Consider the following 55,164-nt stretch of genomic DNA (forward strand, 5'->3'; position numbering starts at 1 on the left):
AACCCCGACGTACGCGCGGCCCGCCCTAAAAACCCTGCCCGCCGGCTGCTTCCCCCCATAAAAATTGGGGGGGGGGGGGGCGCCCCGCCCCCCCCCCCCCCCCGGCTCACAGATGTCCGACTCCATGGTCTCATCGCCAATAGCCCCGCGCCGTGCCCGATCGCAAGCGTGGTGGAACACCGTGAATGCCTGGCTGCTGCTGCTGCCGGCGGCCGTCCTGCTACTCGCATTCACGCACTTTCCGATTCTGGCGACGATCCGGCATTCGCTGTTCGTCACGCGCCGCAATGGCACGGAGGCCTTCGTCGGGCTTGACAGCTATCGGTCCATGGCGGCCGATCCGATCTTCTGGAAGGCGCTGGTCAATAATTTCTGGTTCGCGCTCGGCACGATCCCGACCTCGATTGCCCTGGCCCTGGTGATGGCGATCTGGGTCAATCGCAACATACGCGGCCGCGGCTTTCTGCGACTGGCCTATTTCACGCCGACCGTGCTGCCGATGATCGCCGTCGCCAATATCTGGCTATTCTTCTACACGCCGGATTACGGGTTGCTGGATCAGTTGCGCGGCCTTTTCGGTTTCGGCGGCTGGAATTGGCTGGGCGATCCCTCGACGGTGATGGGCTGTCTGGTCGTGATGGTGATCTGGAAGGAGGCCGGCTTCTTCATGATTTTCTACCTGGCGGCGCTGCAGCAGCTCTCGCCGGACCTCGAAGAGGCCGCGTCCATCGAAGGCGCGAGCCGGTGGTATACGTTCCGCCGGATCACGTTCCCATTGCTGATGCCGACCACGTTGTTCGTGACGATCAACGCAGTCATCAACTCCTTCAAGTTGGTGGACCATCTGGTCATCATGACCAAGGGCGGTCCGAACAACGCCAGCACGCTGCTGCTCTACTACATTTATGAAGTTGCCTTCACCTTCCAAGAATCCTCTTACGCGGCAACGCTGACGGTTGTGCTTCTGATGCTGCTGAGCTCGGTTGCGCTGATCAAGTTCGGTTATCTCGATCGCAGGATCCACTATCAATGAGAGGCCGGACACGCCCCATTGAGGCCGTCGCAGCATGGCTCCTGGCTTTGATCTGGCTTGCCCCATTGGCCTATGCCTTTTGGAGCGCGCTGCATCCGGCCGCTTACGCCACGTCGTTCAGCCTGTCCGCGCCCTGGACGCTGGAGAATTTTGCCCGGGCCTGGAACCAGGCGCCGTTCGCTCGGTACTATCTCAACACGGTGGTGCTGGTGACGCTGATCCTGGTTGGTCAGCTCATCCTGTCGACGCTGGCCGCCTATGCCTTTGCGCGCTTCAGGTTCAGGGGCAGCGGCATCGCTTTCGCCCTCGTTCTGCTCCAACTGATGATCATGCCCGACGTCCTGATCGTCGAGAACTACCGCGCGATCGCAAGGTTGGGATTGCTCGATACGATCCCTGCGATCGCGCTGCCCTATCTCGCGAGCGCCTTCGGCATCTTCCTGCTGCGGCAGACCTTCAAGGGTGTGCCCCAGGAGTTGGTCGAAGCCGCGCGGGTCGAGGGAGCGGGTCCGCTCGGAATCCTGTGGCGGGTCTATGTCCCGCTGGCTCGCCCGACCTATGTCGCCTTTGGCCTCGTCTCCGTCAGCTATCACTGGAACAACTTCCTGTGGCCGTTGATCGTCACGAATTCGGTGGAAGCGCGGCCGCTCACCGTGGGGCTTGCCGTGTTCGGCGCGCCTGAGACCGGCGTGGATTGGTCAGTGATCACGGCGGCAACCGTGATGACGATGGCGCCGCTGCTGATCGCGTTTCTGCTGTTCCAGCGTCAGTTCGTCCAGTCATTCATGCGTGCAGGCATCCGTTAATGAGACTTCTCACCTGGAACATACAGTGCGGAAAGGGCTGCGACGGCGTGACCGATCTGGCAAGGATCGTTGCCGTCGCCCGACAGACGCTCGATGCCGACGTGTTCTGCTTCCAGGAGGTGAGCGCGAATTTCTCGAGATTTGGTGATGGAGCGGATCAGAGCGCACAGCTGGCAGCCCTGTTGCCCGGCTACTCCGTAATATTCCGACCTGCTATCGAAACTGTCGACCGTGATGGCAACCTCCATCACTTCGGCAATATGACGCTGTCCCGGTGCCCGTGCTGCAGATTGCCAATCACCTGCTGCCATGGCCGAGTGTAGGCACGGTGCGCAGCATGCGCCGTCACGCCCTGGAGGTGACGGTTCAGGCCTCGTTTGGCGCGGTCCGCGTCGTCAACACGCATCTCGAGTTCCATTCGGCCGGCCAGCGCGAGGCGCAGATCGCTCGCCTGCTGGATTTGCAGGAGGACGCGTCAATGAGTCCGAGGCAGGCCGGCTTCCGGCACGATGAGCCGTATGGAAGTCAGACCGTCGCGGCGTCGAGCCTGCTGTGTGGTGATTTCAATTTTGATGTTGCCGACCCTCAGCACGCATTGATTGCCCGATCTGGCCGGCCTCGTCTGGCGTATCGGGATGCATGGACCGCCGATCGTCCCGGCCGCGCGCGTGCGCCGACTTGCGGAATCTACGACCGCGCGCAGTGGGCCGACGGGCCCGACTGCCGCGACTTCATTTTCGTGACGGAAGATTTGACCGGCTACGTTCGCAGCATCGAGGTCAACGAAGCGACGGATGCATCCGATCACCAACCCATTGCAATCGAACTTTCGGAATAGAGGAATAGAGGAGCTACTAAAAAGCTGTCGTTGCAAGGGGGGCTTCCTCGGTCTACGTCGCGATACGTCTGAACTCGGTCAAACAAAAAAGAATGGCACGCCACGATGAACGCGACGGCGGCTGACCTCAAAGCCGCGCCTGAATTTATGCACTCTGGCAGGTGGGCCAACACGTGATTGATTCAGAAGGCGTCCAATGCCCTTTTACGTTTGGCCGAGATTAGAAAGCGCGAAGGCGGCAAGCAAGCCGACAATAACAAGCACGCCGGCCAGCTTCTGTTCGCCTTCGACAGCTTCCGGCACCTGCCGAGGCGTGCGCGCAGGCATCGAGGAGGACGCGGGCGTCCGGAGACTGGTACGCGAGGCTAGGCGGGCGCCTTCAGAGAATTGAGACGCTTGCGGAGAAATGCCAGCACCACGATCTCGTCGGGAGTGAGCTTGGCGTACTGGCGCTTGAACTTCTGCGCGATCTTGGCATCAATCATCTTCACGAGGTCACCAGACATGTAGGCGTTCAGGACTTCCGGGTGCACGTAGCACTTGCGGCAGATCGCCGGTGTGTTGCCGAGCTGCTTCGAGACGCTTTCGATCGCGGCGACGACGTTGCGCTTGGCCTCGGCCTGGCTGTCGTACTTCTTGAATTCGGCAAGCGCCAACGCCGCCAGAACCGTCCCCGCCCAAGTTCGAAAATCCTTGGCGCTGAAGTCCTCGCCCGTGATGTCCTTGATGTAGGCGTTGACGTCGCCGGAATCGACGGTGCGGGGCTGTCCGTCCTCGTCCAGGTACTTGAAGAGCTCATGTCCCGGGATCTCCGCGCAGCGCTTCACGATCGCGACTATCCGCTTGTCCTCGACGCGAAGCTTCCACTGTTTGCCCGATTTGCCCGTAAAGTCGAACCGAAGGACGCCGCGCCCGACCGCGACGTGCTTGCGGCGCATAGTGGTGAGCCCGTAGGACTTGTTTTTCTCGGCATACTCGGCGTTGCCGACCCGGATCAACGTCTTCTCCAGAAGACTGACGATCGTGGCCAGCACCTTCTCGCGGGGCAGTCCGTCCCGCTTCATGTCGGCGGCGACCCGCTCCCGCAGCGCTGGCAGCGCGGTCGCGAACTGGATGATGTGCTCGTACTTGTTCTGGTCGCGCAACTCGCGCCATTTTGCGTGGTAGCGGTACTGCTTGCGGCCCCGCGCATCGAGCCCGGTTGCCTGGATGTGGCCGTTCGAAGACGGGCAGATCCACACGGATTCGTAGGCCGGCGGGATGCCGATTGCTTTGATGCGTCGGATGACGGCGGCATCGGTGATGCGCTTGCCGTCCTTGTCGTAGTAGCTGAAAGTGGTTCCAGTCCGCTTGCGCGTGTACCCCGGCGCGGAGTCGCTGACATACCGGAGGCCTTCTTCCGCGATGGTGGCCGTGACCCCGGCGGTGCGGTCCAGAACCTCTTCTTCGTTGCTGGTTTGTCGGAGCATGGGCCGGTCCCCTCGGAAGCACCCTGGGATCGAGGCTCCACTCATTCTAAAGGGATGAAGACACCGGTTGGTTCCGCTCGGAGGTCGGTGGACGCGAGGTGTGGATCAGTGGCCTCCAGAACAGCGGGACCTCAGATGGAGAGCCGGTCCGGTTCTTTCGACAAGGCGCTGCGCAGTCGATGACGGCATGGTCTAGCTTCAGACAATCGCCACAAATTTCACCGACACGCTTCCCGCAGTCAATCTTCAGGAAGGCCGCCATGTCCCAGTATTCACTCGATGAATTGCGGCGGCGCTATGTCGTCGAGAAAAGACCCCTCGAGGCCAGCGTCGAGCAGGTCTTACGGGCCGACGCCCGCGCGGGAGCCCGTGCCATCCTGGCTTCCATCGATAAACGGCGCTCCGAAAACAGGTCCGAAGGGCAGCGCCTGCGAAAGATGCTCCGCTTCGAGACCTCTCTCTGGGCAAGCGGCCATCATATTGTGGCAGGCGTGGACGAGGCGGGAATGAGCCCTCTCGCCGGGCCAGTCTCCGCCGGCGCCGTGATCCTGAAACCCGGCACGCGGATAATCGGAATTGACGACTCGAAAAAACTCGATGCCGCTGCTCGCGAAGAACTCGCGAAGGAGATCAAGGAAAAGGCAGAGAGTTGGTGTGTGGGATTCGTCGAGGTCGAGGAGATCGACGCGATCAACATCTATTGGGCAGGCATCCAAGCGATGCAGCGTGCGGTCCGGGGGCTAGGGTTGGCGCCGCAGCACTTGCTGATTGACGCGAAGCGGTTGAAGGAAATCGAGATCCCTCAGCAGTCCATCATTAAAGGCGACGCCAAGTCCGCCAGCATCGCCGCCGCCTCCATCCTCGCGAAAGTCGAGCGCGACAGCATAATGCGGACGCTCGATGTGCGTCACCCCGGCTACGGATTCGCGGATCACAAGGGCTACCCGGTGCCGGCTCATTATCAGGCGCTCGCCAGGCTTGGTGCATGCGCAGCTCACCGGAGGTCGTTCGGACCTGTACGCAAGGCCCTCGGACTGCCGCCCCTGCCGCCGTGGCCTTCGGCGTCCGAGCGCGCCGCGAGCTGAACTCCTGGGGTCCACGTTTCGTCTCGGCGTACTATTTTCGCGGCCATTTCTTTTCGCGAACGACGTCCTTGGCGTTTTTGTCGGACCTCAGGCCGAGATAGACCGGCTGGCGCAGCTCGCCCTTGCTGGTCCACTCCGCGAATTTCACTTCCGCGACCAAGGAAGGACGCACCCAGGTCGTAACCCGCTCATTTTTCACCTTGCCAGGGAAGGGCGACTTGGCTGTCTTCAGCCTCACGAGCTTGCGGTGAAGCTCTTCGAGAACTTGGTGGCTGAAGCCGGTGCCGACGTGGCCAATGTACCGCCATGCATCGGCGTCGCGTACCGCCAGCACGAGGGCGCCGAAGAAGGGCCGGGTTCGCCTCGGCGCGGTGAAGCCGGCGATCACTACCTCCTGCTGCTGCGCGGTCTTCACCTTCAGCCAATCGGCGGTCCGGCGTCCAGACGCGTACGGGCTATCGGCGCGCTTGGCCATGATGCCTTCGAGATGTCTCAGCTCGGCTTCTGCAAAGAACTTTGTGCCGCCGCCTTTGCGGTGGTTGCTGAACGCGATCAGCTTGTGGCGCGGCAGGAGGGTCTTGAGCCGCTTCTTGCGCTCGAGAAGCGGCAGCGCCCATTCTCGCCTACAGTTCGGCCGACATCGTCAGCCCGCAGGTCCGTCAGGGCGACATTGATGCGTGCACCTATAATCGTCAGCAGGCCAAAGATCAGCGCGGGGCGAGAACAATAAAGGCAGGGGCGATGAAAGCGCAGCTGCAACATTCGTTTGCGGCTGCGCCTGTTCGAAACGTTCAGACGTCACGTTTTCGGACTTGGTTGGGGCATAGGTGCGGCTTGAGGAGTTTGAGAAGGTGTCGGATTGCTCTGCTGCTGAAGCGCCGCGGGGTCGCCGCCCGCATGAGGGACGCACGTACCGATGTTGCTGAGCAGGCGTTTGGCCTGGAGATCGCGGACCTTTGAGTATTCGCGTCGTCGCTCGATATTGGCCGCGGCCCATCGGTCCCAGGCCTCGAAAGCGTCCGTATAGTGCTTTCGCATCTGCTCCTCGGCGGCAAGGCAATCGGCGAATTTGTCGAAAACAAGGTCGGTGTTGACCGGGGTCATGCCTCCTACCAGGACAACGAGCATCCATTTCATCTTGCCGATCGCCTTTCACACCGGGCGAATTCTCCGCTAACGCGCAGAATTCCGTGCACTGTGGTTAGATGGCCCGACGGCTGCGACCGGCTACAAAACCGTAGACGAAAAGCACGATGATGGCGCCTACCACTGCCCCCACTAGTCCTGCGCCTTCTCCTGGCCGGTACCAGCCGAGAGATTGGCCAAGATAGGTCGCAACGAACGCGCCCACTATTCCCAGGATGGTGGTCAGGATGAAACCCGAGGGCTCGTTGTCGCCGGGCATGATGAACTTCGCGATGACGCCTGCGATGAAACCGATGATGATCGTCCAGATGATGCTCATGTCTCTCCCTCGATCGCTGTGGTGTTATCCCGCCGATGAAGCCGGAAGACGTCCATCAGGCGTGTATTTGTCCACGGCAGTCGGAAGCTCTCGGGACAAACGGTCGAGAATCTCCTGCTGCGACAAGCCGGTCTGCTGCTCCAGTTTTTGAAGGACGTCCGGACCGATAGCCTGCTGGAGTTCGGGCGGGGTGACTTCGCGGTTCGGCCCCTGATTGATCCAGGATTGAGCCACATCGCCTTGCCCGTTCTGCCTGAAGTGCTCGAGCAATTCGCCGATCCCGCCGTTCAGCAGCGAACCCACGCCTCCGGTGCCCGCTAGGCCGCCAAGGCTGCCGAGCATGCCGCTCAGGGAATCCTTGGCACCCGCCGGCTGGCCGGAGGTCGCATTGCGAAACATGTCCGCCAGCTTGTCCCGATTTTGATACCCCGCGATTGCGAGCATACCCAAGAGGGCGGTCATCGATGGCATTCCGCGGCTCATTTTCGGCTCCTGAGTTCAACGATCGGCAACCAACCTACGCTGGGCTGAGAAGTTCCAAGTTTTCCCGAGCCGTGGGTTTTGGAAAGGAGGATCTAGAGAAGCATCTGCAAGAAAACGGGAGCGGGCTCCGGGCGAAAGTCCGGAGCAAACCAGCTCGCGCGACGTGCGCCAAATGGCCGCTTTGCTCATGCGGCGCGACGAAGCCTTCGTGCAGGCGGTCGAGGAACTGAAAATGGAAAAGCCCACCAAGTTGGAGCCGCGATGCTGCGTCGCTCGCGTTCGTTCGGCCTCGCGCTCGCAACAGCTTCTTTGAAGGAACTCGCGATTCCTTGAAGCGTCGCACCGCGATGAGTTTCGCGGACGGAGGAGCAGATGGCAGCGAAGGAGAAGACCGCACGGGGACGCAAACAAGATCGCGCCCGCGTGGCTAACGGCCAGGACTACGAAGTGCGATACGATTCCTCCTGACTTGAACGCGCCAGCTGCCCGACTGGAGCTTCTTAAAGGTCGGCACCGCGTGTGCGCTCCACCCGGATTTCATGTGCGCTAGTGTGCACCGGGAGATCAAACGCGGTACAAACGTGTGCAATTTTGGCTAGTTTGGAGTGCACACGTGTGCACTTGTTCCTGCTCTAGTCCATTGTAAGGATAGGATAACTACTTGGAATATCGAGAATATCGCTTTTCCGTGGCGCCCATGATGGATTGGACCGACCGGCATTGCCGGGTGTTCCACCGTCACCTGACGAGGCGGGCGCTGCTCTATACGGAGATGCTGACCACTGGCGCCATCATTCATGGTGACCGGAAGCGGCTGCTTGGGTTCGATCTGGTCGAGCACCCGGTCGCGCTTCAACTCGGCGGGTCGGACCCACGCGAGCTGGCGCTGGCGGCGCGGATCGGCGAGGAGTTCGGTTATGACGAAATCAACCTCAACGTCGGCTGCCCCTCCGACCGCGTGAAGGACGGCCGTTTCGGCGCTTGCCTGATGGCAGAGCCTGATCTCGTGGCGAGGTGCGTCGAGGCGATGAAGGGTGCGGTGGCCGTGCCCGTGACCGTGAAGTGCCGCATCGGGATTGACGACCAGGATCCGGAAGTCGCGCTCGACAACCTTGCGCACGCAGTCGTTGACTCCGGCTGCGAGGCGCTGATCGTACATGCCCGGAAAGCATGGCTCAGCGGTTTGTCACCGAAGGAGAATCGCGACATCCCGCCGCTCGACTATGATCGCGTCTATCGCCTCAAGCGCGCGATGCCGGATGTGCCTGTCATCATCAACGGCGGCATCCCCGGTGTCGACGAGGCAAGGGCACATCTCAATCACGTTGACGGCGCGATGCTTGGACGAGCCGCCTATCAGGAGCCGTGGCGGCTGCTCTCGGTCGATACCGACATTTTCGGCCAGGCGGCGCCGCATGCCTCGATGCAGGATGCGCTCGAAGCGATGATGCCCTACATCGAACAGCAGCTCGCGCGCGGCACGAGGCTGCACTCTATGACGAGGCATTTCGTCGGCGCATTCCACGCCGTCCCCGGCGCGCGCGCCTTCCGCCGCCATCTTGCCGAGCAGGGGGTGAAGCCGAGCGCTGGCCTCGAGGTGCTACGCGAAGCGATTGCGCGTGTCGGTGCGCGCGCACCGGCGGAGGCGGCGGCCTAGCCGTAATCGCATGACGAGCCGGATTGCAAGAGTCTAGTCGACTGCCAGGCGCGAGCGGCGGCGACTGGTCTGGAGCTCCGGATACCCGGTGAGCATCAGCCTGTCGGCGCGCACGCCCCAGCTCTCCAGGCGATCGAGGAAGCTCATCCCGAGCAGGTTGGTCTTCATCTGCCCGCGCTGTACGACGAGGGCTGGCACCGATTTCTCGACGAGGTGACCGACGGAGAGGCGGTCGATCGTGAGGCGGGCCGCCTTGGTGTGACCGCCCGCGGTTTCGAGATCGACGTCGTATTCGAGCATCTCGAGCGGCAGCCCGATCGCCTTCGCGGTTTCCCAGGTCAGCACCACCGAGGTCGCGCCGGTGTCAATGACCATCGGTGCGGCCACGCCGTTGATCTTCGCGCGCAGCGCGAATTCGCCGCCCTGGCCGCGCGGAATCTGCACGGCGGGCGCGGGCGCTGCGGTCTGCGCGCGAAAGATATGCGAGACCTTGCTGCTTGCGCGCGCGATCTGGTCGGAATCGCCATAGGCGACAACGGCACCGGCCGTGCAGGCGAGCATGATGAGAACGAGCAGGAACCGGATCATTGCGCATCTCCAGATGCGCGCCGACCGGTCAGGTGTGTTTCGGCGATCCCGCGATGGGCGGAAGTCCAGCCTGATTCATGCGCGCCGGCAACAGCGCCATGACCGTGATGCGTTCCGCGCTCTCCATGGCGTGCCAGCGCGCGATCTCCGGCAATGTGCGTCCGCAGCCGAAGCACAGCCTGGTCTTGGGATCGATCATGCAGACGGCCACGCAAGGCGTTTCTTTGCTCATTCGGACATAGTGGCGGATGGTCGGGCATGTCTGCAAGCATCTCGTTACGAGCCCGTACCTGCGCTCATGATCGGCTTGCGGCGGGGCCGGCGCTTCTCGTCCGCTACCGCGGAACTCTCGGGTTGGAGCGGCGGAGAATCATCCGACATCGGCGCCAGCGCGCTCATCACGCGCTCGGGCGGGAAGGTGACGATCACTTCGGTGCCGATGCGCAGCTTCGATTTCAGCGTGAACGTACCGCCATGCAGGTCGACCAGATTCTTGGCGATCGGCAGGCCGAGACCGGCGCCCTGTTCGGCCGACTTGATCGAATTGGAACCTTGGCCGAACGATGCGAGCACGACCGGAATCTCGTCCTCGGGAATCCCGGAGCCGGTGTCCTTCACCGAGAGATATTGTCCGCCTGAGGCCGTCCAGCCGGCCTTGAGCCAGATCTCGCCGCCCTGCGGAGTGAACTTGATCGAGTTGGAGAGCAGATTGAGCACGACCTGGCGGATCGCGCGCTCGTCGGCCCACAGCCGCGGCATCGCCTGCTCGAACACCTCGTGGATGGTGATGCCACGGCTCGAGGCGCGCAGCTTCATCAAATGATGGCAGTCGGCGACGATGCCGACCAGCGAGACCGCTTCCTCGTTGAGCTCGTAGCGGCCAGCCTCGATCCGCGACAGATCGAGGATCTCGTTGATGAGGTTGAGCAGGTGGACGCCGGAATTGTGGATGTCGGCCGAGTACTCCTTGTAGACCGGCACGGCATGCGCGCCGAAAATCTCGCTCTTCATCACCTCGGAGAAGCCGAGGATCGCGTTCAGCGGCGTCCGCAGTTCATGGCTCATCTGCGCCAGAAAGCGCGACTTGGCCACATTGGCGGATTCGGCGCGGTGACGCGCTTCGTCCGAGATCGCCTTGGCTTGTTCGAGTTCGCCAATCAGCGCGTCCTTCTCGGCCCGCGCCTCGAGCGTGGCGAAGGCCGAAGAGTGCAGGCGGTGAGCCAGCAACACGAAATAGCCTTCGGCGGCGACGGCGAGCGCGGCCAGGATGTAATTATCCAGCGAGCCAGTCATCACGAAGCTCAGCGCCATCGCGACCGCGACCGGTGCGGTGGCGGCGAGGGCGGCGATCGGCAGATTGGCGGCCAGCATGCTTGATACTGCGATCACCAGCAGCATCAGGAACATCATCAGCGTTTCCGTGATCATGTCGAGCACGGGATGGATCAGGATCGCCATCCAGCAAAGGCCATAGAGCAGGTCGAGCACGACGAAACGCGTCTGCCATGCGCGCGTTGCCGCGGGCGAGGCGGGCTCGGCCAGGAAGCGGTGGCAGCTGCGGATCATTGCGGCATGAATGCAAAGCATGCCGGCGGTCCAGGCCGCGGCCGGGATCGGCTGCATCCACAGCCCAAACAGCACGCCTGTCGCGACCACAAGCAGCATCACGACATAGGAGGCCGACAGCCGCGTCTGGGCGTAATGGCGCAGCATTTCGGCATCGAAAGCCGGCCGGGTTCCACTGGTCGACGTTAACTTATCGCGCGCCTCGCGCACCCGCTGTGCCGCAGCCCGGCGATGGCTCGCCGACGGCACGCTCACCGGCTCGGCCGGAAGCTGCACAACCTCGGGCTTTTCAGCGGGTTTACTCATCGCACAACAACAATTCCTGCCCGCGCGGGACGGGCCTTCTGCATTGTCTATCTCTGGCAAGAAATCCTTAAGAGGTGACTTAAGGAGCTAAAGAATTACGTTAACCCGGCGTTAATTTTGGATCCGGCGTGAGCCGCTCAATGCAGCGCCGCGTGCTGCGCGATGTACACCACGGCGCCCGCCAGATAGCCGGCGAGCGCGGGAACGGCGATGCGGCGGGCGTACCAGAGGAACTCGATGCGCTCGAGCCCCATGGCGGCGACGCCTGCGGCCGAGCCGATGATCAGGATCGAGCCGCCGGTTCCGGCGCAATAGGCGATGAACTCCCAGATGAAGCTGTCGGGTGGATAATGCGCGAGGTCGTACATGCCCATCGTCGCGGCGACCAGCGGCACGTTGTCGATGACAGCACTGAGCATGCCGAGCACGATCACGATGATGTCCTGTCGGCCGATCGCGGTGTCCAGCCATTTGGCCACCATGGAGAGCAGGCCGGCATGTTCGAGGCAGGCGACCGCGAGCAAGATGCCGAGGAAGAATACGATCGAGCCCATGTCGATCCGCGTCAGCGCATTCGCAAGCGTGAGGGGACCGCGGACATGCTCATCCTTTTTGCGATGAACGATCTCGCCGACCAACCACACGATGCCAAGCCCGAGCAGGACCCCCATGAAGGGCGGCAGGTGCGTGACCGTCTTGAAGGCGGGCACCGCGATCAGTACGCCGAGTCCGAGATAGAACATCACGTTCCGCTCGAACGGATCGACGCCCTGCAATCCGTCCTCTTTCGGCGGTGGTGCGATGGTCTTGCCCTTGAGTGAAAAGCTGATGAATGCGAGCGGCACCAGCAGGTTGAGCAAGGAGGGCAGGAACACCGCGCTCATGATTTTCAGGGGCGAAATCTGTCCGCCGATCCACAGCATGGTCGTGGTGACGTCGCCGATCACGGTCCATGCGCCGCCGGCATTTGCGGCGATGACGATGAGGGAGGCGAACAGCAAGCGGTCGTCGCGCTTGGCGATCAGCCGCTGGATCAGCGAGACCATGACGATGGTGGTGGTCAGATTGTCGAGGATTGCACTGAGGAAGAAGGTAACGAAGCCAATCAGCCATATCAGACGGACCTGGCTGGTCGTGCTGATGCGGGAGGTGATGACCTCGAAACCGTCATGGGCGTCGATGACCTCGACGATGGTCATCGCGCCAACCAGGAAGAACACGATCTGCGCGGTGGCAGCGACGGACTCGTCAAGCTGACGGCCGACCAGCGTGTGGTCGCCGGTCGCGAGCGCGTAGATTGTCCAGAGCACGCCCGCGCCGAGTAGCGCAGACGCGCTCTTGTTCACCCCGATAGGATGCTCGAGCGCGATCGCCGCATAGGCGAGGATGAAGATTGCGGCGAGTGCGGTCAGCAAGGCAGGATCACTTCGTGAGGTGTCAGCGATTCAGGCGCGCGAGCAGGCTCGATGTATCCCAGCGCTTGCCGCCCATCTTCTCGACCTCGGCGTAGAACTGGTCGACGAGCGCGGTCACCGGCAGATTGGCGCCATTGCGACGGGCTTCGGCCAGCGAGATCGAGAGATCCTTGCGCATCCATTCGACCGCGAAGCCGAAATCGTATTTGTCCTCGTTCATGGTCCTGTAGCGGTTCTCCATCTGCCAGGACTGCGCGGCGCCCTTGGAGATGGTTTCGATCACGGCGGCGACGTCAAGGCCACTTTTCTTGGCGAAGTGAATACCCTCGGAGAGGCCCTGGACGAGGCCGGCGATGCAGATCTGGTTGACCATTTTGGTCAGCTGGCCGGAGCCGGCGGGCCCCAGCAATTTGCACATCCGCGCATAGGCGCCTGTGATGATCGGCTCGGCGCCGGCATAGGCGTCCTGCGCGCCGCCGCACATCACCGTCAGCACGCCGTTCTCGGCGCCGGCCTGGCCGCCGGACACGGGTGCGTCGATGAACTTGAAGCCGGCCTTGGTCGCGGCCGCATCGAGCTCACGCGCGACCTCGGCGGAAGCGGTGGTGTGGTCGACGAAGGTTGCACCCTTCTTCATGCCGGCAAACGCGCCGTCGGCACCGATCGTGACCGCGCGCAGATCGTTATCGTTGCCGACGCAGCACATCACGAAATCCTGGCCCTCGGCCGCGGCCTTCGGGGTCGCCGCGGTCTTGCCGCCGAACTTGTCCGCCCACTCCTTCGCCTTGGCCGCGGTGCGGTTATAGACGGTGACCTCATGGCCCCCTTTTTTCACGAGGTGTCCGGCCATGGGGAAGCCCATCACGCCGAGACCGAGGAAAGCGACTTTAGCCATCTGTAGTACCTTGTCCGTAGTTTGGGTTTTACGGTTCTTGCCGGGCGAGGGCCGTCCGGTTCCGCCATTGCGGCAGATCGGGCGCACCATAAACCCTTGAGGCCGGAGGGCAACGGGTTCGTTTGGCCCCCGCCTGTGTTAGGATGGTGGACCTAAGGACTTCAAAAAAAGGGAGCGAAGGCATGGGCGGCGTAAGCGTGGGCGTGCTCGATCATTTCAATATCCGGACCCGGAATCTGGCCGAAACCGTCCGCTTCTACGAGGACGTGCTGGGCCTGGAAAAAGGCGCCCGGCCGAATTTCGCCTTCCCCGGGTCCTGGATGTACAGCGAGGGAAAGCCGGTGGTGCACCTCGTCGATATTTCTCCGACTGCCGAGCCACAAAAGCCGGATTCCGGCGTTGTCCACCACGTCGCCTTCGCCAGCCGCGGGTTTGACGGCATGAAGCAGCGGCTGGCCTCAAAGGGGATGAAGTTCGACTCCCGCCAAGTGCCCGGCGGTGAGCTCTGGCAGATCTTCGTCCACGACCCCAACGGGGTCATGATCGAGCTCAACTACGAGGCGGCCCTGGAGCAGGGGGCCGCGCCCGCCGAGATGGCTGACGATATCGGCAGGCAGTAGCCTTTTGGGCGTTTCCGCTCTAATGGGGCATCTTGAATTCTAGGAGATGCGCTTTGAGCGTGACGCAGCAACAGGTTCTCGACAGCCTCGCCAGGATCAAGTCGCCCCGCGGGGTCGCGCTCACCAATGCCAATGTGCTGAGCGCGATCAGCGCGGCCGACGGCAAGGTGTTCTTCTCGATCAATGTCGAAGCCGCCGAAGCGCGAGCCTGGGAATCCGTCCGGGCCGAGGCCGAGGCCGCGGTGCGCGCCATTCCCGGCGTCACCACCGTCATGGTGGCGCTGACCGCCGAGCGGAAGGCCGGCGCCGCGCCGCCACCGCCGCCAACTCCCAGCCGCGGCACGCCGGGCGTGCAGCCCGTCCACGCCCACAAGCCGCCGCCGCAGGGCGGCGCCCAATCGCCGATGGCGCGGCAGTCCGAGATTCCGGGCGTCGCGGCCGTGATCGCGGTCGCCTCGGGCAAGGGCGGTGTCGGCAAATCCACCACCGCGCTCAACCTGGCACTCGGTCTGCGCGATCTCGGCCTCAAGGTCGGGCTGCTCGATGCCGACATCTACGGCCCATCGGTGCCGCGGCTGACGGGCCTGCATGAGAAGCCGGAGCTGAACGACGAGCGCAAGATGATTCCGCTCAAGCGCTTTGGCCTGGCCATCATGTCGATCGGCTTCCTGGTGGAGGAAGAGACCGCGATGATCTGGCGCGGGCCGATGGTGATGTCGGCAGTGACGCAGATGCTGCGCGACGTCGTATGGGGCCAGCTCGATGTGCTCGTCGTCGACATGCCGCCAGGCACCGGCGATGCCCAGCTCACGCTGGCGCAGAACGTCCCTTTGAAGGGCGCCGTGATCGTCTCGACCCCGCAGGACCTGTCGCTGATCGACGCAAGGCGGGGGCTTGCGATGTTCAAGAAGGTCAACGTGCCCGTGCTCGGCATCGTCGAGAACATGAGCTATTTCCAGTGCCCGCAATGCGGCACGAAATCCGACATTTTCGGCCATGGCGGCGCGCGCCACGAGGCCGAGAAGCTCGGGGTACCATTCCTGGGCGAGATCCCCCTGCACATGGCGATTCGCGCCACCTCGGATGCGGGCACGCCCGTAGTGGACAGCGAGCCGGATGGTCCCCATGCGGCGATCTACCGCGCCATTGCGGGACAGGTGCGGGACCAGCTCAAGGGCGTCATCGCCGCGGCCTAAGCGGATCCAAGCCGATCCCTTGAAACCAATACCTTGGGGACATGCGACTTTCGTAGAGCCCTGTCATGCCAATGTCGCGTTTCGAAAGCAGGGCTTCCGTGTTAAAGGCCCACGGCAGTCAAGCCCCTTCGGTTCGACGCGGCCCAAGAACGCGTCGCCGGAATGAGCGGCAGCAAAGAGGAAGTTAGGGGAAACGCCCCAACAAGGAGAGACTAAAGATGAAGCGTCGTGATTTCCTGAAAGTGTCGGCAGCCGGCGCGGCGGCGACCGCCGCGGTGGCCTCGCCGGCGATCGCGCAGTCCTCGCCCGAGATCAAGTGGCGCCTGACGTCGAGCTTCCCGAAGTCGCTCGACACCATCTATGGCGGTGCCGAGCAGATGGCGAAGTACGTCGCCGAGATGACCGACAACAAGTTTCAGATCCAGGTCTTCCAGGCGGGTGAAATCGTCCCGGGCCTGCAGGCGCTGGATGCGACCCAGAAGGGCACCGTCGAGATGTGCCACACGGTGTCGTATTATTACGTCGGCAAAGACCCGACCTTCGCGATTTTCGCGTCGGTGCCTTTCGGCCTGAATGCACGCCAGCAGAATTCCTGGCTGTACCAAGGCGGCGGCAACGAGCTCGCCAACGAGTTCTTCAAGAAGACGAACGTGGTGGGCTTCCCCTGCGGCAACACCGGCACCCAGATGGGCGGCTGGTTCCGCAAGGAGATCAAGACCGTTGCCGACCTGTCGGGCCTGAAGATGCGCATCGGCGGCATTGCCGGCCAGGTGCTTCAGAAGGTCGGCGTGGTGCCGCAGCAGCTCGCCGGCGGCGACATCTATCCGTCGCTCGAGAAGGGCACCATCGACGCGGCCGAATGGGTCGGTCCCTACGATGACGAGAAGCTCGGCTTCGCCAAGGTCGCCAAGTACTACTACTACCCGGGCTTCTGGGAAGGCGGTCCGACCGTTCACGCCTTCGCCAACATCGACAAGTGGAACGAGCTGCCGAAGAACTATCAGGCGATCCTCACCAACGCGACCGTCAACACCAACACCTGGATGGCCGCGCGCTACGACATGGTGAACCCCGGCGCGCTGAAGCGTCTGGTCGCCGGCGGAACGCAGCTTCGCCCGTTCACCAATGAGGTTCTGGAAGCCTGCCTCAAGGCGACCAACGAATTGTGGGGCGAGATCTCGGCCAAGAATCCCGACTTCAAGAAGTCGATCGACGCCATGCAGGCCTACCGCTCCGACGAATATCTGTGGTGGCAGGTCGCCGAATACACCTACGACAGCTTCATGATCCGCTCGCGCACCCGCGGCTGATCTTCGAGCAAGTCGCAAGACGACACGCCCGGTCTCGTTCGCGAGGCCGGGCTTTTTCTTTGGGGCGACCCTGCGGAGCGGCGTTGTCGCCGCGGTACGGGCGGGCGTCCAACAAAAAATCTGAAAAACAACCCCATGCACAGTAGACGAGGGGTGAGAGGACAAGGCGTTGCGAGTGCAGCCAACAGCTTGATGCGATGGAACTAATTGGCAGGCAGCCCAAGCATCGCGCGGGCGATGGCAATTTCGTATTTTTGGGCGTCAAAGCGGGCAGGCGCGAGTACTTCAGCGCGCCCGTTTGACTCGTCGGGCAAAACAGTGGCATAAAGGCATTATCGCATAATCCGAATTTCCGCCTCGGTGGTCTGGGGTTGACGATGAGCTTCGATCCCGATGAGGTTCAAAGCGCGTTGCGCAAGGCTTGGTCGTTGGCAACCGCCAGTCAATGGACGGCGAGCAATCCGGCGGCGGGGCAATGCAACGTCACCTCGCTGCTGATCCACGAGCTCTTCGGCGGCGACTTGCTGAAGACGCCGCTGCCGGCCGGCGACCATTTTTACAATCGCATTAGAGGCCGGCGGTATGACTTCACGGCGAGCCAGTTTGATCAGCCGATTGCTTACAAGGATTTGCCTGCAAGCCGTGCCGATGCAGAATTGGGAGCGACAAGCGATGAACTGGCCGAACTCAGAGAGGCTTTTCAGGAGCGTCGTACGAAGTAAAGCCAAGGGCCAATCGCAGACGGGTGACAGGAGTGGGCGCGGGAAATCAGCTCAACATCAATTCGCAAGACGGTCTTTGCTCATGCGCAGGATGACCACCACACCCTCTTCCGACCAGTCAAAAGTTATGGTCCCGCCAAGCTGGGCGGCCATACTTCGGTGCACCAACTGGCTTCCAAAGCCTTCGAGCTTTGTTGGAGCGACAACGGGGGGACCACCCCGCTCCGTCCACTTGACCACGACCTCGTCCTCATGGGCGTTGCACGATACGTCCAGGGTGCCACTTGAAAGGGACAGCGCACCGTATTTCGCAGAGTTGGTTGCCAGTTCATGCATCACCAAGGCGAGTGCTGTGCTGGAAGCCTCTCCCACGTTCATCTTGGGGACCGAGACACGAATACGAACGCTGGCTCCTTCCTCATCGTACGGCGCAAGCAGAACAGAGATGAGGTCTCCGAGAAGCGTCCCTTCTCTATTTCGTCCCGGTACCGGGCGCACAAGGTCCTGAGCACGTCCAAGAGCCATCAGGCGACTGGTCAGCTCCTGGGCCATATCCTCTTTTGATGCTGCCGAGCGTGAGCTCATTTGCGTCAGCGCCGTTGCGACGGTGAGAAGGTTTTTCAGCCGGTGGCTCATCTCGCCCGCCAGGAGTTCGTTGGCTTCCTCGGCTTGCTTGCGTTGGGTGACGTCCAGGAAAATACCGAACATCGTTCGATCCGCGATGTCGGCATCGTCGCCCTGGCCCCGCGCGGAAATCCAACGGATATCGCTGCCGGTCAGAATACGAAAATCTATCTCGTAAGAGCCAACGACTGCGCGAGTAGCGGCAAATGCCGATCTCACCCTCTCAAGATCGGCGGGGTGGATGTTCTTGGACAGTATCTCGAACGTAATTTTCTGCTCGCCCTTGGGCACCTCCCAAAGGTCGTACGCGGGTTCATCCATGGTGATTGCGTCGGTATCAACGTTCCAGGACCATAGAGCGACACCGGCGGCGCGAGTGGCAGCCCGGAGGTGCTTTTCGTGCCACAAGGGCATCGTCACCTGGCTAGGAACCATTGTGCTTCGTTTTCCCGCTTTATCTGACCAATCGGCACCTCGGCCAACGGGCGATCGACAGATACCATACCCGGTCGAAAAGGTCTCCGTTCGACCGAGAGGGCGGGTTGAAGTGTGGTCCCGCGCCCGAGTTGGCTCAGAAGCGATCCTCCGCAAACGAGCCGTGAGGTTCGCCGACGGCGATCAGCGGCGTTGTTCGTGAGCGATACGCGTTGCTTCGCGAAACGCCTGGGCCTTCCCGTCCATGGGTCAACACGGCCTCGGCAGCAGCTTCGTCGATGGCCGCCATCACATCAGCGGTTGCGGAATGATGAATCATGTGTCCCGCTCCGTCGATCCGGTGCAATTTGCTCTGCTTGACCTCGCCATGCAGCCTGACCGACTGCTTGATATCGATCAGACGATCGTTCTGGCCCGCGATAATGATCGTCGGCATCTTGAGTTCTGCATAAGTCTTCGAACCTGAGAATGCGGCGGAGATCAACATGGTCGCTTCGGCCGCTGTGGCCCGTATCTGTGATGGGCGCAACGCCATTTCTTTCGGAAAGCCGGCGAACTTGTTCGGGACCGGCCGGGGGCCAAACAGCTTGCGCAACATCGCGGGCCACATCATCCGACCGGCTAGCGGCGAAATCGTGGAGCTGATGACGTCCCCGACCACCGGTAGGGCGGACAGCACCGACGCCGCGCTGTCCGCGCGGGGAGTCGGGAAATAATAGCCCGAGGCCAATACGAGAGCCTGCACGAACGAAGGATGTCTTGTCGCCAGCGCAACCGCAACCGACGCTCCCCATGAATGGCCAAGGACAATCGCTTGAGAGACGCCCAACTGATCGAGGGCCTTCTTGAACAGGTCCGCCTGGGCATCCGGAGTCCAGACGACGTGCCTTGGCCGCGAGCTATGCCCAAAACCGGGACGATCGAACACCATGACCCTGTAGTTCTCGGCTGCGAGATCGATCAATCCACTCGAGACGAAATCCTCGACCATGCTGCCATTGCCGTGAAACAAGACCAGCGGCTTGCCTCTGCCGCGTTCCAAATAGTGCAGGCGAACCCCCTCGACGTCGATGAACCGACCCTGCGGAGGATTATCGCGTTGCGCTTTGTTCGCGAGCCGCCGGTTTATGATTGCGGTAGCCGCAACGATGGTACCTGCGGCAGCAAACGCGGCGGCGCCTGGATGTCGCGTGATGGCGCTCAAGCAATCGGATAGAAGGGAGCTGGAACGTGTTCGTCGTGCAAGGCGCATGTGCATTACCTTAGGTGGTCTGCACGACGCCCCATCAAATGAGAAATGTTGCAGCTGAGTTGAACGGTTCGCGGGGGTGTTCGTTCCTCGGCAGGGCCGACGGCGGCGGGGCCCAAGGAGGTAAATTTCCGGGCCATCCGCGACCTCATCCGCTCGTGCCCGGACTGGCTTACAGGAACCTGACGGAAGGGAGCGGCCGGCCCGCCGGGTGCTTTTTCGCTGGCCGAGATGCCCCGGATGATGGAAGACAGCGAAGATGCGGCGGAAGCCGTGCGGTGACACCGGAACATCCCGCGGGAAAATGCGATGCGCCTTCTGATCGTCGAGGACAATGCCGAGCTGTCGCGGCTCGTTGCCGGCGGGCTGTCGGCGGCCGGCTATGAGAGCGACATCGTCGGCAGCGCTGCCGAAGCGCGCGAGGCGGTCAGCAGCGTCAGCTATGCCGCGATGATCCTCGACCTCGGACTACCCGACGGCGATGGCCTGTCGGTGCTGCGTGAGCTTCGCCGGCAGATGGAGCCGTTGCCGGTGCTGGTGCTGACCGCCCGCGGCGGCTTGCAAGATCGTGTCAGCGGCCTGCGCAGCGGCGCCGACGACTATCTCGCAAAACCGTTCGCGATGGAGGAGCTGGTGGCGCGACTGGAGGCGATCCTGCGCCGTCCGGGCCAGTTGCTTGGCCGCTCGCTGCGCCTCGCCAACCTCGTCTATGACACCGAGAGCCGCCAGATCTTCGTCGACGACCAGCCGCGCATCATCTCCGCGCGCGAGACCTCGGTGCTCGAGATCCTGCTGCGCCGGCAGGGGCGGGTGGTACCGAAGAAGAACGTCGAGGACCACATCTTCGGCCTCGATGGCGAGGTCGCCTCCAACGCGGTCGAGGTCTACGTCTCGCGGCTGCGCAAGCAGCTCGCCGAGCATGGCGCCAAGGTCGTGATCCACACCATCCGTGGCGTCGGCTATCTCATGGCCGAGGAGAAATAGCGTGGCCCGGATCGGATCTCACGCCGGATTCCGCGCCGGGATCCATGGGAGGTCGCCGACGTTCAAATCGCTGATCTGGCGCATCGTGTTCCTGCACATCGTGGCGGTCGCGGTGGTCGCGATCTTCCTGCCGCTGGTGCTGTTCTGGCTGCTCAATTCAGAGATCGACCAGCTGCATCGCGATGCCATGCGCGCGCAGGCCGAGGTGTTGGCCGAGCGCATCGTCGCCCAGCCCGACGGGCTGCTGACGTTCAACCTGCCGGACAGTCTCAAGGGCCTTTATTCAGAAGCCTATGGCCGCTACCAGTACGACATTCGCGATGCCGGGGGGAATCTGCTGTTTTCGTCGCGGCGCAAGACCGGCACTGCGGCGGCCGCGCCACCGCCGCTCTCCGAAACGATTTCCGGGGCCGGAGTCACCCGCACCATCGACGGCAAGGTGATACGCATTCGCGTCGCGGAGGACCTCGCGCACCGCGACGTCATCATCGACGACATCGTATCGAACTTCTTCCGGCGGGTCGGATGGATCACCATTCCGATCCTGCTGGTCCTGCTCGGCATCGACATCATCATCTTTCGCCGCGCTGTTGCGCCGCTATGGAAGGCCTCCGAGGAGGCGAGCAATATCGGCCCGGCGCGCACGGACATCCGCCTGCCGACGGAGCAGATTCCGCGCGAGATCATGCCGCTCGTCACCGCCGTCAACCAGGCGCTCGACCGCCTCGAGGACGGCTTTCGGGTGCAGCGGCAGTTCACCGCCGACGCCGCGCATCAATTGCGCACGCCGCTCGCGATCCTGCGCACGCGGATCGAGACGCTCGGCGATGGCGCCGCACGGCATGCGCTGCATGCGGACATCGAGGGCATGAGCCGCATCGTCGCGCAGCTACTGGAGATCGCCGAGCTCGACACGCTGGTGCTCGATCCCGGCGAGACCGCGGATTTGCGCGCGGTCTGCGCCGAGGTGGTCGGTTCGATCGCGCCGCTCGCGATCGCGCAGCACAAGGACATCGCGCTGAGGGGCACCGAGGCGCCGGTGCTGATCCACGGCAATTCCGTGATGCTCCAGCGCGCGATCTTCAATCTCGCCGAAAACGCCATCAAGTTCACGGCAAAGGACACGTCGGTCGATGTCGATGTGAGCGAAGACGGTGCGGTGCGCGTGCGCGATTGCGGACCGGGAATTGCGGAAGCCGAGCGCGAATTGATCTTCCTTCGCTTCTGGCGCGCCGACCGCCAGCGCAGCGACGGCGCGGGCCTCGGGCTGTCGATCGTGCGCGCCGTCGCGGATGATCACGCGGCGACGGTTGCGGTGGACAATCTTCCCGGCGGCGGCGCGCAGTTCACGCTGCGGTTCAGGCTGGCGGAGAAGTCGGACGACGTTGATTTGAACGCGGCGCGGCGCTGACGCGCCACTTTCTCCCACATCCGCCTTTGCCAAGGCTTCGGCGGACGTGAGGAGAGAAGGAAGATCGGGCTATTTCAGCTTGCCGGTGGACAGATCCATGATCATGCGTGTGGTCAGATAAAGCCGCGGCACGATGCTGTTGAGCTGCACATATTCGGCATCGTTGGAATGCGCGCCGAACCCCGACAGGCCCATGCCTTCCACCACGGCTCCGCTGGTCTTGAGTGCGGCAAACGCCGCGTCGGTGCCGCCGCCGGTCGCCTTCTCGTCGACTTTGAGAGGCAGTCCGATCTCCTCATAGATCGTCTTGCCGTGGGCCGCGACTCGACGTGAGGCGTCGTTGGCCTCCAGCGGTGGACGGCGCACCTCGAATTTCAGCTCGACCTTGGACTCGGGCAGCAGGTGATTCTTGATCTTCTCCTGCAGTGTCTTCTCGAGCTCGTCGAAATCGGCGACCTTAAGTGCACGTGCGTCGGCCTGGGCCGTGGCCTCCGCGGGGATCACGTTGCGGTTGGTGCCGGCCTTGGAGACCGTCCAGTTCAGTTTCAGGCCCTGCTCTGGTTTGGACAGGTCCTTCATCTGCAGGAGCTGGTGGGAGAGCTCGTACAGCGCGTTGACGCCGCCCTCGGGCCGTGAGCCTGCATGTGACGACTTGCCCTGCACCGTGAGATAGGCCGAGCCGATGCCGCTGGTGGCCAGCCGCAGCGTGCCGTCGGTACCGCCGCCTTCAAAGGAGAACACCACATCCTGATCCGCAGCGAACCTGGTGATGGTGCTGCGCCAGCCCGGCGAGGAGATCTCCTCGTCGCCATTGGTGAGCACCGTGAGCGTGCCGTAGTCCCGGAAGCTCAGCTTCTGCAGCAACGCCACGGTATGAAGAATGAGCGCGACGCCCTGCTTGTCGTCGGCAATGCCGAGGCCGTAGGCCTTGTCGCCGTCGATGCGGAACGGTTGATCCTTCAGCATGCCCTTCAGGTACACGGTGTCCATGTGGGCGATCAGCATGATCTTCTTGCTGCCGGTGCCCTTGAATACGGCGTGTACGGCCGGGCCGATCTTCTCGGGTGTGTCGTCGAGGCGATAGACGTCGGTGGGTTCGAGGATCTCCACCGTGCCGCCGAGCTGCTTGAGCTGGCCGGCAACGCGCTGGGCGATCTGGTTCAGACCTTCGACATCCTTGCTGCCGGATTCGATGCTGACGAGATCGCGCAGCGTGTCGAGCAGCGGCTCCTGCTCTTTTTGCGCCAACGCATGGACGTCGGCCATGACATTCGCGCTCAGCTCAGCATGCGCCGGCATTGCCGCACATGCCAGCCAGAGCGACGCGATCAACGAACCAACGAGCAATGGAGCAGGGTAGGATCGCGACATGCGTGGCGGCCTTAGGTTGGGGGAATGGCGCGGTATGCCCGTGTTTCCGGCGCTTGTCACGTGCCCGGCGCGCCCGTCATGCCCGGCCGAGGCGGGCGTGATGGGAACGGCCAGGGCCGCGGGCCGTCTAAGCCTAAAGTCGTAGGACCGGATGGCGCGGGAGCTGGGCATTTTCGTCCCTCACATCGTGAGGGATGGAAATCGGACGACACATGTTCCATGCTGGCCGCCAAGCCTCGGCAAGAAGGCCCACCGTCACAATCCATCAGGGTAGGAAATCATGAAAAGACGAGATTTCATCAAGGTCACCGGGCTTGGTGCGGCGGGTGTCGCCACGCTCGCCGCTCCAGCGATCGCGCAGACGACGCCCGAGATCAAATGGCGCATGCCGACGAGCTGGCCGAAATCGCTCGACACGCTCTATGGCGGCGCCGAGATGATGGCCAAGATGGTCGCGGAAGCGACCGACAACAAATTCCAGATTCAGACATTTGCCGGCGGCGAGATCGTGCCGGGCCTTCAGGTGCTCGATGCCGTGCAGAACGGCACCTGCGAAATCGGCCACACCGCGTCTTATTATTATTTCGGCAAGGACCCGACCTTCACCTTCGGCTCGGCCGTGCCGTTCGGACCGAACATGCGCATCAACCAGGCCTGGTACATGCTGGGCGGCGGCAGGGAGATTCTCAACGAGTTCTACAAGAAGTACAACGTCGTCTCGCTGCTTGCTGGCAACACCGGCTGTCAGATGGGTGGCTGGTTCCGCAAGGAGGTCAAGACGCCCCAGGACTTCAGCGGGTTGAAATTCCGCATCGGCGGCTTCGCCGGAAAAGTGATGGCCAAACTCGGCGCGGTGCCGCAGCAGATCGCCGGTGGCGACATCTATCCGGCGCTGGAGAAGGGCACCATCGACGCAGCGGAATGGGTCGGGCCCTATGACGACGAGAAGCTCGGCTTCGTGAAAGTCGCGCCGCATTATTACTTCCCGGGCTGGTGGGAAGGCGGGCCGATGCTGCTCGCCTTCGTCAACCAGGACAAGTGGAATGCTCTGCCGAAGCACTATCAGAGCATCCTCGAGCAGGCGGGGCACTACGCCAACAACTGGATGATGGCGAAGTACGACCAGGCCAATCCACCGGCGTTGCGGCGCCTGCTCGCGGCCGGCGCCAAGCTGCATCCGTTCTCGCCCGAGGTCATGCAAGCCTGCTTCAAGGCGGCAAAGGAGCTGCACACCGAAGTCTCGGCTACCAACGCGGACTTCAAGAAGGTCTACGAATCGCTGACCGCGTTCTCGAACAACGGATATCAGTGGTTCCAGGTCGCCGAAGTCGGCTATGACAACTTCATGGCGCGCAACTCGCAGAGCTGATCGCAGAGCGCACGATCGGCCCAAACGAAAAAACCCGGAGCTTTCGCTCCGGGTTCTTTTTTGCAGGCGGGCCGGGCGCTATTGCTTCGGCTGGCCGAAGTCGAGCGGCGGCAGATCGATCTGGGGAATATCGATCTTGATGCTGTTGGGATCGACGGTGGACTGCACGCCCTTGTAGTGCATCACCATCGACGGGAACATGATCACGAGCAGCACCATGATCATCTGGATGACGACGAACGGCACCGCACCCCAATAGATCTGTCCCGTCGTGACCGGCTCCATGCGTTTGCCGGTGACGCGATCGGTATAACGTTCCTTCGGCGCGACCGAGCGCAAATAGAACAGCGCAAATCCGAACGGCGGATGCATGAACGACGTCTGCATGTTGACGCCCAGGATGACGCCGAACCAGATCAGGTCGATGCCGAGATGCTCGGCAGCCGGCCCGAGCAGCGGGATCACGATGAAGGCGAGTTCGAAGAAGTCGAGGAAGAACGCCAGCACGAAGACGAAGGCGTTGACGAAGATCAGGAAGCCGATCTGGCCGCCGGGCAGGGAGGTCAGCAGGTGCTCGACCCAGACGTGGCCGCTGACGCCGTAGAAGGTGAGCGAGAACACGCGTGCCCCGACCAGGATGAAGACGACGAACGCGGACAGCTTCGCCGTCGATTCGGTAGCCTGACGGATCAGGTCCCAGGTCAGCCGCCGCTTCGCGGCTCCGAGAATGAGGGCGCCGGCTGCACCCATCGCACCGCCTTCGGTGGGCGTCGCGACACCGATGAAGATCGTGCCCAGCACCAGGAAGATCAGGAATAGCGGCGGCACCATTACGAAGGTGGTCTGTTGCGCCATCTTCGAGAGAAAGCGGTAGCCCGTCAGCTTGTCGAGGACCCAGTTCGCGATGGCGACGAAGAACGCGAAGAGGATGCCGAAGAACATGCTGAGCACGACGAAGTCGGCGCCGTGTGTCTCCGAATTCCGCATCATGAACCAGCCGAAGACGCAGCTCGCCAGGAACAGCACGCCGAGCGACTTGAGGCCGCGGTCGCCGCTCTCCTCGCGGAAGCCGATCGCCTCCTTGGGAAGACCAGGCGCCGCCTTCGGGAAAATCATGGTCACGAGGAACGCGTAACCCGCATAGAGGCCGGCGAGCACCAGGCCCGGAATGAACGCGCCCTCGTACATGTCGCCGACCGACTTGCCGAGCTGGTCGGCCATCACGATCAGGACGAGCGACGGCGGAATGATCTGCGCCAGCGTGCCGGAGGCCGCGATGATGCCGGTCGCCACGCGGCGGTCGTAGCCGTAGCGCAGCATGATCGGCAGCGAGATCAGGCCCATCGAGATCACCGAGGCCGCCACGACGCCGGTGGTCGCCGCAAGCAGCGCGCCGACGAACACCACCGCGTAGGCGAGGCCGCCACGGATGGTGCCGAACAACTGGCCGATGGTGTCGAGCAGATCCTCGGCCATGCCGGAGCGCTCGAGCACCAGTCCCATGAAGGTGAAGAAGGGAATGGCGAGCAGCGTGTCGTTGTTCATCACGCCGTAGACGCGCTCCGGCAGGGCCTGGAGAAAGTCCGGGTGAAATTGTCCGAGCTGAACGCCGATGATGGCGAAGAACAGGCCTACGGCGCCGAGCGAAAATGCCGCCGGATAGCCGAGCAGCAGCACGATCACGAGCGTCGCGAACATGATGGGCGCCAGATTGGCGATAATAAACGCGGTCATGACTTCCCCCTAAACCGTCGCCAACGGCTACTTCTTTTCGATCGCTTCGACGAGGTGCTCGACCTCGGCCTCCAGTGCGGACACCTGCGACTCGTGTGGGTCCGGGATCATGCCGCGCATGATCGCGATTCGCTTGATCAGCTCGGAGATGCCTTGAACGAGCAGGAGGGCGAAGCCGATCATGATCAGCGCTTTTGCCGGCCATTGTGGCAGGCCGCCCGCATTGCCGGATTGCTCGTTGATCTGGAGCGAGCGCAGGAAGAACGGTATTCCGGTCACGATCATGACAACGGTCAGCGGGATCAGGAAGAAGATGTGCCCGATGATGTCGATGATGTTGCGAGCCCGTTTCGGCATCATGCTATTGAAGATGTCGATCCGGATGTGCTCGTTGTCGAGCAGCGTCCAGGACGCGCATAGCAGGAACACGATGCTGAAAAGCACCCATTGCAGCTCGAGCCACGAGTTGGAGGACGTGTCCAATGTCTTTCGGATGATCGCATTCAGCGCCGAGATGACGACGGCGAGCAGGATCAGCCAAGCCAGACGCTTGCCCGTCCAACGTGTGAACGCGTCAATTCCATTGCTCAGCTTCAGGAGCGCTTGCAAGATTGGTCCTCCCCGATTTGCCCCGGCCGTCTTGACTGCGCCGAGTGGGCGCGTTGGCTTGTCTCGCCGCGCAGGCATGAGGCTGCCGCACCAAACCAGCGAGCGTGCCGCCAGTCAATCGGAAGTTTGTTGATAGTTAAGGGGAATAAGCCGCGGCCGGCCAGCCGATGTTAGCCGCCGGTGACGCTCATGTGCCTGGAGACGCTGGGGCGGTCGTGGCGGCGGTCGATAATGAAATCGTGGCCCTTGGGCTTCAGCCCAATGGCGCGGTCGATCGCATCCGCAAGCAGCGAATCGTCGTCCGATGCACGCAGAGGTTTGCGCAAATCGGAGGCATCCTCGTGGCCGAGGCAGGTGTGCAACGTTCCCGTGCAAGTGACGCGCACGCGATTGCAGGATTCGCAGAAATTATGGGTCATCGGGGTGATGAAGCCGAGCTTGCCGCCGGTCTCGGCAACGCTGACATAGCGCGCCGGCCCCCCGGTGCTCTCGGCCAGATCGGTCAGCGTGAACTGCTGGGCAAGGCGCGCGCGCACCAGCGACAGCGGCAGATATTGGTCGATTCGTCCCGATCCGATCTCGCCCATCGGCATGACCTCGATCAGCGTCAGCCCCATGCCCTTGCCGTGGGCCCAGCGCATCAGGTCGGGAAGTTCATCCTCGTTGAGGTTCTTCAGCGCCACGGCGTTGATCTTGACCGCGAGGCCCGCGGCGCGTGCCGCTTCGACGCCTTCCAGCACCTTGTCGATCTCGCCCCAGCGGGTGATCTCGCGAAACTTTTGCGGGTCGAGCGTGTCGAGCGAGACGTTGATGCGGCGGACGCCGCAATCGGCGAGCTCGCTGGCATGTTTCGCAAGCTGGGTGCCGTTGGTGGTCAGCGTCAGCTCGCTCAGCGCGCCGCTCTTGAGATGCCGCGACAGCGAGCGCACCAGCGTCATCACGTTACGGCGGACCAGCGGTTCGCCGCCGGTGAGCCGCAGCTTCTTCACACCCTTGGCAATGAAGGCCGAGCAGAGCCGATCGAGTTCCTCCAGCGTCAGCAGGTCCGCCTTGGGCAGGAACGTCATGTCTTCCGACATGCAGTAGAAGCAGCGCAGGTCGCAGCGGTCGGTGACGGAGACGCGCAAATACGAGATGGTCCGTCCGAACGGATCGGTCATCGTGCTCGACAGGGGGCTCGCGGAAAGTCCGTTCATACCAAATGCCTTGTCACTTGCGGCAACGCGAGCAGTTTTGCTTCAGCGGTGTCCTGGAAGCAATCTAAGCATCGAATGCGTCAGAGACAAATGGGGGATGACGGAGGTCAGCGCTTGCCCGCGTTCGGATCGGGGAAAGGCGAGCCCGCAGCCGGTGCGGCAGCAGCCGGGGCGACCGCGGCCGCCGCCGGTTTCGGTTTCTTCGGGCGGTGCGGCTTGCGGACCGGTCTTGGCGGAACGGCCGGCTGGAGCTCCGCGAAAACCGGGTTGGGGTCGGTGGTGATCGAGGCGGGGGTCGTGAAGTCACCGGGATTCCTGATGACGTTCACCGGCACGCTTACTGGCTGGTATTTCGGCAGCGCGAAAGCGACCGTGAAGGGGGCGTCGGGGGCGGGAACCGACACGGAGCAGGGGGTCTTGCAGCCCTGTCCGAGCGAGGTCGTGGCGTCAGCGCCCGGGGGATTGGATTCGAGCCGGACCTGGTCGATCGGCGGGGCCGACTTGAACATGTCCCAGGAAGTCGAAGACATTGAGGAGCAGCCGGCAAGACTTGTCGCCCCGATGACGCTTACTCCAGCTAACGCAAACGAGATGACACGACGCATGGACCATCCACTTTTGCTGCGACGAACCGCCACACTCCACGCGAACTTAGGAGCGTCGTTTCCAGCGAGCAACCGGCGGGCCGCGCATAGTTAGTAGATGGTTAATGCGGGATTCTGCGGAATAATCAAACTATTTCAGCTACTTGAGAGTTTCCTGCGCAGTCATCAGGCTGCTGGCGGCGGCCGGCAGGTCGCGCATGTGATGGATCAGCCGGTCCGGCTTCAGCTCGGCGATCGGCACGTCCGTATAGCCGAAGCTGACCCCGATCACGGGAACTCCGGCGCGCCGGGCCACGCCGACATCGGGTCCGGCATCGCCGACCATGATGCTCGCTTTGACCTCGCCGCCGGCCCGCGCCACCGTTTCCCGGAAAATGGTCGGATCGGGCTTCTGGACGCCAAAAGTGTCAGCGCCGCAGATCGCGGCGAAGCGCCGGCTCAGGTCGAGCTGATCCAGCAGGCGCTTCGACAACCATTCCAGCTTGTTGGTGCAGACCGCGAGACGATGGCCTTGGACCGCAAATTGGTCGAGCGCGGCCTCCAGCCCCTCGAACGGCCTGGATTCGACGGCGATATTGTCGGCGTAATAGGCGATGAAATCGGCCGTCATCCGGTCCATGTCGGCAACCGTGACGCTGCGGCCCTCGGCCTCCAGCCCCCGCTCGATCAGCTTGCGGGCGCCGGCGCCGATCATGTTGCGGGCCGAGGCCATCGGCACGGGCGGCAGCCCTTCGCGGTCGAGCACGTAATTGAGCGCGGTGATCAGGTCGGGCGCCGTATCCACAAGCGTGCCGTCGAGATCGAAGACGATGGTGTGGGAGGGGGTCATGGTCCAGCGCTACCGGCCCGGCCCCGCCCGCGCAAGGGCCGAAGCCATAAGATCACCTTATAAGGTGGGTCCGGAGGCCGGTTCCCCCAGACCCTGTTCTCCGAGGGAAAACGAGGCTACACAGGCCGCCGCGAGCCTATGAGGCAGCACACTCGTAATTCAGGGACGGCGCAACGTGAACATGGACCAGTTGAAGCGGCAGGCAGCGGCGCGCGCCCTCGAGGACGTCCGAGACGGCATGCAGCTCGGGCTTGGGACCGGCTCGACTGCCAAACATTTCGTCGAGCTGCTCGGCGAGCGGGTCCGCGCCGGACTGAAAGTGATCGGCGTGCCGACCTCCGAGGCGACGCGCCTCGATGCGCTGCGATGCGGCGTGCCGCTGACCACGCTGGACGAGATCGACCATCTCGACATCACCGTCGACGGCGCCGACGAGATCGATCCCGAACTCAATCTGATCAAGGGCGGCGGCGGTGCGCTGTTGCGCGAGAAGATCGTCGCGGCCGCCTCGGATCGCATGATCGTGATTGCCGACGACACCAAATGGGTCCCGACACTCGGCCGCTTTCCGCTGCCGGTCGAGGTCATCCCGTTCGGGCTCGGCGCAACGCGACGCGCGATCGAGAAGGCGTTTGCGGAATGCGGCGTTTCCGGGCAGATGGCGGTCCGCAACGGCAAGGACGGCCACGTTTTCGTCACCGATGGCGGCCACTGGATCCTCGATGCCCAGCTCGAAAAGATTGAGGATCCCGCCCGCCTCGCCACGGCGTTGAGCGCGATCCCCGGCGTCGTCGAGCATGGTTTGTTCATCGGCTTGGCCAGCTCGGCTGTCTTGGCGGGTGGCGAGGGAATTCGCGTGATTGAACGGCGAAAGCCGAAAGGAGACTAGGAATGAAGAGCGTTTTGAAATTGTTGCCGGTCGCGACCCTCGCTGTGGGACTGGCCCTCTCGGTCGCCCCGGCCGGGGCCCAGCAGGCGGCTCCGCCGAAATCGTCGCCGACGGCCATCGCGGCCGCCAAGGAGATCCTCGCGATCAAGAACGCCAGTGCGATGTATGCCAACGCCGTGCCCGGCCTGGTCGATAAGACCAGGATCGCGCTGATCCAGCAGAACCTCAACTATCAGAAGGATCTCACCGAGGTCGCCGGGGTCGTCAACCAGCAGCTGGCAGGCCGCGAAAAGGAGATCGGAGAAGGCATGGCGCAGGTCTATGCCAGCGAGTTCACCGAGCAGGAGCTGAAGGATCTCGTCACCTTCTACAAGTCGCCGCTGGGCAAGAAGCTGATCGAAGCCGAGCCGCGCGCGATCGGGCTGAGCATGGCCTTCATGAACTCCTGGGCTCAGAACTTCTCCGAGACCGTGATGGGTGCCTTCCGCGCCGAGATGCGCAAGCGTGGCAAGGAGATCTGACAGTCCCTATCTGATCGGAATCCGGATCATGTTCTGAAAGAGGTCGGAGTGGACAATGGCTGAATTCGACGTCGACCTCTTTGTCATCGGTGGCGGTTCGGGCGGCGTGCGCGCCGCCCGCATCGCGGCCGGCTACGGCGCCCGCGTCATGATCGCGGAAGAGTACCGCATGGGCGGGACCTGCGTGATCCGCGGCTGTGTGCCGAAGAAGCTGTTCGTCATCGGCTCGCATTTCCGCCATGAGATCGAGGACGCCGCCGGCTTTGGCTGGACCGTTCCGTCTGCGACCTTCGACTGGCCGACGCTGATCGCCAACAAGGACAAGGAGATCGCGCGTCTGGAGGCGGCTTACACCGCCAATGTCGAGAAGTCGGGCGCGCAAATCGTCAAGAGCCGCGCGGTGATCGAGGACAAGCACACCGTCCGCCTGCTCGAGAACGACCGGAAGATCACTGCAAAATACATTTTGATCGCCACCGGCGGCGCGCCCAATCACGGCGCTCCGATTCCCGGCATCGAGCACGTGATCTCCTCCAACGAGGCGTTTCACCTGGCCAAGCTGCCGAAGCGGATCGTGATCCAGGGCGGCGGCTACATCGCGCTGGAGTTCGCCGGCATCTTCGCCGGCTTCGGCTCCGACGTCACAGTCATCTATCGCGGCGACAACATTCTTCGCGGCTTCGACGAGGATGTTCGCGCCCATGTCCGCGCCGAGATGGAGAAGCAGGGCATCACCATCCTGACCGGCTGCACGGTGACGAAGGTCGATCGGCACGGCGAGGAATTCACCACGCATCTGTCGAACGGATCGAGCCTTGCCTCCGACCAGGTGATGTTCGCGATCGGCCGCCATCCCGCGGTCGCCAATCTCGGCCTGGAGAAGGCCGGCGTCGCCATCAACCCGCGGAACGGCGGCATCGCGGTCGACCATTTCTCCAAGAGCTCGGTCGACAGCATCTACGCGATCGGCGACGTCACCCATCGCTTCAACCTGACGCCGGTCGCGATCCGCGAGGGCCATGCGTTCGCCGACAGCGTGTTCGGCAAGCGCGAGGTGCAGGTCGATCACGCCAACATCCCGACCGCCGTGTTCTCGCAGCCGGAGGTCGGCACCGTCGGCCTGACCGAGACGGAAGCCCGCGCGCAATTCAGCCATATCGACATTTACAAGACCACGTTCCGGCCCATCAAGGCGACGATGTCGGGCCGCGATACCCGCGTGCTGATGAAGCTCGTCGTCGATGGTTCAACCGACCGTGTGCTCGGCTGTCACATCGTCGGCGATGCCGCAGCCGAGATCACGCAGGCAGTCGCGATTGCGGTGAAGATGAAGGCGACCAAGGCCGATTTCGACGCGACGATCGCGCTGCATCCGACCGCGTCCGAAGAGCTCGTCACCATGCGCACCCCGACCGCCCGCCACGTCCGCCAAGCGGCGGAGTAACTCCGCTCAGCCGTACAGGTATCCGACCGGCTTGCCCTCGGTGCGCAGCGGACGGATGTCCTTCTGCGTGATGATCTGACCGGCGAGGCCGTCGATCTCGTCGCGTTGCGTCGGCGTCCAGCTGCGGAGGTCGTTCATGCCCTTGAGAAGGCCGAGCCGAAGGACCTGCGTGTTCTCACCAACACCGACGAGGCTTGTGGCGTTCTTGCCCGCCGTCACCACATCGCCGGCCGCGAGCTCAAAGGTCTCGCCAGTCTTGTTCCTGAATTCGGCCGTGCCGCGGATCACGCGGTAGATCACGACCTCGCCCTTGGCGAAACATGTGGTGTCCGCCGCTGACGACGTGCTCTTGGACAAGAGCGATTGGCCGCGCGGATCGGTTGCGATGATGTGGCCGGCGACGAGGTGACCGCTCGGAGCCTCGATCCCGATATCGCGCACGTAAACCGGCATGGCCGATTTGATCGGGCTGTCGGTGAGCGGCTTGAACAGCGCATCCAGCGCCAAGGGGTCCTGGAGCCAGAAGCCTGCATCGACCGGGCGATCATGCAGAGAGTGGCTCCATGCCACCCGCGGCGTCTCGGCTTCGTTGATCTGGTCCGGACCGACGATGGTCGGGTTTGGAAACGTCGTCGGGTCAGTGATGAAGGCTTCGAGGAATTTGCCCGAATAGCCCATCGAGATTGGATCCGGCACCACCGTCTGCGGCGTCTTCAGATTCTCTTCGGTCGACAGTCCCGACCAGGTGTAGAACAGCTGTCGGTGCACGATCGCGCTTTGCAGCATCACCGCGCCGGGGCCGACATTATAGAAGCGCCCGTCATAGTCGAACGTGAACGCGCCCGACGTGACCAGCACGAGCTGAAAGCCGCCCGGCGGCAGATGAAGATGGAAGTCGGTAGGGCCGGTGTCGGGCAGATAGATCGGCAGATTGGTCGCGACCTCGTGCAGCAGGAAGGTTTCGTTGTTGGCGTGGAAACCCTCGTTGGCGCGATTGTAGAGGGCCTGCGGCCGGTACGTTGCCTCGAACTTCGCATTCCGGTCGCGATCGATCGCCACGAACTCCTGATCGTTGAGGCGAAGGGGCGCGCCGTCCGGGCGGGTGAGGCCGGTGAATTTGAGATCGCCGGTGGCATGCACGTTCATGGCATTCTCCGATCTGGCCCGCTCACCCTGTCTCGGCGCACGCATCTTGCTGAGAGCAGGGGATCAGGCCTGATGCTGCCTTGCGAATTTTAGGCCAGTCGAGGCGGTGCGCGGCACGCAAGGCTTTGCGACTCGCCGCCACGCGATGAAAAATCGAGGTTGCACTTGAGGTTAGATGACACGCTTGACCAGCCTGCATGGCCATGTTCGCCCAGTCTGCAATCCTGGTGACGAGACGTGTCTTGTCTAATTTGGCGGCATTCTGGCGCGGATGCGCAGCTGCGCCGATCAGGAGAAGTCGGCGGCCGGGTGTCTGAAGCCGTTCATTCGAAAGCTCGACGGACGGTCCGCTCGGGCTTGCCGTACGGGCTGTCAGCCCACTTCGCCATGTCCACTGCACGCGCCTCGATGAGCTCGCACCAGAGGCAGCTGAGCTCCGCGCGCCCTTTGGCCGAGAGCATCGGAATGAGGCCATGGCCACAGCCAGCGCAACATTTGACGTGATTCATCGTTCTCTCCGCGACCTTACGCATTCAGGACCGACATTGTTGCTCGCGAAGCTTGCGCGGGCGCTATGAAGGCGCGGGAACGCCTGCGGCGGGGGTGCTCGTGCCCGAGATCGTCGCGTCTGCGATCCAGCGCGACACGGCGGCGATGTCTTCCGCATTGTCGCGGAAGGCGCGAAGCTGGAATTCGGCCGAGCTGCCGCGTTCGACGATGGTGCGACAGTGTTCGACCTCGGCCATGCAGTTCAGCGCGGCGGCGTCTTCGGCGATGTGCTCGATCACACGGGAGAGCAGCTCGGAGATCTCGACCGGCCCGTCCTTGGAGGCAAAGATGCAATCGGTGCCGTAGCGCTGGGCGCGCCATTTGTTTTCCACCGCAATTGCGCGTTCGACCGCGGTGACCTCTTTCGAGAGATGAGGTCGCAGGTAGAGATAGCGGGTCAGGCAGCGATAGAGCGAGGCAATGGCAACGGCGTCGTCGACGAAGGTGCAGGTATCGGGCGCACGCAGCTCGAGGGTCGGGTGCTTCATCGAGGGGCGCATGGCCCACCAGATGTGACTTTCATCGGGGATGACGCCCGAGCGCTGCAACGCGCCGACATATTCGTCGTAATCCTGCCGGCTCTCGAATAATTCGGGCAGGCCAGTGCGCGGCAGCTCGGAATAGGCGGCGAGCCGATAGCCCTTCAGTCCGGTCTTGTGTGAATTCCAGAACGGGGAGGAGGCCGACAGGGCGATGAACAAGGGCAGATGCGGCAGCATCGCTCGCATCACCGCCATGCGCTTTTCGGGATCGGGCAACTGGACGTGCACGTGCATGCCGCACATCAGGTTGCGCTGGCCGATGCTGCGCAGATCCTCAATCATCTCCTCGTAGCGTGGCTTAGGGCTCGGCTGCGACATGCGCCAGACCGCGGTCGGGTGCGTGCCGCAGGCCATGATCACGAAGCCGTATTGTGCCGCGACGTTTGCGACTTCGCGACGCAGGAAGCGAAGCTCTTCGCGCGCGTCGGCGACGTCGACATGCACGTTGGTGGCGACCTCGAGCTGCGACTGTAACATCTCCCGCATCGCCTGGCCGCCTGTCGACCAATTCGCTGATTCGAATAGCTCATTGGGGGTCTGGATCGCGACCTCCAGGCTGCGGCGATCGGCGAGGAAGTATTCCTCCTCGATACCGAACGAATATTCCGCAGCCTTGCCGCGTCCGCCGGCCGAGCGAATGACGAGGTGCTGCCTGTCCTCGGAGGAATCGAGCCGCAGCAGTTTCAAGACGTCTGACGCCAATGTCATCGTGCCACCCGGCCAACGTATTTACCCGCGGGCGATAATCCTTCTGGCAGGAGCGGGTTCCGCGTCGACCTCACTGGAAATTGCAAGATCGAACGGAACAATTTTCGCGCTCTCGGACGCACGTGCGACCAGCGCGTGATTCGCGGGCACTTCCGTCCAGTCTGTTTCCTTGTCGAACGGCTCGGAGACGACGATGACTTGGCCGCCAGCCTCGCGGAAATAGAGCGTGTTGGCGGCATCGTTGACCGCAACCCGGAAGGCATAGAGATCCCGGCCGTTGGCGATGGCGCTGGTGAAGCGTAGCCGCTCACGAAGCTCGCCTTCGTTGACGAGGCCGACGAGGGCTCGCAGCACGCGATGCGTTGCGCCGAGCGGATCGGCGTCGAGACCCGCGCCCATCATGGCGAGAAACACGGCTTCCGAATCGGTCGTGCCTGTCCGCGAGGGGTAGTAGGCATCGGGGATCAGCGCCTCGACCTTGCGCCGTAGGCGATTCCAGCTGCCGACGAAACCATTGTGCATGAACATCCACTGGCCGCAGGCAAAGGGATGGCAGTTCTGCCGCGTCACTGCCGTGCCGGTGGCGGCGCGCACATGGGCGAAGAACAGGTGCGAGCGCAAATGGCGGCAGAGGTAGCGGAGATTTTCGTCCGACCAAGCGGGGCGTGTTTCACGATAAAGACCAGGCTCCGGATGCTCACCGTACCAGCCGAGACCAAAGCCGTCGCCATTCGAGCCCGCCGTCGACTGGAGCGAGCGGATGCTTTGCGCGATGAGCGAATGCTCGGGCTCGGTGACATAGGGCTCGAAGGACGTGGTCTCGCCCCGGTATGCGATCCAGCGGCACATAGGAATTCCGTCAGGAGATGCTTGCTGAGATGTATCAACGAACCTGACAGGACGATGGTTCCCGACAGCGAGTGTCGGGAACCAAGTGGCTACTAAACCGGAACGGGAATCAATGGCGCAACCTCGCGATCACCAGCGTTCTCGCTCGCTGCGAGACCTTGCGCGACGCCGACACGGTCAGCCTCGGGACGGTTCTGGCTCATCTTGCGCTTGCCTTCGAACCGCACGACGGGAATGCGCACGCCGACGATTCCGCGCAGCTGAGTTGCGATGAAATCTTCGGGGGCATCGGTAACGGCCCACGGCTTTGCACGCGATCCTTCATGCCTATTCGTGAGCCGCGTCACGGCGTCGAGCAGGCGCTCGGGCTCCTGGAAGAATTCGACCGGGCCGTAGGCATGCACCGCGACGTAGTTCCAGGTCGGCACGACCTTTTCGGTTTCCTGCTTGGTCGCGTACCAGGACGGCGTCACATAGGCGTCGGGACCGCTGAAGATCGCCAGCGCATCTCCGATCGGCGGCAGTTTCCATTGCGGGTTGGCTTTCGCCACATGTCCGTACAGCACGCCATGTTCGCCTTCGCTCTCGTCGAGAAGCAGCGGCAGCGGCGTGGCGACGGGGCCTTCGCTGGTGGCCGTGACCAGGCTGGCGAGGCGGGCGCCGCGAATGGTCGCTCGGATGCTCTCGATGTCGTCCTTGAAGGCGGGAGGGATGTACATGTCTATCTCCGGTGTTGCTCTGGAGATAGCCGGAATCTGGCCTGTAAGAAACTGCCAGTTATCGTCTATTTGATCAGTCCAGTTTGGCGACGGCTTGTGCGAGAAGCCTGCAGCCGCGCTCGATCTGTGCCACCTCCAATGCCGAATAGCCCATGACGAGGCCGACCGTCTTCCGCGGTCGGCGAGGTCCGACGAACAGCGCAGAGACGGAATAGATGCCGACGCCCTTTGCATGGGCCGCCTTGATCAACGCGTCCTCTCGCTTCTGCGGCAGGTCGTCGAACCACGCCACGATGTGCAGGCCGGCGGCCGTGCCCTCGATCCGGACGCGGTCCCCGAACCTGCGGCGAAGCGCGTCGAGCAGCGCCCGCTGGCGTTCGGCGTTGCGCCGGCGCACGCGCCTGATGTGGCCGTCATAGGCGCCGCTTTCCAGCATCGACGCGAGAGCGTCCTGTTCGATCAGCGGCGTGTGCCGGTCCATGATCTGCTTGGCGGCGGCGATCAGGGATCGCAGGGCGGAGGGCACCACCAGAAAGCCGATCCGCAAGGTCGGCGAGAGCGTCTTGGAGACGGTGCCGAGATAGATCACATTGCCGCCGCCTTCCAGCGCGTGCAGCGGCGGGATCGGCTTGGTATCGTAGCGATACTCGCTGTCGTAATCGTCCTCGATCACGTAGGCGTCGTTTGCCCTGGCCCAGGCGAGCAATTGGTGCCGGCGGCCGATCGGCATGACGCCGCCGAGCGGATATTGGTGCGACGGCGTGACATAGGCGAGGCGGGCTTCGACGCCATCGAGCCGCGCTGTCTCCAGTCCGTCCACGTCGACGGGAATCGGGATCGCCTCGGCGCCCGTTGCTGCGAAAGTATGCCGCGCCATCTGGTAGCCGGGATCCTCCATCACGAAGCGGTCGCCGGCATCGAGCAGCAGGCGCGCGCAGATGTCGAGGCCCTGCTGCGAGCCGTTGACGACGACGATCTGATCGACCTCGCAGCGGACGCTACGCGACCGCCACAGATAGCCTTGAAGCGCGGTCCGCAGCCGCAGCGCTCCGCAGGGATCGTCATAGGCCAGCCGTTCGGGCTTGCGCGCCATCGCAGCGGTCACGGCCTTTTTCCATGCCAGTACCGGGAAATCCGACGGCGCGAGCTCGCCATAGCGGAAGTTCGCGACGAGCCCGCGCGGCGGCTCAGACCAGCGCGGCGGGTCTTGAAGCAACCGGTTCCCGAAGGCCGACAGCCGCACCTTCCGCGCCGACGGCCGCGACACTACGCGCGTGCGTCCTCGCTCGACGACGGCGCGAGCCACACGCGGTCGCGCGCCATGGCGTGTCTCGATGAAGCCTTCGGCGGCGAGCTGTTCGTAGGCGATCGTGACGGTCGAGCGCGCCACGCCCATCTCACCGGCCAGCGCGCGGGAGGACGGCAGCACCCCGTCGATCCCATACACCCTCGCCAGGATCTGATCTCTCAAAGCCTCGTAGATCTGGCGCGCGCCCATGCGGTCGGGATTGGTCTTCATCTGGATCATCCACATTCCGAACCGGCATTCGCCCGGGCGGACGATGTCGGAATGTGGTTCTAATCCCGTTCGCCGAGAGTTTCGACGTAAGCCTTGCCGTAGGGATGAAAATGCTCCCTGCGGCCCTGGTCCCACAGTGCCCTGAGGCCGGGCGCCGCGATGTCCCAATCCGGCCGGCACTTCATGCCGACTGCCCTGAGGTCCTGGCGGAGCTCTTCGACGGTTGGACGGCCGAAGAACCAGTAGCCGTTGTAGATCTTGTGAATGACGAGGCCGGGCTCGAGCACGATCACGTGCGGAATCATCGGATTATGGACGGGGTCGGTGTATTCGGCGATGTCGAGATCCTTCTGAACGAGGCGCCGCGAATCCGAGAGAAAGGGCCAGTGCGCTCCGACGCCGCTGCGATATTCGCTGGTCTGGGTGATGTTGTCGGTCGTGATCGTGACCATCCGGCAATAGCCCACCTCCATCTCGCGATGGAGTTGCAGCAAGCCTTCGGCCTGGCGACGATCCTTGGGACAAAATCCGCCGCGGCCGAGCACGAGCACCATTGGATCGCCCGCCTGCAGTTCGGAGAGCTTCCGGTGCTTGCCGGTGTGGTCGCTGAGTTCGTAATCCGGGAAGGTTACTCCCGGCATCATGTCAGGTCGCATTGCGCTCTCCCACTTTTACAGATCAACCACGACGTCGTTTCGGGGTCGTGAGCAGCAGATCAGGACATTGCCGTCCGCCGGCGGATCGAGCGGATCCGGCGCACAGTCAACCGTCCCCGCGATCAACCCGCTCTCGCAATTGTGGCAGACGCCGGTCCGGCACGACCAGCGCACGGGGACGTCGCACGCCTCGGCCAATTCCAGCAGGCTGGCATAGGATGGTCCCCAGCGGACATTGAGGCCACTCCGGGCGAACGAAACCATCGGGCCGGGGCCGGGGGCACCGATCGGCGGGTGCGCCCGCTTCTGCGGGGAGGACGCTATGCCGGGCGTCAAGGATGGTCCGGCGCCGAACAATTCGGTGTGGATGCGATCCGGTGCGACGCCCAACGTGGTGAGGCCAGCTTTCAGATCGTTCATGAAACCTGCCGGTCCGCACAGATAGAAATCGCCGTCACGCGGCACGCTCAGGGTCTGGAGCAGGCGTGCGTCGAGATGTCCGGCTGTGTCGAACGCCACATTGAGACGATCGTCCGGGTCAGGCGCGCTGTAGCAGACGTGGCTATGGTGACGAGAGAGCCCACCTAGCAATTCGCGCGCCTCGGCGGCGAACGCATGTTCGCGGCCATTGCGAGCGCCGTGCAGCCACCACACGTCCCGCGTCGTCGCTTCGGCGGCGAGCGCGTGAAGCATTGCGAGCAAAGGGGTGACGCCGATGCCGGCGCTCAACAGGATGACGGGGCGTGCATCTTGCCGGAGCGTGAAACTGCCGCGTGGCGCGCCTAGTTGCACGGCAGCGCCGGCCAGCAGCTCGTCGGCAATGTAACGGCTGGCGGCGCCGTGAACTTCGCGCTTGATGCTGACGCGATAGGACGCGGCATCGGCGCCGCTCGACAGCGAATAGCTGCGTGTCATCGCCTGCGCACCGGAGGGCTCGAGCTTGATGACGACGAATTGACCGGGCAGGGCGGCCGCCACGGGATGTCCGTCGGCGGGTTCGAGGATCAGCGACGTCACGTTGCCCCTTTCGGCGATCTTTCGCGCCACGCGAAAGGAGCGGAATCCGCGCCAGGCCGGAGCTGGGCTCGCCGCCGGCCCAACCCCGGCGTTTCCCGCGGTCTTGTTGTCCTTCTGCTGCTCGAGCAGCGCCTCGAAAGAACGGCGCCAGCCGCGGCTCAGCGCGGGAATCCGCAGCGCGCGCTCCAGGCGTTCGCGCGGATGAGGCGGCAGGTAAAGCAGCGCATTGATCTCGAACACGCTCATGCGCTCGGGTCCCACAGCGATCTGTGTGATCTCGTCACCGGCTTCGACGTCGCCTTCCTCGATCACACGGAAATAGAATCCGGGCCGCCCGTGCCTGACGAGCAGCGCGGCCATGTCCGGCTCGTCCATGCGAATGCCGAGACGGTAGCAGGTGACGCGCGGCTGCGTCACTTCGAACACCGCGGAGCCGATCCTGTAGCGGTCTCCGATGCACACGTTGGTGTCGGCGAGGCCCTCGACCGTAAAGTTCTCGCCGAACTGGCCATGAACGAGGTTCGATCGACCCAGATGCTCCTGCCAGTACCGGTAGGATTCATCCTGATAGACGAATACGGCACGATGTTCGCCGCCATGACCGGCCGTATCGCCCTGGCCGTCGCCATCGATGTTGAGCCGGCGCACCCTGCGCGGGCCTGTGACCTGTGCCTTCCAGATGCCGGTGTGGACGGTCCGACCCTGCCAAGCGACGTCGCGCGGCAGGCCGACATTGACCGAAAGCAGACGTGCCATTGCGTGTTCCCGATCTGGCTGCGCGGTTCTGCCGTCATCATTGCATCGGATGGGGTTTTTGGCTCGTTAGTCGTTGTTAGACGTTGCGAGCAAGCCTTGCCACCGGCGGCCCTGAGGCCAATTTGAAATGCGTAACGTAAACGCAGTCGGTACAACGGGAGATCACGATGGATGATCAGGGCAAGCTGGCCGCGCTCCAGCGCCATTGGGATGCTTCGGATGCGAACGATTTCGAGGCCGAGCACGACATCTATCGCGAGGACGCGGTGCTCGACTATCCGCAGTCCGGCGAGCGCATTCGCGGTCGCAGGAAGATTCAAGAGAGCCGGTTCGTGCAGCCGAACAAGAAGCGCTTCACGGTTCGGCGGATCGTCGGCAGTAACGATCTCTGGGTGAGCGAATTCGTGCTGACCTATGACGGGGTGCCGTCTTACGTAGTGAGCATCATGGAATTCCGCGACGGCCTCGTGGCGCACGAGACTCAATATTTCGGCGACAGGTTCGAGCCGTCGCCCTCGCGGGCGCATCTTGTCGAGCGGGTGGGGTAGGCTGAGTGCTCCGCACTCCGCTGTCATTCCCCCGCGCAGGCGGGGAATCCAGTACGCTGCGGCTTCTCGACAAACTACGGGCGTCTCGGAGTACTGGATCGCCCGCCTGCGCGGGCGATGACAGTAAAAGACATGATCGCAGGTGCGGAGCGCGCAGAACTGCTTAGCCAATGTGGCAACACGGAACCCGATGCGGCGGCTGGTCGCAGTCGCGTCGTCTTGATTCCGACAGCCCCATCTTTATGTGTGAAACGAACAAGAATCCGGGCCCCTCTGGCGAGGAAGTCGACGCTGTCGGCAAAACCTCGTGATGTCGGATGACCTGTCCCGCGCGAATGCGATGGATCGGCCGATCGTCGGGCCTTCTTGAGAGTCTCTCCGACCGAATCGTCCCCATCGCAGCTCCGTGCGGTCTTTCGCAAGATAAGGGAGCAACGATGTCCGACGCCAAGCATTCAAATCCGATCGAAATCGAGATCACCGAGCCGTCCAGCCTGAACGAGCAGGCTGCGGTGGCACTGGTGATCGTCGGCGCGCTGGTTGCCGTCGCCGACCGGCAAGTTTCGCCGGTCGAACGCGACGAGGTCGTCCGGTTCATCCGGGATCGCAAGCTGGCGCCGCATTTCTCGGACGACCGGCTCTACGCGATGTTCGACGAGCTTGCTGAACGACTCGAGGAGCCGGATTTCGCCAATGTGGTGATCGAGAATTTGCGTCCGGTTTCAGACCTGCCGCTGTCGCCTCATTTGATGGAACTTTCGGAGCGCGTCGCGGCCGCAGACGAGGACGTGCATCCCCACGAAGTGCAGGCGATCAAGCTGTTGCGCCTGCTGACGCTGGTGCTGCCGCGCGCAAAGCAGGTGACGCCGGGTGCAGTGCGCGCCGAACACCGCATCGCCGCCGAGGAGTAAGCATGAGCGTAGTTTCGGACGAGGATAAGACAGGGACTGCGGGCGCTAGCGGCCAGATGGCTGGCGGCGACCCGCGCCTCGACAAGCTTGTCCGTCGCCTGCCGCCGCGCATGGGCGACACCGTCACCTATCTGCTCAAGCCATCCAGCCGCTGGGTGAGAATCCCTTCGGGTGCGCTGCTGATTGTCGGCGGCGTGCTCTCCTTCCTGCCGGTGCTCGGCGTCTGGATGCTACCGCTCGGCCTCGCTTTGCTCGCGGAAGACGTGCCCGCGCTGCGCTCCGGGCGCGCCAAGGTTCTGGATTGGGTCGAGCGGAAGAAGCCGCACTGGCTCGATCCGTCCGCACCGAAAAATGACCAATCATGACTGAATTCATCACCACCGAAGCGCTGACCGCGCTGCTTCAGGTCGTCCTGATCGACCTCGTGCTCGCCGGCGACAACGCCGTCGTCATCGGCCTTGCCGCAGCCGGCCTCCCGGCCGAGCAGCGCCGGCGCGCCATCGTCGTCGGCATCATCGCCGCCACCGCCCTGCGCATCGTCTTTGCCGGCGTCGCGACCCAGCTTCTGCAAGTGATCGGGCTATTGCTCGCCGGCGGCGTGCTGCTGCTCTGGGTGTGCTGGAAGATGTGGCGGGAGCTGCGCGAGCAGTCCGCGCATGCGAACGAGCTCGCGTTCAGCCATGGCGGCAGCAGCGCTGCGCCTGCGTCCCGAAAGACCTTCAGGCAGGCGGCGGTGCAGATCGTCGCCGCCGACGTCTCGATGTCGCTCGACAACGTGCTCGCGGTCGCGGGCGCTGCGCGCGAGCATCCCTACATCCTCGCTTTCGGCCTGCTATTGTCGGTCGCGTTGATGGGCGTCGCCGCCGATTTGCTCGGCCGCGTGCTCCAGAAGCAGCGCTGGATCGGCTATGTCGGCCTCGCCATCATCGTTTACGTCGCCTTCGAGATGATCTATCGCGGATCGCTCGAGCTCGCGCCTGTGATCGCGAGTCTCTGAGGCAACGCGCCTGTCCATCATCCGGAGTGATCAATGACGTCCGAACCCAAAGCACCTTCGGCGGATTCCGTGCCGGCGCCGCAAATCGGCCCGTTTGCCCAACTCATCTTTGGCTCGCGCTGGCTGCAGGTCCCGCTTTATGTCGGCCTCATCGTCGCGCAGGCCGTCTATGTGCTGCTGTTCCTGAAGGAGCTCTGGCACCTGGTCGTGCACTCGTTCGACGCCAGCGAGCAGCAGATCATGCTGGTCGTGCTCGGGCTGATCGACGTCGTGATGATCTCGAACCTGCTGGTGATGGTGATCGTCGGCGGTTACGAGACCTTCGTCTCGCGCCTGAACCTCAGCGGTCATCCGGACGAGCCGGAATGGCTCAGCCACGTCAATGCCAGCGTGCTCAAGATCAAGCTTGCGATGGCGATCATCGGCATCTCCTCGATCTCGCTGCTCAGGACCTTCATCGAGGCGGGCAATCTCGGCACGACGCGGAGCAATTTCACCGAGAGCGGCGTGATGTGGCAGGTGCTGATCCACCTGACCTTCATCATCTCCGCGATCGGCATCGCCTGGGTCGACCGCCTCGGCGATAGCGGCCAGCGCAAGGGAGCCGGCCACGGCTGAACGTCAGACCGTCGGCGTTTGATCAGGCGATCTGCGGATGCGCCGCGTTTTCCCGCCGCTCGCGCTCGCCCAGTTCGCGCACCAGCTCCTGGAGGAAGGATTCCGTGTAAGCGGGGAGGGTGCGCTCGGCGCGAACGTAGATGCCGAGATCTGACCACACCGGGCTGCCGGCATTGTCGAGCGGCAGGAAGACGAGCCGGCTGTCGCGCGACAGCCTGCTGATGCCGAGCTGGGTCTGGAAGGCGACGCCGACGCCGCGCGCGGCGAGTTCGCGCATCAGGTCGATCGAGTTGGCCTGGATGGCCGGCTCCGGCGTCTCGGACAGCTGCGCGATCAGCGGCTGCAGCAGATGGTAGATCGACAGCTCCGGCAGCGCATGGATGACGGGAAAGGCGAGACATTGGGTTAGCGTGACCGTCTTGCCGCGCGCCAGTGGATGATCGCACGCCACGACCGCGCCGAGGCGAAACCGTTTCAAGGCGACCTGGCGCAGATCCGGCGGATGGCGCAGCGCCATGGCGATGCCGATGTCGGCCTCGCCGCGGCTCAAGGCCTCCAGCACATCCGACGATCCCTTCACCTCGGTGGTGAAGCTGACGCGCCGGGCGCGGCCACGATGGGCGGCGATCAGGTCCGGCAGCACCGACTCCGTGAGCGACTCGATGCAGGCAATGCTGACAGTGCCGTGCCACGTCCCGGACAGGGACGCGACGTCCGAGCGGAAGCGGTCGAGGTCCTGGAGCACGTTCATGACGTGCCGGGCCAACATCTCGCCGACCGTCGTCAGCGTCAGGCCGCGCGCATTGCGCTCGAACAAGGGTGACCCAACCTCCTGTTCAAGCTTGAGAATCTGGCGGCTTACGGCCGACGAGGCAACGTTCAGCATGCGCGCAGCGGCCCGGATCGAGCCGGTGCGGCGGACGGCGTGGAAGTACTGGATGGCTGGTGAGTGAAATCGCATGGGACCCCCGGCCGGACTATAGCCGTTGCCGAAACGGCATCAACGTGTACGAAATTCTGTGCTTTTCGAGCGCGCTCCTCCCACCTAGGTTCGCCGCCGGCTTGGCCGGTCCTGTCGGGCCGCCATGCCATGCGCAACGAGGCGCCAGGGGATTCCGGTGAACGAGAACATTGTTTGCGAGGTCGCGCCGGACACGCGTCTGGTCGATCGCCGTCGCGCGGCGGCCTATGTCGGCGTGACCGCCGGACGCTTCGAGCAGCTGGTGCGCGACAGCGTCGTGCCACCGCCGGTCATGGTGGACAACAAGCGGCGCTGGCCGCTCGCGTTGCTCGACGTTGCGAAGGACGCGGTTGTCGCCAGCAGCATGCCGTGCCTGCCGCAGGTGATGGTCGAGATTGCGCAGGACGCGCGTCCCTGCGAACGGGCCCCCGCACCAGCCTCGCACGAACTGCCGGATAAAAACTGGTTCGAGCAGCGCGCGCGGTTCGTTCGGCGCGTGCGCCGGTCGCTGCTGTCGGGCAACGAGATACGGCTCTTGCGCGAGTTCAAGCTGCTCAGGCAGAACCAGATCAGCATGTTCGGCTATTACGGCAGTTTCGAAGCCCTGATGGTGCGCGGCTACATCGTCGAGCTCGCGCGAAAGCCGCCGTCGAGCCGTCCGCTGGTGACGTACCGGCTGACCGCGCAGGGCGAGCGGGTCATGTCGGCGCTCAAGGGCGAGCCGGCGATCTGACCGGCGCGGAAGGCGATGGCATCCTCCGGCATCATCGCACGGCGTGCATCTCCAGAAACGCCTTCACGCCGGTGACGGTGCCCGTGTCCGACGGCACATAACCGGGCAGGGTGGCGACGGCTGCGCGAAAATCGGCGCTGCGGACGATCTCCAGGATGCGTGGCATCGGCCCGGTGTCCAGGAACGCGCGCTTGCAGACGAAGAAATAATCCTCGGTCAGGAGCCGGATGAAATCGAGGCCGAAATGCCGGGCGGCGGCTTCGACGCCGAAGCTCGCATCAGCCATGCCGCTCGCGACATAGGCTGCGACCGCGGCGTGGGTGAATTCGATCTGCTGCGCGCCGTTGATCCTGCTCTCGTCGATGCCGTTTGCCGCAAGCAGTTGGTCGAACAGAAGCCGCGTGCCGGAATCGTGGTCGCGGTTGACGAAGCGGACTTTGGGTCCGGTGAGATCACCAAGCGAAGCAATGCGCAGCGGATTGCCGCGCGCGACCATCAATCCCATTTCGCGTGTGACGAAGCTGATGATGCGATCCTCGCGCGGATCGAGCCATTCGCGCGCAGCCTTGATGCCCTGGGCGCGCAGCGCGCCGTGCGGCAGATGCAGGCCGGAGAGATCGCAGGCGCCCTGCGCCAGCGAGACCAGCGAATGCTGGTTGCTGACATAGCGCAGATCGACGCCGATGCCGGGCTCGCGGTCGAGGAATTCGCGCAGTTTTGCGACCGCAAAACCGTGGCTGGCATGCACGCGGATCACCGACGGGCGCTGCTCGAGGAACGGCTTGATCTCGCTCGCCAGCTCCTGTGCCAGATTCTCAAGCTGAGGTCCGAGCCGGGCCTGCATGCGCTCGCCCGCCCACACCAGCCGCTCGCCGAACGGCGTGAGTTTCGAGCCCTTGCCGCGCTGGGTTTCCACCAGCGGCGTGCCGAAGAACTCCGACCATTGCTCGATCAGATTCCAGACATGGCGATAGGAGAGGTGCGCATCCTTGGCCGCGCTGGTGATCTTCCCGGTTCTCCTGATCTCGTTGAGGACGCCAAGCATGATGACGGCGGTGCGCGGATTGCCCTCCCGGCGAAACCGCCAGACGGCCTCGATCTCGATCTGAAGCATTGGTCCTCCCTATGAACTACATTTCATATGACCGCCGTCCATTTGCAATCCATATCATATTTACTCCCGTCCACAGGCGCCTAGTCTGGTATACCAGAACTGGAGGAATATGATGTCTGTTGCATATGACTTTGCACACTCGCCGGCCACCGAGTTCATGTCCCGGCCGCAGCATCTGCTGATCGACGGTCGCCGCGTCCCGGCGAGCTCCGGTCGCACATTCAACTCGCTCAATCCGGCCACCGGGCAGGTCATCGCCATCGTCGCCGAAGGCAACGAGGCCGATGTCGATCATGCAGTAGCGGCCGCGCGCCGGGCCTTCGAAGGCCCCTGGCGCACGATGCGGGCGTCCGAGCGCGGCCAGATCCTGCTACGCTGGGCAGACCTGCTCAAGGCTCACGCCGAGGAGATCATCGAACTCGAGTCGATCGATGCGGGCAAGCCGATCGCCGCGACATCGCGGCAGGATTTTCCGGCCGCCGTCGACACGCTGATCTACTACGCCGGTTGGGCCGACAAGATCAGCGGCGACGTCGTGCCCGTGCGCGATGATGCCCTGACCTACACCGTGCGCGAGCCGGTCGGCGTGGTCGCGGCGATCGTGCCCTGGAATTTCCCGCTGATGATCGGGATGTGGAAGCTCGCGCCGGCGCTGGCCTGCGGGTGCACCATCGTGATGAAGCCGGCCGAGCTGACCTCGCTGTCGGCGCTACGCATCGCCGAGCTCGCGCTCGAAGCCGGCCTGCCGGCGGGCGTCTTCAACGTCGTCACTGGCCCCGGCCGCGTCGTCGGCGACGCGCTGGTCAATCACCCTGACGTCGACAAGGTCACCTTCACCGGCTCTCCCGGTGTCGGGCGGGGAATCATGAAGGGCGCCGCAAGCAACTTCAAGCGCATCTCGCTCGAGCTGGGAGGCAAGTCGGCCAACGTCATTTTCGACGATGCCGATCTCGAAGCCGCATCGAAAGCTGCGGCTTCCGGCATCTTCTTCAATGCGGGCCAGGTCTGCTCGGCCGGCTCCCGCGTGCTGGTGCAGGAGAAGGCCTATGACGAGGTCGTCGAGCGGCTGGCGGCGCGCGCAAAGTCGCTCAGGATCGGCGACCCGCTCGACCGCAAGACGGTGCTCGGTCCCGTCATCTCCGAGAAGCAGATGAAGTCGGTCCTCGATTATGTCGACATCGGCCGGAAGGAGGGCGCGACCCTCGTCACCGGTGGCGAGAAGGTCGGCGATCGCGGCTACTTCATCAGCCCCGCGGTGTTCGCGAATGTCGCGCACGAGATGCGGATCTCGCAGGAAGAGATCTTTGGCCCGGTCGTCAGTGTCATCAAGTTCAAGGACGAGGCCGACGCTTTGCGGATTGCCAACGGCACGGCTTACAGTCTCGCCGCCGGCGTCTGGAGCCGCGACATCGGCAAGCTGCAGCGCTTCGCCAAGCGAGCGCGCGCGGGCACAGTCTGGATGAACACCTATGGCTATACCGACGTGCGGCTGCCCTGGGGCGGCGAGCGCGACTCCGGCCTCGGCCGCGAGCACGGCACCGCCGCGCTAGACAATTTCACCGAGCCCAAGGCGGTCTGGATGAATCTGGCCGTTTGATACCTCCCGAGTGGCCAAGCCTGGAGCCCGCCTGACCACCCGTGCAGGCGGGCTCTTTTTCGAGATCGATAAAATTGTCTGCATTCCGCTCAGCTGCGGCAAACCGTGCGGACAAGAACCGCGCGGCCTTAAACCCCGGCTTTGGAACCGGCGTGCATCCTGCCTGCAAAAGGGTGGGGCATCAGCATGTCAGTTCTCAGGGAGGTCGTCGTCGCAATCGCGGGAGTCTACGCACTTCTGTTTGCGTGCGACGCAATGTTCGGGATCGGCGAGGCGCGCTTCGACGACGTTTATTACAGCGCCAGCTTCTATGCGCCGCGGCCGAAGGAGTTTCGTTTCGCCGGCGATACGCCGCCGGCGGTCCGCGTCAGCGAGGCGTTTGCGCAATTCGCGCCGGGCGAAGCCAAGCCGAACAAGCGCTACTCGTCGCTGACCACGATCCTCCGGTAAGCACTGTCTATTCTCCCTGGATCCATTCCGCGACGCCGCGCCACAATGTGTCGCGATGTTCGGGGCGGAAGAAGCCGAAATGGCCAATCGCCTTGGCGCCGACGTCGGACGGCTTCACGTTGATTACCTCCGGCTTGATTGCGGTGAATCCGCTCGCAAGCAGCTCGACCGCGGGCCGCGTCGCCCAGGGATCGTCGGAGAAGCAGAGTGTGCGCAACTCGCCCTTGAACCTGGCGAAATTCTCCAGCGCCGGCAGCTTTGAATCGAAGAGATAACGGGGGCTCGAGACCCACTCGGCCCATTGCAGGAAGACGCCCTTGGGCAGATCCTCGCCGATGCCGGCCCAGCCCGGCGCGTAACCGAGCGCGTGGACGAGCGGCACGCCGACAAAATTCATGAAGGCGAAGACGCGGTATTTTTCCGGCGACGTCATCAGCCGCCAGGTCGCCGCCTGCGAGGCCACGAACGCGGCGCGCGAGATGTCCGCGTTGTTCGCGATCAGCCCGAGCGCCTGGCCGCCAAAGGAGTGCCCGACATAGGCCAAGGGCAGAGTGTGGTAGCGCTCGCGCATCCAGTGCACTGCGGCGGTGACGTCGAGCGCGGCCCAGTCCGACATCGAGGCCTTGAAGCCGACCAGCGATTTCGGTTGGTTGTAGCCAACCATCGCCGGCAGCCGGGAGTCGCCGATGCCGCGATAGTCGTAGGTCAGGACTGCGCAGCCGCGATGGGCGAGATAGGAGGCAAAGCCGCGATAGATTTTTCGCGGGACGGCAGTCGCCGAATTGACCAACACGGCATGACGTTTGGTGCCGCGGGGCAGGAATAGCGTGCCAGCCAGCGCATACCCGTCGGTCGCCGGGAAGCTGATCTCGTCGATGAAAACGTCGTCCAGTGCCGCGTCCATGGACCGAAGGTATCTGCCAGTTTCCAAGCCGTTTCCCAGCAAATGCGAATTTGGCTTTCCCCGCAAGGCTTTGCAGTGCCAGACGGATTTCAACTGGCGGCCGGTGGCCAGCCTGTGTATAAGGCGACCCTCGCAACCCACAGATCAGGTTGTGCTTTTTGCTTCACGGAGAGATTGCGATGTCCGAGCGGTGGACGCCCGAGTCCTGGCGCAGCAAGCCGGTGCTACAGGTGCCCGATTATCCCGACGCCAAGGCCCTGGCCGACGTCGAGGCGCAGCTTGCGACCTTTCCCCCGCTGGTGTTCGCGGGCGAGGCGCGCAATCTGAAGAAGGCGCTGGCGCGGGTCGCGGCCGGAGAGGCCTTCCTGCTGCAGGGCGGCGACTGCGCCGAGAGCTTTGCCGAGCACGGCGCCAACAACATCCGCGACTTCTTTCGCGTGCTGCTCCAGATGGCGGTGGTACTGACCTATGCCGGCGCCGTCCCGGTGGTGAAGGTCGGGCGCGTCGCCGGCCAGTTCGCAAAACCCCGGTCCTCACCGATGGAGAAGATCGACGGTGTCGAGCTGCCGAGCTATCGCGGCGACATCGTCAACGACATCGCCTTCACCAAGCAAGCACGCGTCCCCGATCCGCAGCGCCAACTGATGGCCTATCGCCAGTCGGCCGCGACGCTGAACCTGCTGCGTGCCTTCGCCACCGGCGGTTACGCCAATCTCGGCAGCGTGCATCAGTGGATGCTCGGTTTCCTCAAGGACAGTCCGCAGTCCCGCCGCTACAAGGAATTGGCCGACCGCATCTCCGACGCGCTCAATTTCATGCGCGCCTGCGGCCTCGATCTCGAGGCCCATCCCGAGCTGCGCGCCACCGATTTCTACACCAGCCACGAGGCCCTGCTGCTCGGCTACGAGCAGGCCATGACCCGCGTCGATTCCACCACTGGCGACTGGTACGCGACCTCGGGTCACATGATCTGGATCGGCGACCGCACCCGCCAACTCGACCACGGCCATATCGAATATTTCCGCGGCATCAAGAATCCGATCGGGCTCAAATGCGGCCCGTCGCTCAAGCCCGACGAGCTGCTGAAACTGATCGACGTGCTCAATCCCGACAACGAGCCGGGCCGGTTGACGCTGATCGGCCGCTTCGGCTCCGACAAGATCGGCGAGCACCTGCCGAACATGATCCGCGCCGTGAAGCGCGAGGGCAAAGTGGTGATCTGGTCGTGCGATCCCATGCACGGCAACACCATCACCTCGACGTCGGGTTACAAGACGCGGCCCTTCGATCGCATCCTGTCCGAGGTGAAGTCGTTCTTCGCGATCCACGCCGCGGAAGGCACCCATGCCGGCGGCGTGCATCTGGAGATGACCGGCCAGGACGTCACCGAGTGTCTCGGCGGCGCCCGCGCGATCACCGACGAGGATCTCAACGACCGCTATCACACGGTCTGTGATCCCCGGCTCAATGCCGAGCAATCCATCGACATGGCTTTCCTGGTCGCAGAACTGCTGAAGCAGGAACGCGCCGGCAAGATCAGGCCGATGCCCGCCGCAGCGGGGCTCTAGAACCTTGCTGCGGATCTGGAAGGCCACGATCAATTCCCGTAACGGTCTGGCCTTTGCGTTCCACTCGGAGCAGGCCGTCCGCGAGGAAATCGTTGCGCTCCTCTTGTCGCTGCCGCTTGCATGGTTCGTCGGCGCGACCGCGATGCGCGCGGTCGAGCTGATCTGCGCGGTCGCGTTCGTGCTGGTGGTCGAGCTGCTCAATACGGCGATCGAGAAGCTTGCCGACCGGCTGACCATGGATCACGACAAGCAGATCGGACGGGTCAAGGACATGGGCTCGGCCGCGGTCGGTGTCGCGCTGCTGATGGCCGGCGCGTTCTGGATCATCGCCATCATCGAGCGATTGGGATTTCTTTAAAGCGCGTATCGCGCTTTAAACTGTTTTTTCAGCATGATCTTTTCGGAAAACCGCTTCACTCTTTTCCGGATCATGCTCTGATCGGAGCGCCATGACCGAACGTCTCAACGCATTCGCGGTCACGCTCGCCCAGCTCAATCCGACCATGGGCGACATCGAGGGCAATGCCGCGAAAGCGCGCGCGGCGCGCGTGCAGGCAGCCGCCGACGGTGCCGATCTCGTGCTGTTTCCGGAATTGTTCATCGCCGGCTACCCGCCGGAAGATCTCGTGCAGAAGCCTTCCTTTCAGGCCGCCTGCCGCGCTGCGATCGAAGCGCTGGCGCGCGAGACCGCCGATGGCGGGCCGGCGATGCTGATCGGCACGCCCTGGGTCGAGGAGGGCAGGCTCTATAATGCCTGCGCGCTGCTCGATGGCGGCCGTATCGCTGGCCTGCGCTTCAAATGCAATCTGCCGAATTACGGCGTGTTCGACGAGAAGCGGCTGTTTTCGCGCGGGCCTGCCGCCGGCCCCGTCACCGTGCGCGGCGTGCGCGTCGGTGTGCCGATCTGCGAGGACATCTGGCTTGAGGAGTCCGAGGACTATGAGAACGTGGCCGAGACGCTGGCCGAGACCGGCGCCGAGATCATCCTCGTGCCGAACGGCTCGCCTTACGCCCGCGACAAGGCCGACGTGCGCTTGTCGGTCGCGGTCGCGCGCGTCACCGAGAGCGGTCTGCCGCTGGTCTATCTCAACCAGGTTTGCGGCCAGGACGAGTTGGTGTTCGACGGCGCCTCCTTTGCGCTCAACGGCGACCTTTCGCTCGCAGCGCAATTGCCGGCGTTCGCGGAGAGCATCACCACACTGCACTTCACGAGAAGCGGCGACGATTGGCGTTGCACCGGGCCGATCGCCGCGCAGCCCGAGGCAGACTACGCCGACTACGCGGCCTGCGTGCTGGGCTTGCGCGACTACGTCGCCAAGAATGGCTTTCCCGGCGTGCTGCTCGGCATTTCCGGCGGCATCGACTCCGCGCTGTGCGCGGCGATCGCGGTCGATGCACTCGGTTCCGATCAGGTGCACGGCGTGATGCTGCCTTATCGCTACACCGCGGCAAGCTCGATTGCGGACGCCGGCGAGCTCGCCGGCCATCTCGGCATCCGCTACGAGGTGCTGCCGATCGCCGAAGCGGTGACCGGGTTCGAGACCATCCTGTCCGGCGTCTTCAAGAATCTGCCGCCCGATGTCACCCAGGAGAATCTCCAGGCCCGCACCCGCGGCACGCTGCTGATGGCGATCTCGAACAAGACCGGCCTGATGGTGGTGACCACTGGCAACAAGTCGGAGATGTCGGTCGGCTACGCCACGCTCTATGGCGACATGAACGGCGGCTTCAATCCGATCAAGGACATCTACAAGACGCAGGTGTTTCGGCTGGCAAGCTTGCGTAATTCGTGGAAGCCCGAGGGGGCGCTGGGGCCGGCCGGTGAGGTGATCCCGCCCGACATCATCACGCGTCCGCCGACCGCGGAGCTGCGCGAGAACCAGACCGACCAGGATTCGTTGCCGGCTTACGACGCGCTTGATGCCATCCTGGAGCGTCTCATCGAGCGCGAAGAGCCGCTCGATATAATCATCGCCGCGGGCTTTGACCGCGAGACGGTCACCCGCATCGACCATCTCCTCAACGTCGCCGAATACAAGCGCCGCCAGGCCGCGCCCGGCGTCAAGGTCACAGCCAGGAATTTCGGCCGCGACCGCCGCTATCCCATCACCAACCGCTTTCGCGACAAAGGCGAGCAGCTCGCCGCTCCGGATGAGACGCTGGTCTCGCGTGGGAGCAAAGCCTCGATCGACGCGTTTGAGGGGTGAGGCTGGCGCTTGCGCTGCCGTTTCCGCAACCGAGATCGGCGTTATTGTGCCCTCGCCCCTTGCGGGAGAGGGCAGCTCCGCTGTCGAAGCGAACTCATTCGGGTGAGGGGTCTATCTCCGCGTACTCATGTGCACATGTGAGCGGATAGAACCCCTCATCCGGCGCTTCGCGCCACCTTCTCCCGCAAGGGGAGAAGGGAAGGGCTATTACTTCTGTTGTTGCGGCAGGAAGCTCGGGCCGACCGAACGGATCGGCTTGTTCTCGGAAGGCGTCGCAGGGGTGCCGGTGTCCGCCGGCGGCGTTGCTGCCGGGGCGCCAGCAGTCGTCGGTGCCGGAGCCGCACCCTTCTTGCCATTGGCGGCAGGCGTGCCCTTGTTGAGCTGCCGCTGCTGCATTTTCTTGGCGCTCTCCTCGGTGACGATGATGTCACCTTGCTGTTCGGCCGACGCCTTGTCGTCGGCCGATTTGAGCGCGTCCGCCCAGGTCTGGCCCGCGGCCTTGCAGGAGCAGGACGGGTTGAACTCGCTGCGGAATTTGAACGCGGTCGGCAGCGCCGTGTAGGGCTGGCCGCTGGTGGAGACCGCGGAGTTCATGTCTTCACCGGGATTGCGATGGGTGTAGAGCACGGCCTCGGCGGCCGGGCACAGCGCCTTGCAGGTCTTCTCGTCGTCGGGGAAGCGCGCCGGCACGGTCGCAAACGAGACCGGGAAGTAGGCGCCGTCGCAGGTGCGCACGCACACGGTGCGATAGGTGCCTGATTGCGGGCCGAGATCGGAAGGCGGCACGCCTTGCGGATTGTTGGGGTTGTTGCCGCCGAACAGATTGCTCAGGAAATTGCCGCCGCCTTGCGACTGCGCCGCGTTGGCATATTGCGGGCCGCAATTGTTCTGCGCCAGCGCTGCCAGCACCGAGCGGCGCTGGTTGTCACGCTCGGGGCTAAAGCCGCCGGGGCCGCCGCCGCGCAGGCGTTCGAGATTGCCGGTGATCTGGTCCAGATTGGCGCGCATCTGCTGGATCTGGGTGTTGACCGGACCGCATTGCGCCGACTGGCCGCTGAACAGCGAGAAGAAGCCGGAGGAATCGCAACCCATGCGCTTGGCCTGCATGGTGACACGATCGAGCTCGGCCTGCTGCTTGGTCTGAGATTCCTGATAGCGGCGGATCTGGTCTTCGCGCGCGGGATCACCGCCGCCGCCACGATCGAGACCGGCGAGCTGACCTTCCAGGCGCGCGCACATCGGGTTGGGTCCGAGCCCGTTCTGGCCGGACTGAGGCGGCGGTCCCGGCGGGCCGGCCTGTGCGAACGCGTTATTGGCGAGCGCAACCGTGCTGAAGAGCACGGCAGAGGCAAGGATCGAGCGAGCACGGGA

At 63.5% G+C, this 55,164-nt stretch carries 56 protein-coding genes and 2 pseudogenes (1 of these 58 only partly in view); 29 read left to right on the forward strand and 29 right to left on the reverse strand.

Annotated features, from left to right (window positions below; translation table 11 throughout):
- Window positions 1-124 precede the first annotated feature (124 nt).
- The 4 genes from AC0L23_RS06020 to AC0L23_RS06035 are packed head-to-tail and all read left to right on the forward strand — an operon-like array spanning window position 125 to window position 2,677.
- A complete protein-coding gene (locus AC0L23_RS06020) occupies window positions 125-1,033 on the forward strand; it encodes a carbohydrate ABC transporter permease (RefSeq protein ID WP_473356780.1) in 909 nt (302 codons plus the stop codon).
- Entirely contained in the window at window positions 1,030-1,839 is an 810-nt protein-coding gene (locus tag AC0L23_RS06025) for a carbohydrate ABC transporter permease (protein ID WP_026233799.1), read from the forward strand. The genes AC0L23_RS06020 and AC0L23_RS06025 overlap by 4 nt, the downstream gene beginning before the upstream one ends.
- Entirely contained in the window at window positions 1,839-2,162 is a 324-nt protein-coding gene (locus tag AC0L23_RS06030; RefSeq protein WP_473356781.1) for an endonuclease/exonuclease/phosphatase family protein, read from the forward strand. Before AC0L23_RS06025 ends, AC0L23_RS06030 begins: the two co-directional genes overlap by 1 nt.
- A complete protein-coding gene (locus AC0L23_RS06035) occupies window positions 2,114-2,677 on the forward strand; it encodes an endonuclease/exonuclease/phosphatase family protein (RefSeq protein WP_473356782.1) in 564 nt (187 codons plus the stop codon). The genes AC0L23_RS06030 and AC0L23_RS06035 overlap by 49 nt, the downstream gene beginning before the upstream one ends.
- Window positions 2,678-3,042: 365 nt before the next feature.
- Here AC0L23_RS06035 and AC0L23_RS06040 read toward each other — a convergent pair whose 3' ends face one another.
- Window positions 3,043-4,146, reverse strand: coding sequence for a DNA topoisomerase IB (locus tag AC0L23_RS06040; RefSeq protein ID WP_473356783.1), 1,104 nt, complete (start codon window positions 4,144-4,146; stop codon window positions 3,043-3,045).
- A gap of 260 nt (window positions 4,147-4,406) precedes the next feature.
- Here AC0L23_RS06040 and AC0L23_RS06045 point away from each other — a divergent pair, with 260 nt between their 5' ends.
- On the forward strand, window positions 4,407-5,231 hold the full coding sequence (locus tag AC0L23_RS06045) for a ribonuclease HII (protein ID WP_473356784.1): 825 nt from the start codon (window positions 4,407-4,409) through the stop codon (window positions 5,229-5,231).
- A 31-nt stretch (window positions 5,232-5,262) separates the two neighbouring features.
- Here AC0L23_RS06045 and AC0L23_RS06050 read toward each other — a convergent pair.
- The 4 genes and pseudogenes from AC0L23_RS06050 to AC0L23_RS06065 all read right to left on the reverse strand — a co-directional run.
- Window positions 5,263-5,838: pseudogene (locus AC0L23_RS06050) on the reverse strand (ATP dependent DNA ligase); the annotation flags it as partial.
- A gap of 191 nt (window positions 5,839-6,029) precedes the next feature.
- A complete protein-coding gene (locus AC0L23_RS06055) occupies window positions 6,030-6,368 on the reverse strand; it encodes a hypothetical protein (protein ID WP_085362141.1) in 339 nt (112 codons plus the stop codon).
- Window positions 6,369-6,432: 64 nt separating this feature from the next.
- Entirely contained in the window at window positions 6,433-6,696 is a 264-nt protein-coding gene (locus AC0L23_RS06060) for a GlsB/YeaQ/YmgE family stress response membrane protein (RefSeq protein ID WP_018459399.1), read from the reverse strand.
- Between the two features lie 24 nt (window positions 6,697-6,720).
- The gene (locus AC0L23_RS06065) at window positions 6,721-7,179 is read right to left on the reverse strand and encodes a YidB family protein (protein ID WP_026233798.1); all 459 of its coding nucleotides are present in this window, start codon (window positions 7,177-7,179) and stop codon (window positions 6,721-6,723) included.
- 172 nt (window positions 7,180-7,351) lie between these two features.
- Between AC0L23_RS06065 and AC0L23_RS06070 the strand changes: the two genes are divergently transcribed.
- The 3 genes and pseudogenes from AC0L23_RS06070 (at window position 7,352) to dusA (ending at window position 8,836) form a co-directional block, all read left to right on the forward strand.
- Window positions 7,352-7,492: a hypothetical protein gene (locus AC0L23_RS06070; RefSeq protein WP_018459397.1), complete on the forward strand. Its 141-nt coding sequence runs from the start codon at window positions 7,352-7,354 to the stop codon at window positions 7,490-7,492.
- Window positions 7,493-7,551: 59 nt separating this feature from the next.
- Window positions 7,552-7,641 (forward strand): annotated as a pseudogene (locus AC0L23_RS06075) (DUF3606 domain-containing protein); the annotation flags it as partial.
- A gap of 199 nt (window positions 7,642-7,840) precedes the next feature.
- Complete coding sequence (gene dusA / locus AC0L23_RS06080) at window positions 7,841-8,836, forward strand: tRNA dihydrouridine(20/20a) synthase DusA (RefSeq protein ID WP_256467242.1); 996 nt, start codon at window positions 7,841-7,843, stop codon at window positions 8,834-8,836.
- A 33-nt stretch (window positions 8,837-8,869) separates the two neighbouring features.
- On the opposite strand, the gene AC0L23_RS06085 is transcribed toward dusA, so the two are convergent.
- The 5 genes from AC0L23_RS06085 to AC0L23_RS06105 form a co-directional block, all read right to left on the reverse strand.
- Window positions 8,870-9,424 carry a TIGR02281 family clan AA aspartic protease gene (locus AC0L23_RS06085; RefSeq protein WP_473356785.1) on the reverse strand — a complete coding sequence of 185 codons (555 nt, stop codon included), beginning with the start codon at window positions 9,422-9,424 and terminating at the stop codon, window positions 8,870-8,872.
- Window positions 9,425-9,452: 28 nt separating this feature from the next.
- Window positions 9,453-9,656, reverse strand: coding sequence for a DUF1289 domain-containing protein (locus AC0L23_RS06090; protein ID WP_473356786.1), 204 nt, complete (start codon window positions 9,654-9,656; stop codon window positions 9,453-9,455).
- A gap of 44 nt (window positions 9,657-9,700) precedes the next feature.
- A complete protein-coding gene (locus tag AC0L23_RS06095) occupies window positions 9,701-11,296 on the reverse strand; it encodes a sensor histidine kinase (protein ID WP_473356787.1) in 1,596 nt (531 codons plus the stop codon).
- Between the two features lie 137 nt (window positions 11,297-11,433).
- Complete coding sequence (gene nhaD, locus AC0L23_RS06100) at window positions 11,434-12,711, reverse strand: sodium:proton antiporter NhaD (protein ID WP_473356788.1); 1,278 nt, start codon at window positions 12,709-12,711, stop codon at window positions 11,434-11,436.
- Window positions 12,712-12,733: 22 nt separating this feature from the next.
- Window positions 12,734-13,606 carry an NAD(P)-dependent oxidoreductase gene (locus AC0L23_RS06105; RefSeq protein WP_473356789.1) on the reverse strand — a complete coding sequence of 291 codons (873 nt, stop codon included), beginning with the start codon at window positions 13,604-13,606 and terminating at the stop codon, window positions 12,734-12,736.
- Window positions 13,607-13,788: 182 nt separating this feature from the next.
- Here AC0L23_RS06105 and AC0L23_RS06110 point away from each other — a divergent pair, with 182 nt between their 5' ends.
- The 4 genes from AC0L23_RS06110 to AC0L23_RS06125 all read left to right on the forward strand — a co-directional run bounded on the left by AC0L23_RS06110 (window position 13,789) and on the right by AC0L23_RS06125 (window position 17,454).
- Window positions 13,789-14,226, forward strand: coding sequence for a VOC family protein (locus tag AC0L23_RS06110; RefSeq protein WP_473356790.1), 438 nt, complete (start codon window positions 13,789-13,791; stop codon window positions 14,224-14,226).
- Window positions 14,227-14,279: 53 nt separating this feature from the next.
- Entirely contained in the window at window positions 14,280-15,422 is a 1,143-nt protein-coding gene (locus AC0L23_RS06115) for an Mrp/NBP35 family ATP-binding protein (RefSeq protein ID WP_085352723.1), read from the forward strand.
- Window positions 15,423-15,640: 218 nt separating this feature from the next.
- Entirely contained in the window at window positions 15,641-16,732 is a 1,092-nt protein-coding gene (locus AC0L23_RS06120) for a TRAP transporter substrate-binding protein (RefSeq protein WP_018459388.1), read from the forward strand.
- A gap of 377 nt (window positions 16,733-17,109) precedes the next feature.
- Window positions 17,110-17,454, forward strand: coding sequence for a YunG family protein (locus AC0L23_RS06125; RefSeq protein WP_473356791.1), 345 nt, complete (start codon window positions 17,110-17,112; stop codon window positions 17,452-17,454).
- Window positions 17,455-17,511: 57 nt separating this feature from the next.
- Here the strand turns inward: AC0L23_RS06125 and AC0L23_RS06130 are convergent, their stop codons facing one another.
- Window positions 17,512-18,492 carry a sensor histidine kinase gene (locus AC0L23_RS06130; protein ID WP_231190903.1) on the reverse strand — a complete coding sequence of 327 codons (981 nt, stop codon included), beginning with the start codon at window positions 18,490-18,492 and terminating at the stop codon, window positions 17,512-17,514.
- A gap of 157 nt (window positions 18,493-18,649) precedes the next feature.
- A complete protein-coding gene (locus AC0L23_RS06135; protein ID WP_473356792.1) occupies window positions 18,650-19,765 on the reverse strand; it encodes an alpha/beta fold hydrolase in 1,116 nt (371 codons plus the stop codon).
- Between the two features lie 306 nt (window positions 19,766-20,071).
- Here AC0L23_RS06135 and AC0L23_RS06140 point away from each other — a divergent pair, with 306 nt between their 5' ends.
- Window positions 20,072-20,746: a response regulator transcription factor gene (locus AC0L23_RS06140; protein ID WP_007592584.1), complete on the forward strand. Its 675-nt coding sequence runs from the start codon at window positions 20,072-20,074 to the stop codon at window positions 20,744-20,746.
- A 1-nt stretch (window position 20,747) separates the two neighbouring features.
- Window positions 20,748-22,157: a sensor histidine kinase gene (locus AC0L23_RS06145; protein WP_473356793.1), complete on the forward strand. Its 1,410-nt coding sequence runs from the start codon at window positions 20,748-20,750 to the stop codon at window positions 22,155-22,157.
- Window positions 22,158-22,226: 69 nt separating this feature from the next.
- Here the strand turns inward: AC0L23_RS06145 and AC0L23_RS06150 are convergent, their stop codons facing one another.
- A complete protein-coding gene (locus AC0L23_RS06150; RefSeq protein WP_473356794.1) occupies window positions 22,227-23,528 on the reverse strand; it encodes a M20/M25/M40 family metallo-hydrolase in 1,302 nt (433 codons plus the stop codon).
- A 280-nt stretch (window positions 23,529-23,808) separates the two neighbouring features.
- Between AC0L23_RS06150 and AC0L23_RS06155 the strand changes: the two genes are divergently transcribed.
- Window positions 23,809-24,897, forward strand: coding sequence for a TRAP transporter substrate-binding protein (locus AC0L23_RS06155; RefSeq protein WP_085395849.1), 1,089 nt, complete (start codon window positions 23,809-23,811; stop codon window positions 24,895-24,897).
- A 78-nt stretch (window positions 24,898-24,975) separates the two neighbouring features.
- Here the strand turns inward: AC0L23_RS06155 and AC0L23_RS06160 are convergent, their stop codons facing one another.
- From AC0L23_RS06160 to AC0L23_RS06180, 5 genes are all read right to left on the reverse strand, one after another.
- Window positions 24,976-26,631, reverse strand: a complete 1,656-nt coding sequence (locus AC0L23_RS06160; protein WP_085352727.1) for a TRAP transporter large permease — start codon at window positions 26,629-26,631, stop codon at window positions 24,976-24,978.
- A gap of 27 nt (window positions 26,632-26,658) precedes the next feature.
- Window positions 26,659-27,240 carry a TRAP transporter small permease subunit gene (locus AC0L23_RS06165; protein WP_018459380.1) on the reverse strand — a complete coding sequence of 194 codons (582 nt, stop codon included), beginning with the start codon at window positions 27,238-27,240 and terminating at the stop codon, window positions 26,659-26,661.
- A gap of 170 nt (window positions 27,241-27,410) precedes the next feature.
- Window positions 27,411-28,436: a GTP 3',8-cyclase MoaA gene (gene moaA / locus AC0L23_RS06170; RefSeq protein WP_085352728.1), complete on the reverse strand. Its 1,026-nt coding sequence runs from the start codon at window positions 28,434-28,436 to the stop codon at window positions 27,411-27,413.
- 107 nt (window positions 28,437-28,543) lie between these two features.
- Entirely contained in the window at window positions 28,544-29,041 is a 498-nt protein-coding gene (locus tag AC0L23_RS06175) for a hypothetical protein (protein WP_473356795.1), read from the reverse strand.
- 139 nt (window positions 29,042-29,180) lie between these two features.
- Window positions 29,181-29,870 (reverse strand): HAD-IA family hydrolase, encoded by a 690-nt coding sequence (locus AC0L23_RS06180; protein ID WP_085395850.1) that lies wholly within the window; start codon window positions 29,868-29,870, stop codon window positions 29,181-29,183.
- Window positions 29,871-30,045: 175 nt separating this feature from the next.
- On the opposite strand from AC0L23_RS06180, the gene rpiA reads away from it, so the two are divergent.
- From rpiA to gor, 3 genes are read left to right on the forward strand one after another with little or no spacing between them, the layout of a single operon-like run.
- A complete protein-coding gene (gene rpiA / locus AC0L23_RS06185) occupies window positions 30,046-30,759 on the forward strand; it encodes a ribose-5-phosphate isomerase RpiA (RefSeq protein ID WP_473356796.1) in 714 nt (237 codons plus the stop codon).
- A 2-nt stretch (window positions 30,760-30,761) separates the two neighbouring features.
- Window positions 30,762-31,280 (forward strand): DUF2059 domain-containing protein, encoded by a 519-nt coding sequence (locus tag AC0L23_RS06190; RefSeq protein ID WP_085352730.1) that lies wholly within the window; start codon window positions 30,762-30,764, stop codon window positions 31,278-31,280.
- A 55-nt stretch (window positions 31,281-31,335) separates the two neighbouring features.
- The gene (gor, locus tag AC0L23_RS06195) at window positions 31,336-32,724 is read left to right on the forward strand and encodes a glutathione-disulfide reductase (RefSeq protein WP_018459374.1); all 1,389 of its coding nucleotides are present in this window, start codon (window positions 31,336-31,338) and stop codon (window positions 32,722-32,724) included.
- Window positions 32,725-32,730: 6 nt separating this feature from the next.
- Here the strand turns inward: gor and AC0L23_RS06200 are convergent, their stop codons facing one another.
- From AC0L23_RS06200 to AC0L23_RS06230, 7 genes are all read right to left on the reverse strand, one after another.
- A complete protein-coding gene (locus AC0L23_RS06200) occupies window positions 32,731-33,870 on the reverse strand; it encodes a hypothetical protein (RefSeq protein ID WP_018459373.1) in 1,140 nt (379 codons plus the stop codon).
- A 572-nt stretch (window positions 33,871-34,442) separates the two neighbouring features.
- Window positions 34,443-35,669, reverse strand: coding sequence for a carboxylate-amine ligase (locus AC0L23_RS06205; RefSeq protein ID WP_473356797.1), 1,227 nt, complete (start codon window positions 35,667-35,669; stop codon window positions 34,443-34,445).
- 21 nt (window positions 35,670-35,690) lie between these two features.
- The gene (locus AC0L23_RS06210; protein WP_018459370.1) at window positions 35,691-36,518 is read right to left on the reverse strand and encodes a class II glutamine amidotransferase; all 828 of its coding nucleotides are present in this window, start codon (window positions 36,516-36,518) and stop codon (window positions 35,691-35,693) included.
- A gap of 92 nt (window positions 36,519-36,610) precedes the next feature.
- Window positions 36,611-37,237, reverse strand: a complete 627-nt coding sequence (locus AC0L23_RS06215) for an FMN-binding negative transcriptional regulator (RefSeq protein WP_018459369.1) — start codon at window positions 37,235-37,237, stop codon at window positions 36,611-36,613.
- 73 nt (window positions 37,238-37,310) lie between these two features.
- Entirely contained in the window at window positions 37,311-38,765 is a 1,455-nt protein-coding gene (pdxR, locus tag AC0L23_RS06220; RefSeq protein ID WP_473356798.1) for a MocR-like pyridoxine biosynthesis transcription factor PdxR, read from the reverse strand.
- Between the two features lie 50 nt (window positions 38,766-38,815).
- Window positions 38,816-39,412 carry a redoxin domain-containing protein gene (locus AC0L23_RS06225; RefSeq protein ID WP_026233787.1) on the reverse strand — a complete coding sequence of 199 codons (597 nt, stop codon included), beginning with the start codon at window positions 39,410-39,412 and terminating at the stop codon, window positions 38,816-38,818.
- Window positions 39,413-39,427: 15 nt separating this feature from the next.
- The gene (locus AC0L23_RS06230; protein ID WP_473356799.1) at window positions 39,428-41,185 is read right to left on the reverse strand and encodes an MOSC domain-containing protein; all 1,758 of its coding nucleotides are present in this window, start codon (window positions 41,183-41,185) and stop codon (window positions 39,428-39,430) included.
- A 167-nt stretch (window positions 41,186-41,352) separates the two neighbouring features.
- Between AC0L23_RS06230 and AC0L23_RS06235 the strand changes: the two genes are divergently transcribed.
- The 5 genes from AC0L23_RS06235 to AC0L23_RS06255 all read left to right on the forward strand — a co-directional run bounded on the left by AC0L23_RS06235 (window position 41,353) and on the right by AC0L23_RS06255 (window position 44,259).
- Window positions 41,353-41,733, forward strand: coding sequence for a nuclear transport factor 2 family protein (locus AC0L23_RS06235; RefSeq protein WP_018459365.1), 381 nt, complete (start codon window positions 41,353-41,355; stop codon window positions 41,731-41,733).
- A gap of 437 nt (window positions 41,734-42,170) precedes the next feature.
- A complete protein-coding gene (locus AC0L23_RS06240; protein WP_473356800.1) occupies window positions 42,171-42,644 on the forward strand; it encodes a tellurite resistance TerB family protein in 474 nt (157 codons plus the stop codon).
- A 2-nt stretch (window positions 42,645-42,646) separates the two neighbouring features.
- On the forward strand, window positions 42,647-43,009 hold the full coding sequence (locus tag AC0L23_RS06245) for a hypothetical protein (RefSeq protein ID WP_026233786.1): 363 nt from the start codon (window positions 42,647-42,649) through the stop codon (window positions 43,007-43,009).
- The gene (locus tag AC0L23_RS06250; protein WP_085395854.1) at window positions 43,006-43,641 is read left to right on the forward strand and encodes a TerC family protein; all 636 of its coding nucleotides are present in this window, start codon (window positions 43,006-43,008) and stop codon (window positions 43,639-43,641) included. Before AC0L23_RS06245 ends, AC0L23_RS06250 begins: the two co-directional genes overlap by 4 nt.
- 33 nt (window positions 43,642-43,674) lie before the next feature.
- Entirely contained in the window at window positions 43,675-44,259 is a 585-nt protein-coding gene (locus AC0L23_RS06255; RefSeq protein WP_018459361.1) for a TIGR00645 family protein, read from the forward strand.
- A gap of 22 nt (window positions 44,260-44,281) precedes the next feature.
- On the opposite strand, the gene AC0L23_RS06260 is transcribed toward AC0L23_RS06255, so the two are convergent.
- Window positions 44,282-45,220, reverse strand: coding sequence for a LysR family transcriptional regulator (locus AC0L23_RS06260; RefSeq protein WP_473356801.1), 939 nt, complete (start codon window positions 45,218-45,220; stop codon window positions 44,282-44,284).
- Between the two features lie 157 nt (window positions 45,221-45,377).
- On the opposite strand from AC0L23_RS06260, the gene AC0L23_RS06265 reads away from it, so the two are divergent.
- On the forward strand, window positions 45,378-45,953 hold the full coding sequence (locus tag AC0L23_RS06265) for a hypothetical protein (RefSeq protein ID WP_166517741.1): 576 nt from the start codon (window positions 45,378-45,380) through the stop codon (window positions 45,951-45,953).
- 31 nt (window positions 45,954-45,984) lie between these two features.
- On the opposite strand, the gene AC0L23_RS06270 is transcribed toward AC0L23_RS06265, so the two are convergent.
- Window positions 45,985-47,067, reverse strand: coding sequence for a substrate-binding domain-containing protein (locus AC0L23_RS06270; protein WP_085352738.1), 1,083 nt, complete (start codon window positions 47,065-47,067; stop codon window positions 45,985-45,987).
- A 112-nt stretch (window positions 47,068-47,179) separates the two neighbouring features.
- Between AC0L23_RS06270 and AC0L23_RS06275 the strand changes: the two genes are divergently transcribed.
- Both AC0L23_RS06275 and AC0L23_RS06280 read left to right on the forward strand, forming a co-directional pair.
- Window positions 47,180-48,664: an aldehyde dehydrogenase family protein gene (locus AC0L23_RS06275; RefSeq protein WP_085385795.1), complete on the forward strand. Its 1,485-nt coding sequence runs from the start codon at window positions 47,180-47,182 to the stop codon at window positions 48,662-48,664.
- A 186-nt stretch (window positions 48,665-48,850) separates the two neighbouring features.
- Complete coding sequence (locus AC0L23_RS06280; RefSeq protein WP_085352740.1) at window positions 48,851-49,114, forward strand: hypothetical protein; 264 nt, start codon at window positions 48,851-48,853, stop codon at window positions 49,112-49,114.
- Window positions 49,115-49,121: 7 nt separating this feature from the next.
- On the opposite strand, the gene AC0L23_RS06285 is transcribed toward AC0L23_RS06280, so the two are convergent.
- Window positions 49,122-50,018: an alpha/beta hydrolase family protein gene (locus AC0L23_RS06285; protein WP_085362159.1), complete on the reverse strand. Its 897-nt coding sequence runs from the start codon at window positions 50,016-50,018 to the stop codon at window positions 49,122-49,124.
- Between the two features lie 179 nt (window positions 50,019-50,197).
- Here AC0L23_RS06285 and AC0L23_RS06290 point away from each other — a divergent pair, with 179 nt between their 5' ends.
- From AC0L23_RS06290 to AC0L23_RS06300, 3 genes are all read left to right on the forward strand, one after another.
- A complete protein-coding gene (locus AC0L23_RS06290) occupies window positions 50,198-51,586 on the forward strand; it encodes a class II 3-deoxy-7-phosphoheptulonate synthase (protein ID WP_085352741.1) in 1,389 nt (462 codons plus the stop codon).
- Between the two features lie 4 nt (window positions 51,587-51,590).
- Window positions 51,591-51,944 carry a diacylglycerol kinase gene (locus tag AC0L23_RS06295; RefSeq protein WP_085352742.1) on the forward strand — a complete coding sequence of 118 codons (354 nt, stop codon included), beginning with the start codon at window positions 51,591-51,593 and terminating at the stop codon, window positions 51,942-51,944.
- Between the two features lie 91 nt (window positions 51,945-52,035).
- A complete protein-coding gene (locus AC0L23_RS06300) occupies window positions 52,036-53,793 on the forward strand; it encodes an NAD+ synthase (RefSeq protein WP_473356802.1) in 1,758 nt (585 codons plus the stop codon).
- 207 nt (window positions 53,794-54,000) lie between these two features.
- Here the strand turns inward: AC0L23_RS06300 and AC0L23_RS06305 are convergent, their stop codons facing one another.
- Window positions 54,001-55,164, reverse strand: the 3' portion of a protein-coding gene (locus tag AC0L23_RS06305; RefSeq protein WP_085352744.1) for a DUF2865 domain-containing protein. Its footprint extends 30 nt past the window's final position; 1,164 of the gene's 1,194 nt are visible here — the last part of the coding sequence; the start codon falls outside the window, past its right edge — the gene reads right to left on this strand; it ends in the stop codon at window positions 54,001-54,003.

The sequence above is a fragment of the Bradyrhizobium sp. MI1.4 genome, from assembly GCF_055811315.1.

Excerpts from the sequence above, each read along its gene's own strand:
- AC0L23_RS06095 (WP_473356787.1), bottom strand. The coding sequence starts at position 11,296 with ATGAGTAAACCCGCTGAAAAGCCCGAGGTTGTGCAGCTTCCGGCCGAG.
- AC0L23_RS06255 (WP_018459361.1), top strand. The coding sequence starts at position 43,675 with ATGACGTCCGAACCCAAAGCACCTTCGGCGGATTCCGTGCCGGCGCCG.
- AC0L23_RS06190 (WP_085352730.1), top strand. The coding sequence starts at position 30,762 with ATGAAGAGCGTTTTGAAATTGTTGCCGGTCGCGACCCTCGCTGTGGGA.
- AC0L23_RS06025 (WP_026233799.1), top strand. The coding sequence starts at position 1,030 with ATGAGAGGCCGGACACGCCCCATTGAGGCCGTCGCAGCATGGCTCCTG.
- AC0L23_RS06290 (WP_085352741.1), top strand. The coding sequence starts at position 50,198 with ATGTCCGAGCGGTGGACGCCCGAGTCCTGGCGCAGCAAGCCGGTGCTA.
- AC0L23_RS06040 (WP_473356783.1), bottom strand. The coding sequence starts at position 4,146 with ATGCTCCGACAAACCAGCAACGAAGAAGAGGTTCTGGACCGCACCGCC.
- AC0L23_RS06300 (WP_473356802.1), top strand. The coding sequence starts at position 52,036 with ATGACCGAACGTCTCAACGCATTCGCGGTCACGCTCGCCCAGCTCAAT.
- AC0L23_RS06060 (WP_018459399.1), bottom strand. The coding sequence starts at position 6,696 with ATGAGCATCATCTGGACGATCATCATCGGTTTCATCGCAGGCGTCATC.
- AC0L23_RS06280 (WP_085352740.1), top strand. The coding sequence starts at position 48,851 with ATGTCAGTTCTCAGGGAGGTCGTCGTCGCAATCGCGGGAGTCTACGCA.
- AC0L23_RS06085 (WP_473356785.1), bottom strand. The coding sequence starts at position 9,424 with ATGATCCGGTTCCTGCTCGTTCTCATCATGCTCGCCTGCACGGCCGGT.
- AC0L23_RS06205 (WP_473356797.1), bottom strand. The coding sequence starts at position 35,669 with ATGACATTGGCGTCAGACGTCTTGAAACTGCTGCGGCTCGATTCCTCC.
- AC0L23_RS06270 (WP_085352738.1), bottom strand. The coding sequence starts at position 47,067 with ATGCTTCAGATCGAGATCGAGGCCGTCTGGCGGTTTCGCCGGGAGGGC.
- AC0L23_RS06235 (WP_018459365.1), top strand. The coding sequence starts at position 41,353 with ATGGATGATCAGGGCAAGCTGGCCGCGCTCCAGCGCCATTGGGATGCT.
- AC0L23_RS06020 (WP_473356780.1), top strand. The coding sequence starts at position 125 with ATGGTCTCATCGCCAATAGCCCCGCGCCGTGCCCGATCGCAAGCGTGG.
- pdxR (WP_473356798.1), bottom strand. The coding sequence starts at position 38,765 with ATGATCCAGATGAAGACCAATCCCGACCGCATGGGCGCGCGCCAGATC.
- AC0L23_RS06090 (WP_473356786.1), bottom strand. The coding sequence starts at position 9,656 with ATGAGCAAAGAAACGCCTTGCGTGGCCGTCTGCATGATCGATCCCAAG.
- AC0L23_RS06125 (WP_473356791.1), top strand. The coding sequence starts at position 17,110 with ATGAGCTTCGATCCCGATGAGGTTCAAAGCGCGTTGCGCAAGGCTTGG.
- AC0L23_RS06240 (WP_473356800.1), top strand. The coding sequence starts at position 42,171 with ATGTCCGACGCCAAGCATTCAAATCCGATCGAAATCGAGATCACCGAG.
- AC0L23_RS06065 (WP_026233798.1), bottom strand. The coding sequence starts at position 7,179 with ATGAGCCGCGGAATGCCATCGATGACCGCCCTCTTGGGTATGCTCGCA.
- AC0L23_RS06160 (WP_085352727.1), bottom strand. The coding sequence starts at position 26,631 with ATGACCGCGTTTATTATCGCCAATCTGGCGCCCATCATGTTCGCGACG.
- AC0L23_RS06180 (WP_085395850.1), bottom strand. The coding sequence starts at position 29,870 with ATGACCCCCTCCCACACCATCGTCTTCGATCTCGACGGCACGCTTGTG.
- AC0L23_RS06215 (WP_018459369.1), bottom strand. The coding sequence starts at position 37,237 with ATGTACATCCCTCCCGCCTTCAAGGACGACATCGAGAGCATCCGAGCG.
- AC0L23_RS06045 (WP_473356784.1), top strand. The coding sequence starts at position 4,407 with ATGTCCCAGTATTCACTCGATGAATTGCGGCGGCGCTATGTCGTCGAG.
- AC0L23_RS06130 (WP_231190903.1), bottom strand. The coding sequence starts at position 18,492 with ATGCCCTTGTGGCACGAAAAGCACCTCCGGGCTGCCACTCGCGCCGCC.
- AC0L23_RS06225 (WP_026233787.1), bottom strand. The coding sequence starts at position 39,412 with ATGCGACCTGACATGATGCCGGGAGTAACCTTCCCGGATTACGAACTC.
- AC0L23_RS06135 (WP_473356792.1), bottom strand. The coding sequence starts at position 19,765 with ATGCGCCTTGCACGACGAACACGTTCCAGCTCCCTTCTATCCGATTGC.
- AC0L23_RS06245 (WP_026233786.1), top strand. The coding sequence starts at position 42,647 with ATGAGCGTAGTTTCGGACGAGGATAAGACAGGGACTGCGGGCGCTAGC.
- AC0L23_RS06120 (WP_018459388.1), top strand. The coding sequence starts at position 15,641 with ATGAAGCGTCGTGATTTCCTGAAAGTGTCGGCAGCCGGCGCGGCGGCG.
- AC0L23_RS06030 (WP_473356781.1), top strand. The coding sequence starts at position 1,839 with ATGAGACTTCTCACCTGGAACATACAGTGCGGAAAGGGCTGCGACGGC.
- moaA (WP_085352728.1), bottom strand. The coding sequence starts at position 28,436 with ATGAACGGACTTTCCGCGAGCCCCCTGTCGAGCACGATGACCGATCCG.
- AC0L23_RS06210 (WP_018459370.1), bottom strand. The coding sequence starts at position 36,518 with ATGTGCCGCTGGATCGCATACCGGGGCGAGACCACGTCCTTCGAGCCC.
- AC0L23_RS06260 (WP_473356801.1), bottom strand. The coding sequence starts at position 45,220 with ATGCGATTTCACTCACCAGCCATCCAGTACTTCCACGCCGTCCGCCGC.
- AC0L23_RS06175 (WP_473356795.1), bottom strand. The coding sequence starts at position 29,041 with ATGCGTCGTGTCATCTCGTTTGCGTTAGCTGGAGTAAGCGTCATCGGG.
- AC0L23_RS06105 (WP_473356789.1), bottom strand. The coding sequence starts at position 13,606 with ATGGCTAAAGTCGCTTTCCTCGGTCTCGGCGTGATGGGCTTCCCCATG.
- AC0L23_RS06110 (WP_473356790.1), top strand. The coding sequence starts at position 13,789 with ATGGGCGGCGTAAGCGTGGGCGTGCTCGATCATTTCAATATCCGGACC.
- gor (WP_018459374.1), top strand. The coding sequence starts at position 31,336 with ATGGCTGAATTCGACGTCGACCTCTTTGTCATCGGTGGCGGTTCGGGC.
- AC0L23_RS06070 (WP_018459397.1), top strand. The coding sequence starts at position 7,352 with ATGGCCGCTTTGCTCATGCGGCGCGACGAAGCCTTCGTGCAGGCGGTC.
- AC0L23_RS06200 (WP_018459373.1), bottom strand. The coding sequence starts at position 33,870 with ATGAACGTGCATGCCACCGGCGATCTCAAATTCACCGGCCTCACCCGC.
- AC0L23_RS06140 (WP_007592584.1), top strand. The coding sequence starts at position 20,072 with ATGCGCCTTCTGATCGTCGAGGACAATGCCGAGCTGTCGCGGCTCGTT.
- AC0L23_RS06150 (WP_473356794.1), bottom strand. The coding sequence starts at position 23,528 with ATGTCGCGATCCTACCCTGCTCCATTGCTCGTTGGTTCGTTGATCGCG.
- AC0L23_RS06285 (WP_085362159.1), bottom strand. The coding sequence starts at position 50,018 with ATGGACGCGGCACTGGACGACGTTTTCATCGACGAGATCAGCTTCCCG.
- AC0L23_RS06275 (WP_085385795.1), top strand. The coding sequence starts at position 47,180 with ATGTCTGTTGCATATGACTTTGCACACTCGCCGGCCACCGAGTTCATG.
- AC0L23_RS06155 (WP_085395849.1), top strand. The coding sequence starts at position 23,809 with ATGAAAAGACGAGATTTCATCAAGGTCACCGGGCTTGGTGCGGCGGGT.
- AC0L23_RS06250 (WP_085395854.1), top strand. The coding sequence starts at position 43,006 with ATGACTGAATTCATCACCACCGAAGCGCTGACCGCGCTGCTTCAGGTC.
- AC0L23_RS06230 (WP_473356799.1), bottom strand. The coding sequence starts at position 41,185 with ATGGCACGTCTGCTTTCGGTCAATGTCGGCCTGCCGCGCGACGTCGCT.
- AC0L23_RS06055 (WP_085362141.1), bottom strand. The coding sequence starts at position 6,368 with ATGAAATGGATGCTCGTTGTCCTGGTAGGAGGCATGACCCCGGTCAAC.